Source organism: Faecalibacterium sp. Marseille-Q3530, from assembly GCF_017377625.1.
Taxonomy (GTDB): domain Bacteria; phylum Bacillota; class Clostridia; order Oscillospirales; family Ruminococcaceae; genus Faecalibacterium; species Faecalibacterium prausnitzii_E.
The window spans coordinates 170,769-227,564 of record NZ_JAFREH010000002.1 but is presented as its reverse complement, the minus strand read 5'-3'; the positions used below and the strand labels follow the sequence as shown (position 1 = coordinate 227,564).

Here is a 56,796-nt window from a genome sequence, read left to right as displayed (position 1 = left end):
ACTGAATCTCCGGGATACCAAAATTTACGATACTGTTTATGAGGATGGAAAAGAAAGGAGAGTGCTGAACAAAAAAGAAACCATGCTGGCGCAGCAGGCACAGGAAGCGATTCGGGATGCGTTCAAGCAGTGGATTTTCAAGGATTTAGACCGCAGAGAGGAGCTTTGCAAGGTCTACAATGAGCGGTTCAATGCGATTCGTCCCCGTGAATACGATGGCAGTCACATCAAGTTCGTAGGCATGACCCCGGAAATCAGCCTGATGCCGCACCAGAAAAATGCAGTGGCGCATATCCTGTATGGCAATAATACGCTGCTGGCGCATTGTGTGGGTGCTGGCAAGACCTTCCAGATGATCGCTGCCGGCATGGAAAGCCGCCGTCTGGGTCTGGCGCAGAAGAATCTTTATGTTGTGCCGAACCATCTGACGGAGCAGTGGGGCGCGGATTTCCTGCGGCTGTATCCGAATGCCAATGTGCTGGTGGCAACGAAAAAGGATTTTGAGCCAGCCAACCGGAAAAAGTTCTGTTCCCGAATCGCCACAGGTGATTACGATGCTATCATCATCGGGCATTCGCAGTTTGAGCGGATTCCGCTTTCCCCGGAACGGCAGAAATCCATGATCGAGCGGCAGATTCAGGACATTACCTTTGCGATTGCAGAAGCAAAGGCAGAGGACGATGGCAAGAGTTTCACGGTCAAGCAGATGGAGAAAACAAAGAAAACCTTGCAGGCAAAACTTCAGAAGCTGAACGACCAGAGCCGCAAGGATGATGTAGTTACATTTGAGCAGCTTGGTGTTGACCGCCTGTTTGTGGACGAGAGCCATTTTTATAAAAATATGTTCCTCTACACAAAAATGCGGAACATCGCTGGTATTGCTCAGACCGATGCACAGAAGTCCTCGGATATGTTTGCAAAATGTCAGTATCTCGATGAAATCACTGGCGGCAAGGGTGTGACCTTTGCAACAGGTACGCCTGTATCGAACAGCATGGTAGAGCTGTATACCATTATGCGCTACTTGCAGTATGACACCTTGCAGAAACTTCATCTTGGACATTTCGATAGCTGGGCGGCTTCGTTTGGCGAAACAGTAACGGCAATCGAATTGTCCCCAGAGGGAACGGGCTACCGTGCAAAGACGCGGTTCGCCCGGTTTTTCAATCTCCCTGAATTGATTTCACTGTTCAAGGAGTCCGCAGACGTACAGACGGCAGATATGCTGAATCTGCCTGTGCCAGAAGCAGAGTACATCAATGAGGTGCTGAAACCCAGTGAAACGCAGCAGGAAATGGTGAGCAGCTTTGCCGACCGTGCAGAGCGTGTGCGGAACGGAAATGTCGATCCGAGAACCGATAATATGCTCAAAATCACGAACGACGGCAGAAAGCTGGCCTTGGATCAGCGGCTTATCAATGACCTGCTGCCGGATGAGCCGGAAAGTAAGGTCAACCTCTGCGTGGAGAATGCCTATCAGGTATGGGAAGAATCCACGTCCGGCAAATCCACCCAGTTGATTTTCTGCGACTTATCGACCCCGAAAGCAGACGGAACATTCAATGTGTACGATGATGTCCGGGAAAAACTGGTGGCAAAGGGAATCCCCCGTGAGGAGATTGCTTTTATCCATGAGGCAAATACCGAAACCAAAAAGGCAGAACTGTTTGCAAAGGTGCGCTCCGGTCAGGTGCGTATCCTGCTTGGTTCGACCCCGAAACTTGGTGCTGGTACAAACATTCAGGACAGACTGATCGCCCTGCATCATCTGGACTGCCCGTGGAAGCCCTCTGATCTGGAACAGCAGGAAGGACGCATTCTTCGTCAGGGAAACCGCAACCAGAAAGTGAAGATTTTCCGTTACGTCACAGAGAATACGTTCGATTCGTATATGTGGCAAATTCTGGAAAATAAACAGAAGTTCATCTCGCAGATCATGACCTCGAAATCTCCTGTTCGTGCCTGCGATGATGTGGACGATACCGCGCTGACCTATGCAGAAATCAAAGCATTGGCAACGGGAAATCCCTACATCAAGGAAAAGATGGATTTGGATATTCAGGTCAGCAAGCTGAAGCTGATGCGGGCCAACCACACCAGCCAGATTTACAGCCTGGAATCGGATATTGCACGGCGGTATCCGGCAGAAATCACGGCAGCGAAAGAGCGTATAGCAGGTCTGAAAGCTGACCTTGCAGTGGCAAAGCCGTTGCTGGAACAGGACAAGGAGAAGTTCTCCATCACGGTGGAGGACAGGGTTTATACCGACCGCAAGGAAGCAGGCTCGGCAATTCTTGCAGCCTGTGCCGCAATGAAGATCGCTAAGACAGAGGGGCAAATCGCAGATTTGGGAGGGTTTGCAATCAGTTCCCGGTTTGATGCGTTCGCCCAGACATTCAAGCTGACCATCAAGCGGCAGAGCAGTTATACGATTGAACTTGGCAGTGATCCGGCTGGCAATATCCAGCGTATTCTCAATGCGCTGGCATCTATCGAAAAGACACTGCCGCAGGTGGAGCGCAGATTGGAAACCTTACAGCAGCAGTTGGCAGAAGCAAAGGAAGAAGTGCAGCGTCCGTTCCCGCAGGAGACGGAATTAAACGAAAAATCTGCACGGCTTGCAGAATTGAATGCCCTGCTGGATATGGACGAAAAGGGGGATGATGCGGCTCTTGGCATGGATGAGGAAGTAACGGATAGCGAACTTCCTGCGCCGAAACGTGAGATTGAGCGGAGTGCAGACAGCGTAAAACGTCCGTCGATCCTTGCACAGCTTCACGAAAAGCAGGCAGAACGCATGGCAGAGCCGAAACCGCAGAAAAAGAAAAGTCACGATATGGAACTATAACTGAGAATGCCCCGTCAGATCTCCGAAAGGGAATCTGATGGGGCAGATTTTGTAAAGGAGGGCATGAATGGCAGATAAGCGGGCAGACCAGCTCAAAGAAATCACGGAACGGTTGGAGCAGGGCGTAAAGGACATTTTTACTTCGGAAATGTATACGAAGTACCTGCTTACAATGTCGAAATTTCACAATTACAGCTTCAATAATACGCTGCTGATCGCAATGCAGCGTCCAGATGCTACGTTGGTGGCTGGGTACAATGCTTGGAAAAATAAGTTTAACCGCTATGTGAAAAAGGGTGAAAAGGGCATCCAGATCATCGCGCCTGCCCCGGTAAAGGAACGGGAAGAGAGGGAGAAAATCGACAAGGACACCGGGCTTACGGTGCTGAATGAGAGCGGGGAGCCGGAAATCGAAGTGGTGGAGAGGGTGATTCCCCGGTTCCGGGTAACAACGGTTTTCGATTATGCCCAGACAGACGGAGAACCGCTGCCTACGCTGGAAGTGAATGAACTGACTGCCCGTGTCAAGGATTATACCCTGCTGAAAGAGGCAATCGAACAGGTATCTCCTGTGCCAATTCGTTTTGGAGAGATCGAGGGCAACGCAAAAGGTTATTACAGCCACATGGACAAAGAAATCTGTGTTCGTGCCGATATGGGTGAGAGCCAGACCATCAAGACGATGATCCATGAGGTTGCTCATGCCATGCTGCATGATAGCGACCAGATGAAACAGCGCGGCGAGGAAAAAGATCAGCTTACCAAAGAAACAGAAGCGGAAAGCATTGCATTTACGGTTTGCTCGGCACTTGGCATTGATACTTCGGACTACTCGTTCCCGTATGTAGCAAGCTGGGCAAGCGGCAAGGAACTGAAAGAATTGAAAGATTCGATGGATACGATTCGATTGACCGCTGCTGATTTTCTTGAAAAACTGGAAACGGCGGTGGCAGAAAGGAGTGTGGAGCGCATGACGGCGATGGAATATGCTGAAAAGCTGATTGCGGACAAGGAACGGGACAAAACCGTTTTTGACAACAGCCAGCGAAATCTCATTGTAAACTTTGCTTACAAGCTGGATGACCGGGCGGCAACGGAAGAACTTGCCAACAATCTGGCGGCTGCGGTTGCGGCTGAAAACACGGAAGAAATCAATCGCTTGATGTGGGAAGCAGAGGAGAAGATCGAAAGTCTGCCGGATGGCATGATCGGTCTTTCGGAAATGCACGAATATGGGTATCTGAAAGATGATGTTCTGCCGCTGACAAAGGAAGGCGCACGGGAGTGGCATCGGCTGGGCGAGCGGATTTACCCGCTGTTTCAGGATGGCACGGCAGGAGACTTCGCCTGTCAGGAAGAGATCGAACAGCATGATGGCATCTTCGGAATCAAGGCAGACGCATGGAGTGCAATTTTGCTGGAAAAGAACGAAGAGTATCTGGAAGATGAGTATGCCCGCCCGGACGCTGCACTGACGGTGATAAGCCGGGAGCAGGCTCTGCGTCTGTTTGATGAGGGCAAGCAGATTTATCTTATCCGCGTTAGTCCATGGCCGGTTCTTGTCACAGGGCGTGAAGAAATCGAGCGGGGAAGTGACTATTTCCAGATTGCCCAGGAAGATTTGGAAAAGGACAAGCAGAAAGCAATGGAAAACAGCGAAAAAACACCCGTTGAAAAGCTGGCGGCAGACCTTGATAATTTCGCCTTTGACTTCGATTTCTACCACTATAAAGATAGCGTGGAGGATCGGGAACAGGCAGTTGAAGCACTGAAAGAACAGATTCAGGCTGGGGATATTCAGCCGATCCGGGAATGGCTGCAAGTTGCAGTGGAGGAATCAGAGGGAGAGTCCGCAGAAAAGGCGGCAGAGCTGATAACCCGGCTGGATGCGTTGGTCAAGGAGCAGAAGCTGCTTTCCGGTAGTGAAAAGCAGTTTGGCATCTACCAGATCACTGCCCGTGACCCGGAACACGACTATCGCTTTATGAATCTGGACTTTGTAAAACGGCATGGGATGGAAGTAAACCGTGCAGACTATGACCTGATTTATACCGCGCCGCTTACGGAAAAGGATACGCTGGATGGCATTTATGAACGGTTCAATATCCAGCGTCCGGCAGACTTTACGGGACATTCGTTGTCGGTCAGCGATGTGGTGGCACTCAATGATGGCAGTACGGTCAAAGCCTACTATGTGGACAGTATCGGCTTTGCAGAGCTGCCGGAATTTTTCAAGGAAAGGAATATGGATTTGCAGAAAGAAACGCTTTTGAACGAAGAATTGCAGGGAATCGAAATCTTTGATAAGCCTGGTCTTTTCAGCAATGGCCGACTGCGGGATGAAGATGTGCCGGAGGGCTTATATCGCTATGATCTGCGCGGCTCAGACTATGACCCAGGCCAGCCCATTACAGTGGAGAAAACTGTGGTGGTGAACCATGCGGCGTCTGTTCTGATGGCCGAAGAACTTGATCTTGGTGCAGAGGGGCGGCTGGAGCTTGGCGAGGAAGGGCTGAACTTCACAGGCGCGGAGTTGACCGTGCGAGAGTTCATGGAGGAACAGCAGCAGAAAAGAAGTGGTCTGATCCACGGCGATTCCGACCATATCGCAGTCGAGGGGCATATCGGCACATGGTATGTTGTTGATGAAACGGAGATCGGCGGCGAGAAATTCTTCCTGCTGGAGCATGAGGAACACGGCGACATGGCGGCCTGCGTTGCAGTCAATGAGCGGGGCAAGCTGGTGGCAGAGGATTTGTGGAACGGCTTCGATGAAGATTTTCAGGAGGCCGTGCAGAAATACTTCTCTGGAAAATGGAATATGCCGAAAAAAGAAGATGTGGTGTCAGAGATCATTGAAAAGGCTGCGCCGGTGCCGGACAACAGCGCACAGGACTATTCGGATGTGCCTGTCTACTATGAGCCGTTCAGCTATGCCAAAGAAAATGACGAGGTAGATTTATATCGTACATCCTATCGGCTGAACAGCGAGTGCAAGCAGGCAATCCATGAAGCAATTGCGGACAATTATGACGGGATGTACCTTGGCGATGATGCAGTCGATCAGGTGGTGCGGCAGTACGGCATGGAGCGTGTGGGCTACATCCTGGCGAACACTCTGCACCATAAAAGCTATGATGACCGCTTTTCTCACAGCAATAAGGAATGGGCGGAGCAGGTCAGCACCCCGGAACACGATGCAGACCGCATGACCTTCCGCATAGACTGGGTGGTTGACAGCCACCCGGCTATTCTGGATGGCTTTGTAAAGATGTTCAGAAAAGAACTGGAAGCGCAAAAGAAACTGGAACAGGAGCAGCCTTTCGTGAAGCAGTTCTATGTGGTCGAGAATTTGCAGGCCGCGCCTTTGATAATTGAGCGGTTCGACAATCTCGACGATGCAATGTCGCAGTATCAAGCCCTTCCGAACCATTACATGAAAGCCTTGGGCGTGGAGAAGAATCCTGATCCTCTGCCGGGTTCACTGGATGTTTTGCAGTGCAGGAACGGCATTGACACCATCGTAGAGGACTATAAAACGGTTCCAGGCTGGGATAACCCGTATATTCAGAATCATGTTGTTCAGCCGTTGCAGGGGGCGTTAGCCGTGCAGGATGTGGAACTGGCTTACGAATTGCCGGATGTCTATTTTCATATCCAGACCTGTGACGATGGCTTCGATTATACCTTATATAATAAGGACTTCACGGAACGGGATGGCGGTGTCCTTGAAACGGACGGAGATAAGTCTGTGCAGGATGCTATGACGGAATTGCTTGCAGAGTTTGGCTGCGATGCAGCACAGGGCAGGGTCATGGACGCGGCAGAACTGCGGGAGCAGGCCGATATGGTGGCAGAGCAGCAGGCAGAGGTTTTGAAAGAAAAACTCGCCGCAGAAAGACCTGTGCCGGAAGAAACGCTCAGCTTTTATGTTGCGGAGTGTTTGGAGTTTACATTTGCGGGAGAGTTCCACGACCATCTGACAATGGAAGAAGCCTTGGAAGCCTATGACAAGATTCCGTCCGAACGGATGAATGCTGACAAGTGCATTGGATTCTGCATCGAGGAAGATGGTGGCTTTGTCGGAATGTATGAGCTGGTCGTGAACGACAAAGTGCAGCGTGAGAACATCAACTCCATCAACTATTTCAGGGATGATAAGCTGGTGCAACAGGCAATCTCCGATATGGAAAAGCTGATGGCGGCACGGCAGCAGAGTAAAGAGCAGGAACGCAGCAGTACAAAAAAGTCTGTTCTGGATGCCCTGCGCAGTCTGAAAGCCAAAAAGCAGGAGCAGCCGGCGCAGGAACAGGATAAGCCGAAAAAAGCAAAATCGAAAGGAATGGAATTATGATGAATGTACGTTTTGATGAACTGGAACTGATGCTGATGGCGATGTTTGAGCAGCCGACGCTCGGGGATACGATTCAGGTGTTGACGGAGATCCAGCCGCTTGTGGCAGAGGATGCAGAGATGGCTGCGCTTGTCCAGCAGACGATCCCGAAGATGCAGCAGTTGAATGAGCAGCAGTTCAAGGGGCTGGAACTGGAATGGCATAGGCCGGAGGATGATATAGGAAAATGAGTTCAGATATATTTGTGATTTACCAGATCGACAATTCTGAGAAAAACCGTGAGTATCGCTGCCGCAGCTATGAATACCAGATTCAGCATGGCTTTATGATAACCGCAGACAATTATGGTACGGGCTATTCCGGTACGGATACGCGAGGAATGGGCGAGGAAGCTATTCGTAAAAAAATGGAAAGCATTAACCCGGACAAATTCAAAATTAGAAAATTTGGGGTCAGTGATGTCATCGGTTTGACTGCGGCAGGAAAAACCTCTTTTTTCTATGTTGATAAGGATAGGCTGGTGAGATTCAACGGCTTTTTCCCAAAGCCCCAGAGCGGCACATACCTGATTCTTGATGAGGGCGGCTATCAGGTGGCAGGACAAAAAGGCACATGGTTGGTATCGGATGAAGTGGAGGTTGATGGTCAGCGGTTTGTTCAGATGAGAAGTGAACAAACAAAAAATCCGCCGCCGAGCATTATTCTTCACGAGAATGGAGCCTTTGTGACGCAGACAGCTTTAGGTTTCGATGGAGAAGCTACCAGAAAGATGAGCGCTTTTTTACAAGGCCCAAAGCCTGAACTGCTGCACCATCAGAAGTTCTTTGAAAACGGTACAGCGGAACGCGCCAAAGAATCCGGCACGGAGCAAAACTACAATATGATAGATGGCTGCGTCAACAATGTACCGAAAAAGCCCCGGCGCATTGGCGGCAGGTGGTCGGTGCTTGATCGGCTGCATATTAAGCAGGCTGAGCGGCGGCAAAAAGACAATGCGCCGCAGCAGGAACAGGAAAGAAGCCGAAAAAGTTAAAATACCGTAATATCGTTGAGATGGCTTCCCCAAAAAGGAGGCCATCTTTTTTGCGTTAGAATCAAAAATGTAAAAAACTTTTTTACATCACGATTGATTTCCCGAAGTTGATGGTATATAATAATAGCAGAAGGGAGAGATGAAAATGCGTTTTGATGAACTTTTTGAAATGAGAAAACTGACAGGGACAAAATTAAAGGACTATATTCGCAGCAATGGATTCTCAAAAGTATCGTTCTGCAAGAAAACAGAGATTTCTCGCCCTACTTTAGATAAGATTTTGAATGGCGAGATAGATAGTAAAAGTACATTCGATAAGCATTTGAATAAAATTCTTACCAGTTTGAGCATTGACCCGGATACCTTGATGGGATTTTCACCGAGGGTGCAAAGTGTAGATGCCGTGTACTCGCAGAATGCGCCGATTGATTATCAGATGAATGATAAGGCAAAGATAGAGTACGATCTGTTGCAGGATATTCTAAACCTTTGCAGTGTTTATTATTAAAGGCGGAAGGCTATGAGTGAGCGAATTACAGCAGCCAACTTAGATGAAGTTATCAAAAGGAACGAAGTCATTGAGGAACAGATGAAGCAGAGTGCTTCGCTTATCTGGTCAAAATACAATCCGATGCAGATAAATTCTCCGATACAGTTGGCGTTACAGATTTTAAGACCGTATGGTTTGATACAGCTGCCGATTGATAATCACTATTTGAGCGGAGCGATTTTTGTTCGGGATGGAAAACGAATCCCCTTGATAAATACGGCACTTCCGAGAGCAAATCAGTATTTTACTGCGTGGCATGAGATTTATCATCTATTGTTTGATGAAGTTTCTTTTGACCATTTGATTGAATCCGAAATCCTGATGGAAGAACGAAAAGCAGAATACTTTGCTGCGCTTATGCTTCTGGGAAACCTTATGCCGTATTTTGAGGGCTTAAAGGATATGGAGTTCCAAGCAAAAGCGTTTCAGTGCATGAACGCTTTCCAAGCTCCCTATAAGGCGGTGCTGATTTCTCTGTATGAAAGTGCAGTAAAGAATGGGAATACGGCTATTGCGGAAGAAGTTAAGGAAAACTTTGATGTGCAGGTTGAAGATATTGCACAGAGATTCCGCGATTTGGGATTGGATGATTCCCTTGTACGGCCTTCGTATGTAGTAAATGTAAGTCCGCTACAAGAGAAAATCAATAAGACGATTCGCAATGAGCCGGAAGTGGAATACCATAAAGACAATGAAGCATTTCTGAAAACGGTTTTAAGTGAATTTAAAATGCTGACGGGAGAGGCCGATGCTTAATATACCAGAGTATAAAGAATATGCTGGGGAGACCAAAATAGCACTTATGGATAACTCATCACTGGCATTTATGCACGAGTTGAGCCAGAGAAGTTATCCATCTGATGGAATCCTCAGCGTATACGATTTGATTCTGATACCAAAGTGGGTAATGGAGGAAATTGAGGATTCTACATACAGAAGCACCTATGTTGAGCAGCTTCAGGCACAAGGGTATCCTATTCGTTGGATTGATGAAACAAAGTACGGTGCTTTTGTCAATGATGAAGATGTGAACCTGTACTACATCGTTGAAGCTGCGGTATCGCGTGTGTCAGAGTTGATGCGCTTCCTTCGCAGAAAAGTAAAAACCGAAGATTTGATTGATTTGCCTTCCGCAGAGGAATGGATGAACCGGCTGTACGATGAATGGCCGATTCATGGAAGAACGCTGTCAACGGGTCGCACTCTTAAAAAGAATGCGGGAGAAATCTCGTTGACGATCCTTGCTGAAATATTCGCGTGGTATCATGATGGAGTGGACAGCCTGACAATCTATACGCAGGATACGGATGCGCATGAGTTCCAAACGAATGCAGAGCGCATTTTAATTGGAAATTCTGAATTTACTCCTGCGCTGGATTCTCCGATTTCGGTGGCCTTTAAGTCAAATGACTTTATTTTGTGCCAGATGTATCGTGAGGGAGCCTTGACTTTGGATGCGGTGCGGCAGCTTCGCCACGATGATAGAAAATTGACTTATACACGGCAGCAAGCGGATAAGTCGATTATTTGCCGCAAAGAAGTTATAACGAAAGAGCAGTTCATTGATTTGATTCAGGATGCGACAGTTCAAATCCTGTTCTAAGAGTAATATGGTAGAAAAGGGTCAGCCCTGGTCTTTCGTAGGAAAGACCAGGGCTGGCTTTTTTTGTTTTATAGAGAGTGTTCGTTCTTTCGGGATTGCTGCTGTTCGCGCCGTACTTCTCGTTCTGTTCCCAGAATGTTATCTACATTGGCACATACAGTCTGGAGTTCCCTGTGGTAATCTTTGAAATAGTGGTAGGTGTCATACTGGGCATCTTTCTGAATGGTAAGCTGCTCCTTTTCAGCCCGGAGGTCTTTCATGGTCGGGAACCTTCCATCTGGGGAGTGCTGCTTTAGGATGCGGAGGGCTTCTTCATATTTGGCAATATCCTCTGCATGAGCCTGACGGAAAGATTTCTTATTGCCGGATTTCAAGAAATCACCATAGACTGATTTTGTAGAAAGATACTGGCCTAAATAACGAATCTGCTCATTGACTTTTTTCAATTTTGCTTCGGTGAATTTGGCATCACTTCGGGCTTTTGCCATTTTAGATTGAATGGCGTCAGTGGTATCGGAGAGTTTTTCGTAAGAATCGTATCCATGTTCCTGCACATAAGCGACTGTTCGTGCCATCTGCTGCAAATTGGAAATCTTGACTTTCTGCGCATAGGCGCGGCTCTGCTGTGCTTTTACGCAGGTCTGCAAGTCAACCACAAGGCGCAGGTCGGACTTAATGAACAAAATAGCCATAGGATCATCTGCTGCCCAATGAGGATTGTTCCGTTCTTTGTTCCGCGCATTTTCTGCAAAAATGCGGAGAAGCCTGTCGCGGTCATAATTAGAACCGAGAGCGCGGGCAGAAATAAATTTCTGTCGGTCAGCAGGAAGATAGCTGAATCGTCCGCGATGGTCTTTTACCAAAATTCCGTATGCACCTTTTTAGTTCTTCTAATATTCCGCGTGATGCCAGACCACCGCTGTGAAAATAGCGGGCAATCTGGTTGAGATTGTTCCCGATGCCGGCGGCCTGCACCGTCAAATTCTGAATCTCTCCTAGATCGGCAACGATATTATAATTGACTTTCAGCTTTTCGCGGAGAGCCTGTTTGCGTACAAAAGTACCAATCGGGTATCCGGCGTCTTTAGCGTATCCGGCTACCAGCTCATATTCCAATTCTGTGAAACGGATGTAAACTCGTTTCCCCCTATGAAGCGATTCGTCTTTCTTTGGTCGAGCCATAGCATAATCCTCCTGCATTTTATAGTTGCAGAGCAACTCCCGATAAGCCGTAGGCGTTCGGCTGCGAACACATTCATGTGGAGCCAGATAGCCAAAATCCAAGATTTTGTGCGTACCGTGGGAATGGGGAACGGAATCCCCATCAAGATTGCCAGCCGGGAAAAACCACGAAAGTGAGTTTTGAGCGGCTATGGGCGAATCTTGCGCTAAGAGAGAAAAGCCCCAGCGTTTTACCGTATTCCGCAGGCCCATCAAAAAAGCTGCTTCTATAAATATGAATCCAAAGCCCCGATGCAGGATACACTTTTCAAAATTTCTGTAATTTTTTCAAACACTGTATCCCCCAATGCCTTTCTGAATTCATATTAGTAAAGGGGGATTGATTTCCATGAAGCAGAAAGAACGATTTGACGAAAAGCCCAAGCAGGAGCATACGGAGCCTAAGCATTACAAAAAAGCCGTCATCAAGGGCATTACTGTATATGAATCATTTCGGTCAGAAGGCAGCGAACTGTGGGATTGTCTGTTACAGAGCATGGGAAAGCACTGAACAAGAACAATTTTTGAAATTCTAAAAAAATGTGCGCAGCAGCTTGATTTTTGCGCGGCAGCTTGGTAAAATACAGACGGGTTAAGTGAATAGTGCAATCAAAAGCCATTAACTTTCTGGATTTTACCATGCAATATGCGTGGAGACGGGAGGTTTAATGGCTTTGTTTTTTTACAAGGAAAAGAATAAAGACATACGGGCAGCGGCCTATCTGAGATTGTCCATCGAGGATGGCGACAAGGCCGAGAGCAACAGCATCGGCAACCAGAGAGAACTGATTCGGGATTTTGCTGCAGAACGGCCAGGACTGCATTTGGTCGAAGAGTACGCTGATGATGGCTACACGGGAACCAACTTTGAACGTCCGGGCTTCAAGCGGATGATGGAGGATATTAAATCCGGCAAAATCAACTGCATCATCGTCAAGGACTTATCCCGACTTGGCCGTAACTACATCGAGATGGGAAAGTATCTGGAACAGATTTTTCCTATGATGGGGATTCGCTTCATCGCCATCAATGACAACTATGACAATGCGAACACCGAGAGCAGCGATTCGGACAGCATTGTGGTTTCGTTCAAGAATCTGTTGAACGATTCCTACTGCCGGGATATTTCCATCAAGGTGCGCAGCCAGTTGGACATGAAACGGCGCAAAGGAGAGTTCATCGGCGGCTATGCTATCTATGGTTACTGCAAAGACGAACGGAACAAAAACCGTCTGGTGGTAGACGAGTATGCAGCAGATATTGTCCGTTCTATCTACCGCAGAAAACTGGAAGGCATGAGCGCACAGGCAATTGCTGAACAGCTGAACAGCGAGAATGTGTTGGCCCCTAGCGAGTATAAACGGTTGTGCGGCCTGAATTATCACAGTGGGTTCAAAGCTGGCACTCATGCAAAGTGGCAGGCAATTCAGGTGCTTCGGATTCTGAAAAATGAAGTCTACACTGGAACGATGGTGCAGGGCAGGCGGCAGAAGATCAATTATAAAATTGTGGTACGGTTCAAATATGAGCAGAGCATCCAGGACGCTGCGAGAGCATTGCACAAGAGCTGATTTTCAAAAAAGGCTGAGTTGCCCATGTTGTAACATCAAAGAGTGTGTTATAATATGGGCAACAGACCAGCCAGAAAGAGGACATTATGAAAGCGATTCGATGGCTGCTAAAACTGATGATGGTGATGATGACCCTGCCGCTGATCCTTGCGGTGTGGCTGGCAAAGTGGTTTGTGGTATTTCTGCATCACTGTTCTGCATGGATTTTCTATCTGCTGGGCAGTGTGCTATTGGCGACGGCGGTGCTTTCGTACCTCCTGCAGCAGTCGCAGGGGATGGAAGCACTTCAAATGCTGGTCGGTGGATTCGTGATTTTTATGATACCGCAGGTGGTCGGCGGTGTGGTAGTACTTCTGGAACTGGCGGCAGTAATGCTTCGGCAGGTATGGTACATATAAGACGCCCGACCAGGATAGCCTGCCTTTGGAACTGCTTGAATAAAAGCAACGCCCTCATAGTTGAGAGGATTTGTATCTTCTCGGCTATGAGGGTGTTTCATTCCGTAGGAATGTGATAGTTATAGAGGGAGCGTTTCTACCTATATATACCTATATATAATGGAATGCCGTCACAGCCACCGACTATACGGTACTATGACGGCATTATTTTTTATCGTCTGGAATGAACTGCACGACATCATTAGGAGAACAATCAAGCATCAGACAAAGTTTTTCTAATGTGGATAGTGTAATATTCCGATTTTTTTTCAGGGTGTCCAGCGTTTTGTTGTCCAAGCCGTTTTTGAGAAGCTGGTACTGTGTTACCTGCTTGCGGCGCATAGTTTCCCACAGAGGAGTAAAATCAATCAATGCTGTCACCACTTTTGCTTGTAAAAAATCATTCTTTACGTTTCATTATACGGGTTGGGTATGCAAATGGATATTGTGGAGATACCCACAATGCGGTATAATAAGTAAGATAGAGAGTCTGCAAATAGTGTTTGCCCATGTTATGACATTAATGATAATGCTATAACATGGGCAACTTTGTAATAGGAAGAAAAAGTGGAAGGAGGGAGAAATGTGGCAAGCGATAGTCATGCTAAAAGGCCAATTGTGGTAGAACGACGTAAGGAAAAGGGAAGAAAAAAGACACCTCGCCTGACAAAGACCTATGATGTGAAAATAATTCCTGCAACAGTGGGTGTCGTGGCGGAAACGGAAGAACCACCTAAAAAGCGTGTCGCTGCATACTGTCGTGTCAGCACAGATCAGGAGGCGCAGGAAACCAGTCTGGAAGAGCAAATGGCACATTTCAACACTGTTATAGCGGAGCATCCAGACTGGGAGCTGGCAGGCATTTATGCGGATGAAGGAATCTCTGGTACACAAGTTAAGCATCGAGTGCAGTTTCAGCAGATGATAGAGGATGCAAAGGCTAAGAAAATTGATCTGATTCTTACGAAGTCTATCAGTCGTTTTGCTCGTAATGTGGTGGACTGCCTGACTAATATTCGATTGCTGCGGAACCTCCGGCCACCTGTCAGTGTGTATTTTGACAAGGAACGCTTGGATAGTCTGGATGAAAAGGCAGAAGTATTTCTGACGATGCTGGCTTCCTTCGCACAGGAGGAATCCCGAAGCATCTCCACTAATATCAAGTGGGCAACTCGAAGCCGGATGAAAGCCGGAACGCAAAAAATCAGTACGACGAGTCTGCTGGGCTATGATACGGACGATGATGGTGAAATGGTAATCATTACCAACGAAGCTGAAATTGTTCGTACCATCTATATGAGCTTTGATAAAGGAATGCACCCAGCAGAAATTGCAGAAAAGCTCAATGCGTTGGAAATCAGGACAATCAAAAATAATCCGTGGACGGGTGAATCGGTCAAGAATATCCTGCGGAATGAAAAATACTGCGGCGACGTTCTGATGCAGAAAACCTATACGGTAGATTGTTTGACCCACAAGACCAAGAAAAACGAAGGCGAGGTGGAGCAGTATTTTATACCAGACCATCACCCCGCAATCGTAGAGCGAGAGGTCTGGGATAAGGCACAGGTAAGGCTGGAACAGATTGCAGGCAAGCGGAGGCGCATTCGCCCCAAACAGCAAAGGCTGATTCCATTACGAAAGGGAGTGCTGTTAGGATTCGTCCCCATCAGACCTACATGGAAGGCTGTTTCCCTCAAGAGATTGGAAACGGCAACAGAAAAGGTGATGGCACTGGTTGATGCAAAGCCAGAGCAGGTACACATAGAATATGAAAGCGAGGAATGTGAAATGGAAATTTTGAAAGGATTTGAGGTAATCAATCTAAAGCAACCGAAAGGCGAGTCTGTTATGACGGTGACTTCAAACAGTCTGAAATTCAATAAGGCAACAGCTGTAGAGTTAAACTACGCGCCTTACATCAGGGTGCTGCTCAACGCAAAGACCAGGCAGATTGCGATTCAGCCTTGTTCAGAAAAAGATCCGAATGCGATCAAGTTCAGTAATGAGGAAAGCAAGCAGACTTATGCAATCAGCATTAAGGTGCCGGCTATCCAGGTGGAGTTTCGGAGAATGCTGCCTTTCGAGGATGACAACGGTGGTAAACTTAGCTATACCTTGAATGGAACCTTGTACCCGGATGAGCAAGTTGTCATTTATGATATTGGGGATGTGAAACCGGAAACAGAAAAGAAACGCCGGGGCAGAAGAAAAAAATCTGAAATTGAAGCAGAACAAAAAGAGAACTAAGAATAATATTTGATTTGGTAGTGGCTCCCACTTGTGATTCAAAGGAAACTTTGAGTTGCAGGTGGGAGCTTTTTTATTGTGAAAAAGGCTATCTTCTTGACAAACCAGATGAATCTTTGCCGGACTTTTAACGAATGTTTATTTTTTAACAAAGAACATGATGGAGAGGGAAAAGTGTATCGCTTGCTCGAAAATTAAAAATCTTAGTCTTTTTTAACAAAAATCTCAGGGCATTTTTGACACCTATCTTTTCGGGCTGTTGATGGCATGTTGGATCGAATTTCTGCTTTTGATGGAAAAACCAGAGATAAGCAGGATTTTTGGAAAAGATTGATATGGAATCCTGTAAAGATTTGGCGCAGCACAGAAAAAGATTAAATGCGGATTCCTATAAGATTGAAAAAGGTAAAGAACCTAGATCATCATCGGTAAAAATGAAGATCGGGGCAAAAAAATAGACCGCCAAAGTGAAAAATGGCGGAATATCAAGGAAAATCAATGATTTGCTGTAGTGTTGGGGAGGAGTCCTTAAAAAGGAATTTATGAAATTTGTTGTCCAAGACTTGACATCGGGCGGGGAGGACTGTTTCCCGAAATATATAAAGCAGCTCCTAAACCATTATTACGATACGAATGAAATTTTTTTAGAGGAGAGAGGCTGAATTTTGCAAACCGATAAGAATGCAACGATACCCCTGCGGTTCTGGATGCACCGCAGGGGTCTTTTTTGTGCAGGTCCTTTCCGAAAGGGGAAAACCATGGTATACTGTGTTGAAGAGAATTTGAATCTGGAGGAGCAAAGATGAATGATATGAAAGCAAAGACCGGCGTACTTCTGAAAGAGATGGCCGTCCTGACCGGGGCGGTCGCGATCATTGCGGCGGGCGTCTACTTTTTTCTGGTGCCGAGCCATACATCCGTCAGCAGCATTTCCGGCCTTGGCATCGTGCTGTCCAATTTTGTGCCACTGCCCTTGTCGGTCATTACAATGATCCTGAACGTTGTGCTTCTCATTGTCGGGTTCTTTACCTGCGGCAGAGAGTTTGGCGCAAAGACCGTTTACACCAGTGTGCTGCTGCCAGTGTTTCTGGGGCTATTTGAAAAGCTGTTCCCGGAGGCTGGCTCGATGACTGGCAGTCAGGAGCTGGACGTGGTGTGCTATATCCTGGTGGTCAGCATCGGGTTGAGCATTTTGTTCAACCGCAACGCGTCCTCCGGCGGGCTGGATATCGTAGCGAAAATCATGAACAAGTACCTGCACATGGAATTGGGAAAAGCCATGTCTCTGTCGGGGATGTGCATAGCGCTTTCCGCAGCGCTGGTCTATGATAAGAAAACGGTGGTCCTGAGCATTCTGGGCACTTATTTCAACGGCATCGTGCTGGATCATTTCATCTTCGACAACAGCATCAAGCGCCGCGTCTGCATCATCACCGAAAAAGAGGAGGCGCTGCGGCAGTTTATCATCAACGATCTGCACAGTGGTGCGACCATGTACGAGGCCATCGGCGCATACAATCTGGAAAAACACAACGAGATCATTACCATCGTGGACAAGAGCGAGTATCAGAAGCTGATGAACTTTATCAACCGGGAGGACCCCAAGGCGTTTGTCACTATTTACAATGTGTCCAGTGTGCAGTATCAGCCCAAGACCTGAGCACCGGATGTGAAAGGAGACCCTATGAACATTACAGTTTATCTTGGAGCAAACGAAGGAAACACCCCGGCATTGAAAGCGGCCGTGCAGGAGCTTGGGCGCTGGATCGGGGAGAGCGGGAATGCGCTGATCTACGGCGGGTCCCGAAGCGGCCTGATGGGTGCACTGGCGGACAGTGTATTGGCTGCGGGCGGAGAGGTGACCGGCGTAGAGCCGGCGTTCTTTGTCAAAGGGGAACTTCAACACGATGGCCTCACGGAGCTGATCGTCACAAAGGATATGACCGAACGGAAGACGAAGATGATCGAGCTGGGCGATGCGTTCATTGCGTTTCCCGGCGGGACAGGTACGCTGGAAGAGATCGCGGAGGTGATGTCCAAAGTCTCGCTGAAGCATCTGGATGCGCCCTGCATTCTGTACGACCTGGATGGCTATTATACCGGCCTGCGGATGCTGCTGGGCCACATGATCGAAACGGGCCTGTCGTCTGAAGAACGGCAGAAAGGAATCTATTTTGCAAAGGATCTCGCGGAGATCAAGGCGATTTTGAACCGTTGATTTTGCAAAACGAGCCGAATTAAAATGACGCAGATACGATTGAAGCTGAGTAAATAAAACAAAGAGTAAATCATGAGAAAGCTGTCCGCAACAAAATTTCATCTGCATCAAAAACGCATACAATGAAAAGAATACAAATTGTATAGCTTGTTCGAGCGGCACATTTCTACAGCGAAAAATTGACTCGAATGCCGCGCCGTTTTATGCTATAATAGTCCATAGAAAAGGAGCGTGGAGTATTTGGAACTGGAGCAAGCGCAGAAGCGCGTGGAAGAACTGCGCGCGGTGATCGAAAAGAACAACCGCCTTTATTACGATCAGGATGCCCCCGAACTGGAGGATTTTGAATACGATGCCCTGACACGGGAGCTGAAAGAATTGGAAGCACAGTTCCCGCAGCTGGTCACACCCAACTCACCGACGCAGCATGTCGGCGGGACCCCCAGCGGACGGTTTGCCAAGGTCACACACGCGGTCAAAATGGAAAGTCTGTTGGATGCGTTTTCGTTTGACGAACTGCGCGACTTTGACCGCCGGGTACGTGAAGCAGGCGTCGAACCGGAATACGTGGTGGAGATCAAGATTGATGGCCTTTCGTGCAGCCTGGAATACGAAAACGGTACGCTGGTGCGGGCTTCCACCCGCGGCGACGGTGTGGTCGGCGAAGACGTGACGGCCAATGTCAAAGCCATCCGGAAGATCCCCAAACAGCTGAAGGATGCACCGGAGTTTCTGGAAGTGCGCGGTGAGGTGTATATGCCGCATGAAGCGTTCCAGCACCTTTGCGCCGAGCAGGAATTGCAGGGAGCGGCCCCCTTTAAGAATCCGCGCAATGCAGCCGCCGGTTCACTGCGCCAGAAGGATTCAAAAATCACCGGGAGCCGTGGGCTGTCGATCTTTATCTTCAATGTGCAGCAGATCCGCGGCAAGGAACTGACTACCCATGCAGAGAGTCTGGACTACCTCAAGAGCCTGGGTCTGCCGGTCTCGCCGCGCTATCACGTGGTGCACAACATCGAAGACGCCATTGCTGAGATCGAGCAGATCGGCCAGAACCGTTCGAAGCTCGATTTTGATATGGACGGTGCCGTCATCAAAGTAAATGCTTTTGCACAGCGCGATTTGATGGGTTCGACCAACAAATTCCCGCGCTGGGCCATTGCGTTCAAGTACCCGCCGGAGGTCAAGGAAACGACGCTACGCAGCATTGAAGTGGCTGTGGGCCGCACGGGCGTTCTGACCCCGACGGCCTGCTTTGACCCGGTCTTTCTGGCGGGGACTACCGTAGCGCGTGCGACGCTCCACAACGAGGACTTCATCCATCAGTTCGGCCTCTGCATCGGGGATACTATTCAGGTGCGCAAAGCCGGTGATATCATTCCGGAGGTCATCGGTGTGACCCGCCATGAGGAAGACGCACAGCCCTATGAGATGCCCACAGTCTGCCCGTCCTGCGGCGCACCGGTAGTGCATCTGGAAGATGAGGCGGCACTGCGCTGTGTCAACCCGGAGTGCCCGGCACAGGCACTCCGCAACATCATCCACTTTGCTTCCCGCGATGCCATGGACATCGACGGCCTCGGTACGGCGGTTGCAACGCAGCTGGTGGATAAGGGGCTGGTGCACTCGGCGGCTGACCTTTACACCCTCACGCTGGAGCAGCTGCTGACGCTGGAAAAATTCAAGGAAAAGAGTGCGACCAATCTGCTGCAAGCCATCGCGCACTCCAGGGAAAACAATCTGGACAAGCTGCTGTTTGGCTTTGGCATTCGGAACATCGGCGATAAGGCTGCGGCTCTGCTGGCGGAACATTTCGGTTCGCTGGAAGCCATCCGGGAAGCGACCGAGGAACAAATCAGCGAGATCGATGGCTTTGGCGGTGTGATGGCTCAGAGCGTGACCGAGTTCTTTGCAAAAGACGGCACGACCGACCTGGTCCATCGTCTGGCGGATGCCGGATTGAATATGCAGTGGAAGGGAGAGCCAAAGGGCGACAAACTCGCCGGAAAAACGCTGGTCGTGACCGGCACACTGGAGACCCTTTCCCGCAATGAGGCGGAAGCGCTGATCGTAAAGAACGGCGGCAAGGCCAGCGGTTCCGTCTCGAAAAAGACGGCCTATGTGGTGGCCGGAACGGCGGCAGGCTCGAAGCTGACCAAGGCACAGGCGCTTGGTGTGCCGGTGCTGACCGAAGCAGAGTTCCTCGCCCTGTTGAACGAGGAACCAAAGCCGGAATCCTGAATCTTTCCGGCGTCCTGAATAAAAGAAGAACCCCATCAAACGCCCGTACAGTGGAACACGCTGTGCGGGCGTTTGTGCTGCCCGGTTCTATCTTCCGCCCGGCTGCATACAGTGATGACAAGAGACGCGGAAGGAGAATGCAGAATGGACGAGTATTATCAGGTGGTTCAATCGCTGCCAAGCTGGCTGGCTCGGCCGCTTCTGGACATGCCGTCGGCCCTTGCGCCCGATGTGCAGGAGCTTCGGCTGCGGGTGGGCTGTGCACCAGCGTTCACGATGCGCGGGGCAGTCTGCACACCGCAGGAAACAGCGCGGGAGCTTGCCTCCTTGCAGCGGATGCTTCTGACGCCGCAGCAGATGGAGGAGATCTTGTTCACACTGTGCGGCGGGTCGGTCCACACGCATCAGACGGAGATCGCGCAGGGGTATGTGACGGGTCCCTCCGGGTGCCGGGCGGGCCTTGGTGGGCGCTTTCTGCAAAACCCGGAACAGGGCGTCGTTTTGCAGGAACTGACCTCCGTCAACCTACGCATTGCGCGGGAGAAAACTATCCCGCTCCCACAGGAACTGTGTGCAGCCATGCAGACGCATTTCATCGGGATGCTTCTCATAGGCGAGCCAGGCAGCGGCAAAACGACGCTTCTGCGCAGCATTGCGCGGGAGCTTGTCTGCCAGAAAAAGCTGGTCTCGGTCATCGACGAGCGGCGGGAGCTGTTTTCGGGCAGCTCCCGGCGGAAGACGCCCGGTGAAGCGCTGGATGTGATCTCCGGCATCCCGAAGGGACAGGCTGTGCAGATGGCACTGCGGACACTCTCGCCGCAGATCCTTTTGTTGGACGAGCTGGGCGGTCTGGATGAGGTGACAGCGCTCGAACAGGGGCTTTTCAGCGGCGTGGACTTTATCGCAACGCTCCATGCAGCGTCCCCGGAAGAAGCGGTCGGACGCCCCCAGGTGCAGGCGCTGCAGGCGCGGGGTGCACTCCATGTACTGGTCTGGCTCAAAGGGCGGGCGGAGCCGGGGCAGGTGCGGGAGGTGCGGTTTTTATGAGCAGCCTCTTTTTGCATGGCATCGGGGCGGTCTGCCTGGTATTCTGCGGCTGGTGCGTTGGCGATGGGGTCTGCATCCGTGCAGAGGCACATCGGCAGGCACTGCAAAAGACCATTGCCCTACTGGAACGCATCCGCCGGGAGATCGAATTTCGGCGTACGGATCTGAGATCTTTGCTTTGTGCTATGCAGCGGGAGGGTCTTGTGGGGCAGACAGAGCATTCGCTGCAAACGCTGGCTCCCGATCCGGCACTGACCCGGCGGGAGCAGAACGTGTTCCGGGCGTGCATGGCAGGGCTGGGCCATGCAGAAGCAGCGCAGGAATGCCGGCAGCTTGCATTTTACATCCAGCAGTTCGAGGCGTTTCAGACAGAGCTTGCACCGCAGCTGCGGCAAACGAACGAGCTTTCGCATAAGCTTGGCCTTGCGCTGGGGCTGGCGGCTGCAATTTTGCTGATTTGAGCGGAGAGGATGAAAAAGATGGAGATCGACCTGATCTTTAAGATCGCGGCCATTGGCATCATCGTAGCGGTGCTGAACCAATTGCTGATCCGCTCCGGGCGGGAGGACCAGGCGATGATGACGACACTGGCAGGGCTGGTCGTGGTCCTGTCCATTCTGGTGAAACAGATCAGCGCCCTGTTCGTGACCATCAAATCCCTGTTCGCACTATGAGTGCGGCGGCAGCGGCCTTTGGTCTGGCGCTTGTGGCAGCATTGCTTTATACGGTGCTCAGGCGCAGTGTCCCATCCTACGCGCTGCTGCTTTCGCTGGGGGCGGCACTGGTGCTTCTGGTGCGGGTCGGGTCTGCATTCCGGGCGGCGCTCCTCGGCATCGTCCGCCTGGGGGAGCAGACGAACGGCGCAGCCTTTTCGTGCCTGATGAAGAGCGCGGTCGTTCTGCTTCTGACGGACTATACCCACACCCTCTGCGAAGAAGCCGGAGCGGAATCGCTGGCGTGGTGTGTCGGGCTGGCCGGCCGCTGTCTGGTGCTTGCGGCGGCGTGGCCGCTGCTGGAAGAGATTTTACAGCGAATCGGGAGTATGACGGGATGAACAACTGGGATATGCGCCTTCCGGGCGCGGAGACGTGGGGGCCTTATCTGGAACAAAGCCCGGTACCGCCTGCGGCGTTCGCAGAAAACCCCTGGGAGGCGCTGCGCAGTTTTCTGCCGGAGTCCCTGCCCTCGGCTCTGCATACCGCAGCAAGCGGATATGCGGCGGTTCTGACCTTTCTGGTGCTGGGCGCCGTCATCGCACTGCTGTTGGGCGGCCATGCGGATGGAACACTGCTGGACCTCGTCTGCGCAGGGGGCTGCGGGGTCCTGCTATGGGAGAAGCTCGTGGCCCTTTCCGAAACGCTCTGCACCCAGATCGAAAGCTGGAACCGGTTTCTTCTGGGTTTTCTGCCAGTGTATGCAGGGGTCCTGACCCTGGGCGGCGAGAGCGTGGCAGGCGCTTCGGCAGGCGGTTTTCTTCTGACGCTGCTGTGTGTTCTGGCGCAGGGGCTCACGGTGCTGGTTCCGCCGCTGCTCCAATGCTATCTGGCTCTGAGCATGGCCTGCTGTATCTGTGCGGAGACTGGGCTGGGGAGCTTTTGCAAGGCGGTTGGCAGTGCGCTGGAAAAGCTGCTGGGGTGGGCGGGCAAACTTCTGGTTGCCCTTTTGGGTCTGGAGCGCATCTCAACGCTGCAGCTGGACCGTGCGGCCCTTCGCACCGGGCAGCTTCTGACCGGGACGGTGCCGATCATCGGGGAGACGTTGCGCGACGCCTCGGAGACGGTGCTGTCGTGCCTTCAGCTTTTGAAAAGCGGGCTGGGGCTGGCTGCACTGTTGACCATTGCAGCAGAATTCGTGCCGGTCTATCTGGGAATGCTTATCCAGCTGGGCCTGCTTTCCGGATGCGGACTTCTATGCGGAATGATGGGCAGTGAGCGCTGCCAGAACCTTCTGGAATGTTTTGCAGAGGCGCTTCGCTGTATGATGGCGGTGACGGCGCTGTTTGCGGGGCTTGCCATTGCAGGCACGGCACTGCTCTTTGTGGTAGGGGGTGGATGAAGTGCAGAACATCAAAGCGGCGGTGGCAGTTTTCTGCACGGCGTGTATCTGCGCGGAGCTGACCGCACAGCTCACAGGGCAGGGGTGGGCCAGGCGCAGCATAAAAGCGGTGGCTGGGTTATATATTTTAGCAGTGGCCCTCTGTGTGCTTCCGCAGGCAAAAGGGGAGTGGCAGACGTTCGCTCTCCCGACGGCGTCTTCGGTGGAACTGGGAACACAGAAGGAGACCGTGCTTCGTGCGGCGGCGTCTCAGCTGGAAGAAACTTTGGAAGCCCGCTGCCGTGAGGAGCTGGGCGCAGAGGTCGCCATCCGCATCGAGCTAGAAGAGACAGCGGAGGGCGTACAGGTCCATTCCCTGACGGTAACGCCGACGGGAGAGGCGGAAGAAACGCGGGACGCGGTAGAGGAACTGCTTCAACATACGCTGGGCGTATCGCCTGTGTGGAACGTACCCGGCGGGGAGAATGCGCCATGAAACAGCGGGGAGAAGGAACAACATTTGATTTCCGGGCACTGCTGAAAAAGCAGAACCGCACCCGACTGGCCGTGGTGCTGGGCGGCGCGGCGATGCTGTTGCTGCTGCTCTCCGAACTGCTGCCCGCAACGCCGCCTGCGGAACCATCCGCGGCGTCGGCTTCCCAGGCGTCAGCCTACCGGGAGCAGCTGGAAGCACAGCTCCAGGACCTGATCGGGCAGATCGATGGGGCCGGGGCCACGACCGTGATGGTGACACTGGAAACCGGGGAGGAGACCGTCTATGCTACGGACACGCAGTCGGGACAGACCCAAAGCCAGGAAACGCATGTGCTGTTGGATGACGGAACGGCTCTGGCGCAGACGGTCTATTATCCGCAGGTGTGCGGGGTCGCGGTCGTCTGTGACGGCGGGGGAGATGTCCGGGTCGCTGCACGGATCACTGAGCTTGTGCGGGCATTGCTGGATATTTCGTCTACCCGGATCTGTGTAGAACAACGCCGGCCCTGACCGGCTGTTTCCGAACCATTCAGTCGCAGAGACAAGGAGGAACATTTCCATGAGAGCTATTTCCAAGAACACCCGAAAAGTGACGGCGCTTACCCTGGCGGCGGCTCTGGTCGTTGCGGTCTATCTGAACTGGCAGTATGCGCGGGCGGGCGTCACGCTGGAGGAAAACGCCGTCCAGGTTGCGGCAGGAGCAGACACGGCGGACGAAGCCTCCGCGCCCATTCTGGACGGCCTGATGACCGAGGCGGAAGCCGTTTCCAGCGCCAACAAGAATTATGGAGAAGCACAGCTCGTCAGCGTAGCGAATCACAGCGGCTCCAAGTTCTTTGATGAGGCCCGGCTCAAGCGGACCAAGGCGCACGACGAAGCAATGGACGCCGTTCAGAAGGCATTGAAATCGTCGTCGCTCTCCGCAGAAGAGAAAAAGAGCTACACCCAGCAGTTGACCGGCAATCTGGAAGATCTCCATGCGGAAAATGAGATCGAAACGATGGTCAAGGCCAAAGGCTTCGCAGACTGCCTCTGCTTTTTGCAGTCCGGCCGGGCAGACCTGACGGTGATGACCTCCGGCGACGCACTGACAGCAGCGCAGGTGGCGCAGATCCGGGATATCGTCCTGAGCAAAAGCAGCGTGACGGCGCAGAACATCACCATCGTAGAGGTAAAATAAGAGAGCGGTTGCGGGGGTCCGCCGGATGTGGTAATATAAAGAGGAACAAACAAAGCGGGCCTGCCGCCCGGCGGGCCCCACAGGAGCGTCTATGAAAGAACCAAAACTGAAGACCGTTTACGTCTGTTCCAACTGCGGGGAGACCAGCCCGCGCTGGATGGGCCGCTGCCCCAGCTGCGGCAGCTGGAACACCATGAACGAAGATGTGATCGCAGAGGCCCCCAAGGCGGGGCTTACCGGCGGAAAAGCCGCTGCCCCTGCCCGGCAGGAGGGTGTGACCTCGCTGACGGCGAAGCGCCTGTCGGAGATCAGCACGACCGAGGAGAAAAGCCGCATTCTGACCGGCATCTCCGAACTGGACCGTGTGCTGGGCGGCGGCATCGTGTTGGGCGGTGTGGTCCTGCTCAGCGGTGAGCCTGGCGTGGGCAAATCCACCATGCTGCTGCAGCTTTGCGGTGCCATCTCCAACCAGCACACGGTTTTGTATATTACGGGGGAAGAGTCGGTGCGGCAGGTCAAGCTGCGTGCTGCGCGGCTCAAGATCCCGCAGGAGAACATCTATCTGGTAGCCGAAAACGACGTGGACGAGATCTGCGGCCTGATCGAAAAGGAAAAGCCAGACCTTGTGGTCATCGACTCCATCCAGACCATGCGCTGCATGGACATCTCCTCTTCGTCCGGCACGGTCAGCCAGGTGAAGGAAAGCGCGGCCCGGCTGCTGGCAGTGGCCAAAAAGCAGGAGATCCCGATGTTCATTGTGGGCCATGTCAACAAGGATGGTGCCATTGCCGGCCCCAAGGTCATGGAGCACATCGTGGATACGGTGCTATACTTTGAGGGCGACAAAATGCTGCCTTACCGCATCCTGCGGGCAGCCAAAAATCGCTATGGCTCCACGAATGAACTGGGCATGTTCGATATGACGGGGCAGGGGCTGGAAGAGATCGAAAACCCCTCGCAGATGCTTCTGGAAGGCCGTCCACTCGGCGTTTCCGGCAACTGCGTTGCCTGTACGATGGAGGGCAGCCGCCCCATTTTGAGCGAAATTCAGGCGCTTGCGACGAAAACGAATTTCCCGGCACCGCGCCGCGCCTGCAGCGGCTATGATTACAACCGCATGAACCTTCTCATTGCGGTCCTTGAAAAACGCGCCGGGTATTTCTTCGGCAACCTGGATGTGTATATCAACATCGTCAGCGGCATCACGCTGCGGGATACGGCCTGCGACCTGGCGGTCTGCCTCAGCATAGTCTCATCGCTGCTGGACTGCCCGGTCAGCGACAAATTGATCGCCATCGGTGAAGTCGGTCTGGGCGGCGAGGTGCGCAGTGTGCCTAATCTGGAACAGCGTCTGCGGGAGGCGGAACGGATCGGCTTTGAACGTGCCGTCGTGCCGAAACACAGCCTCGCGCATCTGAACCCGGCGGATTATCCGGGCATGAAGCTCGTAGGGGCGGCTTATATCTCGGATGCGATCCATGCTTTAAAAAACGACCGCCTTTAATGGAAATGATAAGGAAACGATATGTCCATCTATCTTGATGAAAAGAATCCCAGCAAGCACAAACCGTTCGATGATGCTTCGGCGGACATTGTGGAGTATGTGCGTTATCTGGAAGTGATTGCAGGCAAAAGCGCGAACACAGCGTTCAGCTATTACTGCGATCTGCGCGGCTTCAGCCGCTTTATGAAGCGCCGCAGGGGCCTTGTGGCAGAGGATACGGAACTGAAAGAGATCGACCCCAAAGGGCTCGACACCGCATTCTGGGGCAGCGTGACAAAAGAGGACGTTTACGAATATCTGTATTTTCTGAACCGTGAATGTGGAAACAAAAAGTCCTCCACCGCCCGGCGGCTGGCCAGCCTGCATGGGTTTTACGACTATCTGGTCAATCAGGTCAACCGCCTTTCGCAGGACCCGACGGCCTCCATCAAACCGCCCAAGCAGGATAAAGTTCTGCCCAAATATCTGACGGCGGAGCAATCCATGCAGCTGCTGGAAAGCACCCAGCATCAGAGCGATTTCCCGGAGCGGGATTACTGCATGGTCGTGCTGTTTCTGAACTGCGGGATGCGTCTGGCAGAACTGGTCGGGATGGACCTTGGCGACATTGACCTGGAACAGCGGCAGATCCGGTTGTTCGGCAAAGGCCACAAGGAGCGCATGGTCTACCTGAATGATGCCTGCATCGAAGCGCTGCAATTGTATCTCAAAAAGCGGAACACGATGGAAGGTCTGGACCCCAAGGAAAAGGCCGTTTTTGTGACCCGCCGCATGAAAGACCGCATCTCGAACCGCCGCGTGGAACAGCTGGTGACAGGTGCCATGAAGGCGGCAGGGCTGAAGGGCTTTTCGACCCATAAGCTGCGGCATACAGCAGCTACGCTGATGTACCAGACCGGCAATGTGGATATTCTGACGCTCAAGCAGCTGCTCGGCCACAGCAGTGTGGGAACGACCCAGATCTATACGCATCTGCAAGAATTTCAGGTTCGCGCAGCCATTGAGCAGAACCCGCTGGGTGAAGTCCGGAAGACAAACTTGGATACAACGAAACAGGAGGCGGGGGAGACCCACGGGGGAATTTCGACGGACGGGGCAGAAATGGACGCAGGAGCGAAGGATGCTCCGGATGATGCAGCCGAAATGCCGACTGGGCCGATGGAAGCCTTTGATGGGGCTGCCAAAGACGGTTTCCGCGTAGATGTTTCGGCGTTACGTGACCCGGATGCAAGTGAGAAAATGGAGCACTGAAATGGATTATACGAAATTTTCAGGCACTTATACGGTGCGACGACTGCTCCGTGACGATATTCCGTCCATTTTTGCGCTTTGTGAGAAAAATCCGCAGTTTTATGAGCATTGTCCGCCGTTTGTGACGCCGGAAAAGATCGAAGCCGATATGAAGGCCCTGCCGCAGCGCAAGGCCGGTCAGGAACAGGATAAGTATTATCTGGGCTATTTTGACGTCCACCAGCGGCTTGTGGCTGTGATGGATTTCATCGACCATTATCCGGATGCGCAAAGTGGGTTCATCGGATTCTTTATGATGGAGAAAGACCTGCAAGGAACCGGCGTCGGAAGCTCGATCATCACGGAGCTGTGTGCCTGTCTGGCGCAATGGGATTATCAATACATTCGTTTGGGTTATGTGGATGGAAACGAACAAAGCAGATCGTTCTGGCTGAAGAATCAATTCACGGATACCGGCTTGAGAGATCATACAAACGATTACACCGTCGTTGTGATGAATCGTTTCTTGACAAAAGTGTAGATCAAAAAGCAGAAAAAACAGACCAAGAATACACCAATTGCATACATACCGCAAAAAGGCCGCTGGAGCTCAAAATCGAGCCCAGCGGCCTTAATTGGCAAAAATTGGAGAAAAGAGGTTTTTTTCACTCCCCTGTATTTCACATAACGTGCATTATACGAAACTTATGCTATTGAAAAACAGGCCCCCTCTTCTGCTGTGTTCCACACGCACAGCTTTGCCGGGAGGCTCGTTTTTCGTTTCTGTTTCAGGACGCACACCGTTGCAGGTTCAGGCCATGTGTAGTGCGGGATGCTCTCTTTGTGCCAGGTTTGGTTTATTCCGGCAGCGGTGTGATCTCAAAATATGTACAGATGGCTTCATAGTAAGCGCGGGCGGTTCGCCTGCAACCCTCTTCACTGCCAAACTGTGCAATATCGGCTGCACTGGTCACAAAGCACTGCTCTGCCAGAACGGCCGGACAGTTTGCATCTTCCAGGATGGTAAAGCTGCGCTCTGCCCGCACTTCGGTATGGCTGGTCTCGATCAGCTGCTTTGCTTCTCCGATATAATAAATGTAACGGACTCCTCCGCGCCCCCGCAGACTGGCCCCGGCGGAACGCATGGCGCTGGCCAGGAGTTTTGCGAAATAATAGCTTTCCTGATGCCAGGTGCGGCCCGGCACACTGGGATAGCACTCGAACCCGGAGGCTGTAGAGCCTTCCGGTGCAGAGTTCCCATGGATGGAAAGCAGCAGGTCCGGCGAGAGCGCATTGGCCGCAGCGGCGCGTTCTGCTGGCTTTGCCGTGGCGTCATAGCTTTCGCGGGTCTGGAGCGGGATAAAATTGGGGTCTGCCTCCAGCCACCCGCGCAGTGCTTCGGCGGTAGCTGCCGTCATCTCCTTTTCCGTTACGATCCCCTGCGCGCCGGGGTCCGAGCCGCCGTGCCCGGCATCGATCGCAATACGATAGGGCGGCGGGCCGAAGGTAGGACGGAAATCATCATCGTCTACAGCGGGTGTTCCCTGCCCGATCGTAAAGGATGCATACCACAAATAAAGGCCGAAACAGAGCCCGATGAAACAGAGGCAGAGAACGACCGCGTGACGAAATGAAAAGGCCTGATTTTTCTGTTTCTTTTTGCGATGGACTGCATGTTTTGCCATATAGACTTCCCTGCTTTGAATAAAACAAATCCTGCCCGCGAGATGGTTTCCGGGGCAGGTTTCCGGGAAATGCCCGGAGAAATTTTACTTCAGTTCGACCACGGTCACGCCGCTTTCCCCCTCGCCGTAGCGGCCAAGGCGGAAGCTCTTGACCATGCGGTTTCCGCGCAGATGCTTGTGGATGGCCGTGCGCAGTGCACCGGTGCCGTTGCCATGGATCAGATAGACCACGGTCTGGCCGTTCAGGATGGCGCGGTCGATGAAGGAATCCACCTCCGGCAGTGCCTCATCGACCGTCAGGCCCAGCAGATTGCACTCCATTTTGGCGCTGCGCTGCACCCGCTCTACCCTGCCGTTCGGGCGGTTGGCGTCACCGGTCAGGCGGGAATACCGCTGCTGCGCTTTGGTCTTGGCCTGCGGTTCCTTGACCAGCTTTTCGGGCTGCTTCAGGCCCAGGAGCGGAACTTTGGTCTTGATGATTCCGGCGCGAACGAGGACATCGCCATTTTTATCCGGCAAAGCCAGCACCGTTGCCAGCTGATTCAGCTCGGCGATGCAGACCTCCTGCCCCACCTTGACCTCCTTCAGCGGCACAAATTCCTTGACCGGGTTGTGCACGACCTCGGTGCCGATGAAGAGTTTTTCGGATTCTTTTTTGGCGATCTCCCGCGCGCGCTGAGCCTTCTGCTGAGTGCTCATCCGCTCATCCTTCTGGAGCTGACGCAGCTCATCCGTCAAAGCGTATGCTTTGCTTTCCACCTGCTGTGCCAGTGCACGGGCCTTGGCGCGGGCTGCTTCCAGCTCATTTTCGCCCTGCTGGATGAGTTCGTCCCGCTTTTTGCGGGCGGCATCCAGCTGATGGGCAGCCTCATTGCGAAGCTCTTCCACCTCGTCCTGGCTTTCCTTGAGCTGCAGTTTCAGGTCGTCCAGCTGGCCCAGAACCGCATCCAGACGCTTGTCCTCTGCCGAAAGATGCTGCTGTGCCGCTTCAATGACGCGCTCTGGGATGCCGAGCTTCTCGCTGATGAGGAAGGCGTTGGATTTGCCGGGAACGCCGACGCTCAGCTTGTATGTGGGGCGCAGCGTCTCAAGGTCAAATTCACAGCTGGCATTGACGACACCTTTCGTCTCCAGAGCGAAGACCTTCAGCTCTGCATAGTGGGTGGTCGCCATCAGAAGCACACCACGGCGGCGCAGCTCCTCGATGATGGCGACTGCCAGCGCAGCACCCTCGGCGGGGTCTGTGCCTGCTCCCAGCTCGTCCAGCAGGACCAGTGTGCGGGGCATGGCCAGTTCCAGGATGCCTGTGATCTTCTTCATGTGGCCGGAGAAGGTAGACAGGCTCTGTTCGATGCTCTGCTCGTCGCCGATGTCCACGAGGAACTCGTCAAATACACAGATCTCGCTGCGCTCGTCAGCAGGAATGAGGAAGCCGCATTGTGCCATGGCACACAGCAGACCGGCTGTTTTCAGAGTGACCGTCTTGCCACCGGTGTTCGGGCCTGTGATGATGAGCGAATCGTAGTCTCTGCCCAGCGCGATATCCACCGGAACGCACTTTTTGGGGTCGATGAGCGGATGCCGTGCCCGGATGAGTGAGAAGGACGAATCGGTCCGCACGGCAGGCTTGAAGGCCTTCATGTCCAGCGCCAGCCGCGCTTTGGCCAGCAGGACGTCAATTTCCAGCATGGCCTTATAGCTGTACTGGAATTGCGGCTCAATGGCGGCGACCTGTGCCGTGAAGGCAACCAGAATGCGCTCGATTTCCTGCGCTTCCTGTGCGCGGAATTGCAGGATGCGGGCATTTGCCTCCACGACGGCCTGCGGCTCCACAAAGACCGTTGCGCCTGTAGAGGAGACATCGTGGATGATGCCGCTCACTTCACCGCGGTATTCACTTTTGACCGGGACGACATACCGGCCGTTTCGCATGGAAACGACGCTCTCTTGCAGATATTTGGAGGTGTCCATGTTGCGGACCATAGTTTCCAGACGGTCGCGGATGCTGTTTTCGGTAGCGTGGATCTTCTTGCGCAGCTCATTCAACGTGCGGGAAGCCGTGTCAGCCATGGCATCCGGTGCCAGAATGGCGCTGGAGATCTGCTGCTCCAGGCCGGGCTGCGGGGCCAGCGCGTAGAACAGGTCGTCTGTCGGCAGCGCCTCGTGATCCGAGGAACCGTACCAGCTGCTCAGATTCTGGAAGTTGCGGAGTGCCCCCGCCACCATCAGAAGCTCTCCCATCGAGAGGACACCGCCCTTGACAGCGCGGGTCACCAGCTGGCTGACACCCTCCACACCGCCGAACCGGGGCGAACCGTTTTTGATGAGCAGGCTGTTGATGGCGTCTGTCTGTTCCAGCGAATAGCGGACCTCGTCCGGGTCGCACTGGGGCTCCAGCGCCAGCATCTGCGCTTTGGCCTCCCGGCAGACGCAGCCCTCGGCTGCGCGGGCAATGATCTTATCAAGCTCAAGTGTTTTTAAGTAGCTTGTTTCCATAGTAATGATCCCTTTAGAATTTGTTCGGTCAGGGCAGAACGGATTTCAGAAATGAATAGCTCTTCAGCGGCTTATCGAGGTGGGTCAGCGCGTATTGCTCTGCCACCGCCGACAGCTTAGCTAGACTGCCGACCGAGATCTTGAATGCAAATATTTTTTTGTCCTCTACGAGGCAGATGTGCCGCAACGCATACAGCGCACCGGCGTCCAGGTTGCACGGCTTCCCTGCCTTCTGCGCACAGTCCGGGCAGAGCAGATAGCCCTCCTGCGGGTCGAGATAAAACGACGCATCGTCATACTTTCCGCACACATTGCAGCAGGCAAGCTGCGGCAAAAAGCCGCACTCGCTCATGGTGCGCAGCTCGAACACCGCCTTGATGACGCGCAGATCCGCTTTCTGGCGGCTGATCATGTACAGGCAGTTGAGCAGAAGCCGAAGCTCCTTGCCCGCTTCGGTGCCGGTCGGCGAGAGCGAGACCGCCATCTCATCCAGATACATGGCAAGCCCCATCCCCTCGATGGAGGAAGAAACTCCGTGGAAAATGGTGTTGACCGAAGCCTCCCGGACCGTGTACATATTCCGCCCCGGAACAAGGACAAATTCCGAGTAACAAAAAAGCCCGCAGGCGCTGAATAATTTACTCTTCAGCCGCAGGCTGTTCGGCGCCGAAGCCGAGATCACACCAAGCTCCGGTGTCAGGATGGTCAGGATCCGGTCAGCCTCTTTGTACCGGGTCTCCCGCAGGACGAGCCCCATCGTTACGATCGTATCCATCAGTATCTTCTCCTGCCGGAACAGCAGGCTGTTCCGCGTTCTGCTGCCTGTAATCCAGGTAGCGGAGGATGTTTCCGGTGCAGGCAAATGCCTGCCAGTGTGCGTCAGCGTCCATAGGCCTCCCCTTTCTGCGCGGCAGATGCCGCCCATGATAGTGTTGCCTTTATCCTAGCGCACCACCCGTGGAAAATCTGTCCGAATCGCGGCGCAGGCTCAGCGATTGTTCGGGTTCTGCTTGAAACCAAAGTTGTTCAGCAAAAACTCATTGTCACGCCAGTCGGCTTTGACTTTGACCCAGCACTGCAGGTTGACACGGCAGCCGAGGAACTCTTCGCAGTCTGCACGGGCCGCGCTGGCGATCTTCTTCAGCATCGCGCCGCCCTTGCCGATGACCATGCCCTTGTGGCTCTCACGTTCGCAGTAAATGTTGACGTCGATGTCCACAAGGTCGGTTCCGGGACGCTCTTTGAAGCGTTCCACCACGACAGCGATGCCGTGCGGGATCTCATCCCGCATGAACAGCAGCGCCTTTTCGCGGATGACCTCAGCCACCAGCTCTTTTTCTGGCATGTCCGTGTAGGCGTCATCGTCAAAATAGTGAGGGCCTTCTACCGCATACTGGCTCAGCGCGTCGAACAGCTCCTCGCAGCGGTCGTCGGCGCGGACGCTTACGGTATAGATGGCATCAAAGACACCGAGCGCCTTCAGCTCTGCCTTGCGGGCTTCGAGGTCCGCCGGGTCTTTGACGAGGTCGGTCTTGTTGATGACGGCAATGGCCGGGCCGCCGCTGCTGCGCAGAGCGTCCACCAGGACCATTTCCGGCTCATTGAGTGCACCGTATGGCTCAAACAGCATCATGGAGACATCGACGTCCGCGATGGAATCACTGGCCGTCTTGTCCATCCGTTTGCCCAGTTTGTTGTGTGCCTTGTGTACGCCCGGCGTATCGAGCAGGACATACTGCAACGGCCCGCGCGTCACCACACCGGTGATGCGGGTGCGGGTCGTCTGGGGTTTGGAGGTGACGATGGCTACCTTCTCACCGACCAGACGATTTGTCAGGCTGGATTTGCCGACGTTCGGCCGGCCGATGACGGCCACAAAGACCGAAGAGGTCTCATAATGCTGTTGCATTGGGGCTGCGTTTTTCAAAATAGAACTCCTATCCCTTCCAAGGCTTCTGTGTTATTCCGTGTAGCTGACTGTGCGGGGCAGACCAAGCTGGGTCAGCACGGCCTCTTCCTTCTCGCGCATCCGCATGGCTTCCAGACCGCCGTTCTCGTGGTCATAGCCCAGCAGATGCAGCATCGAGTGCACCGTCAGGAAGGCAACTTCGCGCTGCAGCGGATGACCGTAGAGCGTGGCCTGTTCCTGTGCGCGCTCCATGCTGATGACGATATCGCCCAGCATCTTGCAGCCGTTGTTCTCATCGACATCGTACACGCCGTTTTCGCCCAGAGGAAAGCTCAGAACGTCCGTGGGCATGGGTTTGTTGCGATACTGGTTGTTCAGCTCCGCAATGGAGGCATTGTCAACGAAGGTTACGCTGATCTCAGCAGGGTCATCGAAATGTTCATATTCCAGCACGGCGTTGCAGGCACGGCGGATCAGGATGCGGAGGCCCGACGGGACCTTCACAGCCTTCTGGGAATTGGTGATCAAAACTTTATTGGACATAACAGTCCGCTCCTTTCTTTTTATGCTGCCTTTTTGAAAGCGTTATGGCTCTCAGCGCTTGGCGGGGTGCGCGGCGGCTTCGTATGCTTTGATGATCTCCTGAACCAGACGATGTCGCACAACATCCTTTTCGGTAAAGTAGCATTGTGCGATGCCGTCCACATTTTTCAGGATCTGCAGCGCGTCCACAAGACCGCTGCGGGTACGGTCTGGCAGGTCGATCTGTGTCACATCGCCGGTCACGACCACTTTGGAACCTACACCCATACGGGTCAGAAACATCTTCATCTGTTCGGGGGTGGTATTCTGCGCTTCGTCCAGAATGATAAACGAGTCATCTAGGGTGCGTCCACGCATGTATGCGAGCGGCGCGACCTCGATGATCTGCTTCTCCACCAGACGCTCGTACGTTTCGGCCCCCAGCATATCGAACAGGCCGTCGTAGAGCGGACGCAGATAAGGGTCTACCTTCTGCTGCAGGTCGCCGGGCAGAAAACCAAGCTTCTCCCCTGCTTCCACCGCCGGGCGAGTCAGGACGATACGAGAAACATCTTTTGCCTTAAAGGCTTTGACGGCCATTGCGACAGCCAGATACGTTTTACCCGTACCCGCCGGGCCGACGCCAAAGGTCACTGCATTCTTGCGGATGGCGTTGAGGTATTCCTTCTGCCCCAGCGTTTTGGGGCGAATCGGACGCCCCTTTACGGTGACGGTCACGAAATCCTCCGTCAGCTCTTTGACGCGCTTTTCCTCGCCGTCATGCGCAAGGCTCAAGCAATAGCGCACAGTCTGCTCTTCCAGCGGGGTATGATTCTCGATCAGAATAAGCATCCCCTCAATGGCACGTGCCGCAGCGGCAACATTGGCGCTCTCGCCCGACAGGCGAAGCATTGTGCCGCGGCAGACAGCCGTAACGGAAAACTCTTTCTCCAACAGGCGGATGTTGCGGTCACAGTTTCCAAAAACCGCCGCCGCGATCTCCACACTATCCAGTTCGATGCTCTTTTCAGCCATACGGCTCCTCCCGAAATCTCAATAGAATTCCATGTTTATTGTACCACCAAAAGTGCAAGAAGAAAACTGTGAAAATTGCACAAAATTTTAGTGAAGGAATCTATCAGGCAAAAACTCGATGCAGACCATTAGAAAATGTTGCCGACAAGACCATGTTGCAAAAAGTGTTACAAAAAATTTGGGGTAGTACTTTATAAGCAAGAAAAAGCCCTACGAATTTCGCAAAATCTAGCGATAATTCGTAGGGCTTTTGGAGCTACTGATCCGATTCGAACGGACGACCTGCTCATTACGAGTGAGCTGCTCTACCGGCTGAGCCACAGTAGCAGACCAATGTTCTGCAACGTGATGTATTCTATCATAAAAGCCGGTGAGTGTCAAGATAGGAATTTGTTTTTTGCGCGAACTTCTTAGAATCCCTTCATCTGCCCGCACAGATACAGCATCCCCGTTGCGGCACCGCAGATGGGAAGCAGGAGAAACAATGTGCGGACGAACTGGCCGACAAGGCTCCAGGCTCCGGCGGAGTAAAGCGACGTTCCGAAGGAGCAGCGCTGGATCTTTCCACTGACCTGCAGCGCCAGCGCGCCGAACAGACACAGACAGCCGGCGGCAAGCGCGGTCGGAAGCCCGGATGCGGCGGAATAGACCAACAGTGCCTTCCAGTTCAGGTTGGTCAGCAGCTGAAAGGACAGCATCCCTGCCCCGGCCCCATAGAGGATCAGAAAACAGAAAATGGGCAGCGAACCAATTGCGGACAGGCCCAGCAGAAGCAAAACGGTCAGAGCCCCGGAGGCGGTCAGAAGTTCCGTCCGGAAAAGGCCCATTGCCTGAGCCGCCGTTTCCGCTGCAAAGGAAGTCCGCCAGCAGCTGAGATAATAGTCGAGCGTTTCCAGCTCGCCGGCACTGCACAGAGCAGACAGAACACCCGCAAGAAAGGTCCCGAACAAATACGCACCCGCCAGCAAAATGCAGCTGTAATCGGCTCGCAGAGAGCGTTTCCGGGGCGTTTCCATCGGCTCCGGAACGGCCGGGACCGCTTGCGATGGCGCTTCCGCCGGGAGCGGCTCATTTGGTTCTGGAAGCGTAACGTTGGTTTTGAGCGGTGCGCTGTCCGGCACAGACGGTGCAGACAGCGGTTCCAAGGGTTCGGACGATTCCGGCTTCTGATAGACCCACATCTTTGAACTCCTCCTGTTTTGTGCCCTCGAATCGTTTCAGTGATGCCGCCGTTCGGTGCGCAGCATCCCGAAGATGCCGCCCAGACAGCCAAATAAAAACACCAATGCAAACCGCACAAGCTGCATTTCTGCGGGTGCAAACCCGGCATAGAGACCAAACCCGGTCAGGAGCAGTACAAACATTGCCCCCTGGATGGCTCCACAGACCAGCCCACGGCTGCGCTGAAAAAATGCGGCCAACCACCCGCTGAGCAGGCTGCCCGCGCAGACCGCAGCGCTTGCCATCGGCCAGGCCGCAGCCTGAGAAAGCCCATACCGGACCATAAGATACGCCAGCCCTGCCATGCAGGCACCGGCAAACGCGCCGCCGATGCCGAACGCCAGCAGCGCCGCCCCTACGGAGATCTTCTTTTGTTCAGACATAAAAACGCGCCTCCCTGCACTACTGTATGCAGGAGGGCGCGTGAAAAAGTACCGGGTCTTGAAATTACTTTTTAGCGGGAGCGTTGTCCATGTTCAGCTTCTCAACAGAGCTGATGGCATTCTTGGTGAAGCGGATCTTCACGCGGTCAGCGCCGGTCTCCAGAACGAAGGTGTCGTCCTTGATGGCAACCACACGACCAATCACACCGCCGATGGTGGTGACCTGATCGCCGATCTCCAGAGCAGCACGCATGGCAGCGTCCTTCTTCTCCTGCTTCTTCTGGGGACGATAGATCATGAAATAGAGCAGAACCAGCATCAGAGCCAGGGTGAAGAACAGGCTGATGTAGCTTTCGGTCGTAGTCGTCAGAAATTGCATGGGCAAAATCTCCTCTCAAAATTCAGATAATCTTATTATAAACCCTTCTTCGGGCGGTTGCAAGGCCAAAGTGCGAAAAACTCAGATTCTTGTATCCAGGAGCTTCACATAGCGGTCATGGAAGGCGGTGAAGGTGCCTGCGTCCAGCTCGTCGCGGATGCGCTCCATCAGATGGTTGTAGAACCACAGGTTGTGCATGACGGCCAGACGCATCCCCAGCAGCTCTTCCGCCTTGAACAGATGGCGGATATAGGCGCGGGAGTAGTTCCGGCAGGCCGGGCAGCCGCAGGTGGGGTCGATGGGGCGCTCATCGCGCTCGTACTTGGCATTCTTGATGTTGATGATGCCGCCCCAGGTGTTCAGGTGGCCGTGGCGGGCGTTGCGGCTGGGCATGACGCAGTCGAACAGGTCCACGCCGCGGGAAACGGCTTCGATGATGTTGCCGGGTGTGCCGACGCCCATCAGGTAGCGGATCTTATCCTTGGGCATGTGAGGCTCCACCTGGCTGATCATCTCATACATCACATCGGTGGGCTCGCCCACTGCCAGGCCGCCGATGGCATAGCCATCGAGGTCCATCTCGGCGATCTGCTTCATGTGCTCGACCCGCAGGTCGGCAAAGGTGCAGCCCTGGTTGATGCCAAACAGAAGCTGGTCCGGGTTGACGGCTCTGCCCTCGTGCTTCAGGCGGGCCATCTCCGCTTTGCAGCGGGCCAGCCAGCGGACGGTGCGGTCGCAGCTTGCCTTGGAATAATCGTGCTGTGCAGGGTTCTCCACACACTCATCAAAGGCCATGGCGATGGTCGAGCCCAGGTTCGCCTGGATCTGCATACTCTCTTCCGGGCCCATGAAGATCCGGTGTCCGTCCAGATGGGACGCAAAGGTCACGCCCTCTTCGGTGATCTTGCGCAACTTGGACAGGCTGAACACCTGAAATCCGCCGCTGTCGGTCAGGATGGGGCCGTTCCAGCGGGTGAACTTGTGCAGGCCGCCCATGTCGGCCACCAGCTTGTCGCCGGGGCGCAGATGAAGGTGGTAGGTATTGCAGAGCATGACCTGCGCACCGATATCCTTCAGGTCCTGTGCCGACAGGCCGCCCTTGATGGCACCTGCCGTTGCGACGTTCTGGAACGCCGGGGTCTGCACGGTGCCGTGCACGGTCTTGAACTCGCCCCGCCGGGCGTCGTGCTCCTGTTTGAGGAGCTTGTACGTGGTCAAAGAAGGCATAAACGTTTCCTTTCTGTGCACGGAAAACAGCCGTGCATCCTGTGCCGCAGACCTGCGGCGTCATCAGAAATAGTGTACCAAAGAACGACGGATCGTTCAATGCCCGCAGGCCGTATCCGGCTCACGAGCGTAAATTTCAGTGTTACAGGATCAGCATCGCATCGCCAAAACTGAAAAAGCGGTACTTCTGTTCCACAGCAACCTTGTATGCAGCCATGGTCTTTTCGTAGCCGTAGAGCGCCGATACCAGCATGATGAGGGTGCTTTCGGGCAGGTGGAAGTTGGTGATGAGGCCGTCGATGCAGTGGAACTGGACACCGGGATACAGGAAGATGGATGTGTTGCCGCTGCAGGCTTTGATCTCACCGTACTTGGCGGCGACAGCCTCCAGGGTGCGGCAGCTGGTGGTGCCGACGGCGATGACGCGGTGCCCGGCGGCCTTGGTCTCCCGGATGCGCTGGGCGGTCTCCTCGCTGATGGAGTACCACTCGCTGTGCATCTTGTGGTCGGCGATCTCATCCTCCATCACGGGGCGGAAGGTGCCGAGGCCCACATGCAGGGTCACTTCGGCGATGCCGACCCCCTTGGCGCGGAGGGTGTCCATCAGCTCCGGGGTAAAGTGGAGGCCTGCCGTGGGGGCGGCGGCGCTGCCCAGCTCCTTGGCATAGACGGTCTGGTACTGGCTCTGGTCATCCAGCTGCTTCGTGATGTAGGGCGGCAGAGGCATTTTTCCAAATTCGTCCAGCTTTTCATAAAGGGTCTCGGTGTCATAATAGAATGTAACAAACTTGTTGCCGTCTTCCAGCGTCTCGTCCACCACGGCGGTCAGGGTGCCGTCGCCGAAGCTGACCTTTGTGCCCGGCTGCATCCGCTTGCCGGGCTTGGCCAGGCATTCCCACTGGTCGCCCTTGACCTGGCGGAGCAGCAGCAGCTCACAGACTGCGCCGGTGGGCTGCTTGACGCCCACGATGCGGGCAGGCAGGACCTTGGAATTGTTTACGACCAGCAGGTCGCCGGGCTCCAGATATTCCGGCAGGTCGCGGAAGATCCGGTGCTGGATGCTGTCGTCTTTCTGGCTCAGGACCATGAGGCGCGCGGCATCACGGGGGGCCGCAGGCTCCTGTGCAATGAGTTCTTTGGGTAAATCGTACCAAAAATCTTTTTTTAACATGCTTCGCATTTGCCTTTCCGATGATTGACACGAAGGTCGTATCAATGTTATCATAAAATCTGTATAAGCGGTATCTATTATATTGCATGGGCGTCCGGTTTGCAAGCCTGCGCTCGGTGTGAATTTCGTTTTTTTTTTGAAAGGAAAGGTGCTGGAAATGGAAAAACAGTATAAAGTTGGCGTTGTCGGTGCGACTGGCATGGTCGGTCAGCGCTTCATCACACTGCTGGAGAATCACCCCTGGTTCAAACTGACCACTCTGGCCGCATCCGGCCGCAGTGCAGGCAAGACCTATGAGGAAGCTGTCGGTTCCCGCTGGGCCATGACCACCCCGATGCCCGAAAGCGTGAAGAAGATGGTCGTGCTGGACGCTTCCAAGGTGGAAGAGGTCGCTTCGCAGGTGGACTTCATCTTCTGCGCCGTCAATATGCCCAAGGCCGAGATCAAGGCGCTTGAGGAGGCTTATGCCAAGGCAGAGTGCCCGGTCGTCTCCAACAACAGCGCCAACCGCGGCACCCCGGATGTCCCGATGGTGGTGCCGGAGATCAACGCCGACCATATTGAGATCATCCCGGCACAGCGCAAGCGTCTAGGCACCAAGCGCGGCTTCATCGCCGTCAAGTCCAACTGCAGCCTGCAGAGCTATGTGCCGGCCCTGCATCCCCTGATGAAGGATTTCGGCGTCAGCAAGGCGCTGGTCTGCACCTACCAGGCCATCTCCGGTGCGGGCAAGACCTTTGACCGGATGCCGGAGATCGTGGACAACGTCATCCCCTACATCGGCGGCGAGGAAGAGAAGAGCGAGCAGGAGCCGCTGAAGCTGTGGGGCCACATCGAGGGTGACCGGATCGTCAATGCCGAGAAGCCCGTCATCACCGCACAGTGCTTCCGTGTTCCCGTCTCCGACGGCCACACCGCTGCGGTCTTCGTGAGCTTTGACAAGAAGCCCACCAAGGAGCAGATCCTTGCAGCATGGGCTAACTTCCGCGGCCCTGCGCAGGAGCTGGAGCTGCCCAGCGCACCCAAGCAGTTCCTGCACTACTTCACCGAGAACGACCGTCCTCAGCCCAAGCTGGACCGCAACACCGAGCACGGCATGGCCGTCTGCCTGGGCCGTCTGCGGGAGGACACCCTGTTCGATTACAAGTTCGCCTGCATGAGCCACAACACCCTGCGCGGTGCGGCAGGCGGTGCGGTCCTTCTGGCAGAGCTGCTGGCCGCCAAGGGCTATTTTGACTGATCTGCGTTCCCAAACACAGCAAAAGGAGATCTTACACTATGAAAAATCCTGTCTTTACCGGCGCGGGCGTAGCGATCATCACCCCGATGTACGAGGATGGCAGCGTCAATTTTGACGAACTGGGCCGCATCATCGAGGACCAGATCGCGCGCGGCACCGATGCCATCGTCATCTGCGGAACCACCGGTGAGTGCTCCACCATGACCGATGAAGAGCAGCTGGCTGCCATCAAGTTCACCGTCGATACCGTCAACCACCGGGTGCCCGTCATCGCGGGTGCCGGTTCCAACGACACCGACCACGGCTGCGCACTGGCTGCAAAGTCTGCCGAGTGCGGCGCCGATGCCCTGCTGCTGGTCACCCCGTACTACAACAAGACCACCCAGGCGGGCCTGATCGCGCACTTCACCGCCATGGCTGATGCGGCTGGGATCCCGGTCATCCTCTACAACGTGCCCTCCCGTACCGGCCTGAACATTGCCCCGGAGACGGCTCTGGAGCTGAGCAAGCACCCGCTCATCAATGGCATCAAGGAAGCGTCCGGCAACATTTCACAGGTGGCGAAGATTGCACAGCTGTGCGGCGATGAACTGAACATCTACTCCGGCAACGACGACCAGGTAGTCCCCCTGCTGTCCCTCGGCGGCAAGGGCGTCATCAGCGTCGTCTCCAACGTCAAGCCGGAGCTGATGCATGACTGCTGCAAGGCTTGGTTCGACGGCGACACCCGGAAGGCCTGCCAGCTGCAGCTGGAGATCCTGCCGCTGGCAGACGCTCTCTTCTGCGAGGTCAACCCCATCCCGGTCAAGTACGCCATGAACGTGCTGGGCTGGAACGCCGGTGCCTGCCGCCTGCCTCTGGTGGAGCCCAGCGACGCACACAAGGAGAAGATCGAACAGGCGCTTGCCGCAGAAGGCCTCCTGAAATAACAACAGAACAACGCACAAATGCCCGGTGGAACGTTCTTCCGGGCATTTGGCCTTTTCGGAAAATCAAAGAACGAGGTAAGATCAAATGACGGATATTATCATTCAGGGCATCGGCGGCCGGATGGGACATGTGCTGTGCGAGATGATCGCCCAGCGGGAAGACTGCCGTGTCATTGCCGGTATTGATGTGAAGGACGGCGAGCAGAACGGCATCCCCGTTTACGACAGCTTGGAAAAGCTGGACGGCAAGGGCGATGTAGTCATCGACTTCAGCTCCCCCGCTGCCGTGGAAAAGGCCCTGCCCTATTGCGAGGCACACAAGCTGCCCATCGTGGTCTGCACCACCGGCCTGTCCGAAGAGCTGCAGCTCAAGGTCGTGCAGCTGTCCCGCACAGTGCCCGTGTTCAAGAGCGCCAACATGTCCATCGGCATCAATGTGCTGTCTGAGCTGTGCAAGCGCGCGTCGGCCATTCTGGGTGCTGCGTATGATGTGGAGATCGTGGAGCAGCACCACCACAACAAGCTGGATGCCCCCAGCGGCACGGCTTTGATGCTGGCCGACGCCATCAACGAAGAGAACGACGGCGCATATCACTACGTTTACGACCGCTCCTCCGTCCGCCAGAAGCGCGACCCCAAGGAGATCGGCATCAGCTCGGTGCGCGGCGGCAGCATCGTGGGCGACCACGAGGTGCTGTTCTGCGGCCCGGACGAGGTCATCACCCTCAAGCATACCGCCTATTCCCGCAGCATTTTTGCAAACGGTGCCATCAATGCCGCTGTTTATCTTGCAAAAAAGGAGCCGGGACTGTACAATATGGGTAACATGATCGCAGAAATGTGATCCCGCCGGATCTTGCAGCCCGTATGGGCAGAATGGAGTGTTTACTATGTACGGTGTTTCGAAGATCAACATTGAACCCAGTCTGATGATGATCAGCGTCCAGGATGTCGAGTTCAAGGGCAACAGTCTGGCACGGTATTTACAGATTTTTGCGGATACCGGCGTCGTGGTGGATATGATCAGCCAGAGCGCACCCCATGGCACCACCATGGATTTCAGCTTTACGGCCTCGGCCAGCGACCTGCCCCTCGTGATGAAAGCCATCTCGGCCGCCAACCTCGACAAGGATGCCAAGGCTTCCCCGCTCATCAGCGTGGGCTACTCCAAGCTGAACCTCTTTGGTGAAGAGATGGTCACCAGCTGCGGTGTGGCAGCCCGTGCCCTGAACGCTCTGGCCATGGCAGACATCGAAGTGCTGCTCATCACCACCAGCGATCTGGATATTTCCCTTCTGGTTCGCGCAGAAAACGAGGATGCTGCCTACGATGTGCTGAAGAAGGCATTCGAGCTGTAAAAAAGCCCGATCCATCTCAAATATTTTCGACGTGCAACAAGAGCCGCCCGCTTCTCGGTTTTGAGAAGCGGGCGGCTCTTAATGTTGTGAGTGGTTTGCTGTGTTTTGCAAAAGCGCTTTACAGTGTGACCTTGTGGTAGATCTTCTTGCCCTTCTTGATGACGATGCCATTGGCCAGCTGCTCTGCCGTGAAGCTGACGGTGGGAGCGGCGACCTTCTCACCATCAACGAGGACGCCTCCCTGGGTGACCAGACGGCGGGCCTCACCGTTGGAGGCGGCCAGACCAGCCTTGACCATCACGGTCAGGATGCCGATGGAGCCGTCCGTCAGGTCTGCCTCGGTCAGCTGGGTGGTGGGCATGTGCTCGGTATCGGCTGCACCGCTGAACAGGGCGCGGGCGGCGTTCTGGGCTTTGTCGGCCTCTTCCTTGCCGTGGACCATGCTGGTCAGCTCGTAGGCCAGGATCTCCTTTGCCTCGTTCAGGCGCTGATCCTTCCAGGTGGCCATCTCGTCAATCTGCTCCAGCGGCAGGAAGGTCAGCATCCGGATGCACTTCATGACATCGGCATCGCCGACATTGCGCCAGTACTGGTAGAACTCGAAGGGGCTGGTCTTGTTGGGGTCAAGCCAGACGGCGTTGCCGGCGGTCTTGCCCATTTTCTTGCCCTGGGAGTCGGTCAGCAGGGTGATGGTCATGGCGTAGGCGTCCTTGCCCAGCTTGCGGCGGATGAGCTCAGTGCCGCCCAGCATGTTGCTCCACTGATCGTCGCCGCCAAACTGCATGTTGCAGCCGTAATGCTGGAACATGTAGTAGAAGTCGTAGCTCTGCATGATCATGTAGTTGAATTCGAGGAAGGACAGGCCCTTCTCCATCCGCTGCTCGTAGCACTTGGCGCGCAGCATGTTGTTGACCGAGAAGCAGGCACCCACATCACGCAGCAGCTCGACGTAGTTCAGGTTCAGCAGCCAGTCGGCGTTGTTCAGCATCAGCGCTTTGCCCTCGGAGAAGTCGATGAACTTTTCCATCTGCTTTTTGAAGCAGGCGGCATTGTGGGCGATGTCCTCTTTGGTCAGCATCTTGCGCATGTCGGTACGGCCGGAGGGATCGCCGATCATGGTGGTGCCGCCGCCGATCAGAGCGATGGGCTTGTTGCCAGCCATCTGCAGGCGCTTCATCAGGGTCAGCGCCATGAAATGGCCTGCGGTCAGGCTGTCGGCAGTGCAGTCGAAGCCGATGTAGAAGGTTGCCTTGCCGTTGTTGATGAGGTCGATGATCTCCTCGTCGGTGATCTGCGCCACCAGACCGCGGGCCTTGAGTTCTTCGTACAGAGTCATGAGTTTTTTCCTCCTGTTTTGTGGGCAGAGGGATAAAAAACGCCCCCTGCCAAAATAAATTTGGCAGAGGGCGAGAAATGTTCGCGGTACCACCTCTGTTTGCCGTTCCCTCACGGAAGCGGCCTCACGAGTGCATGCCCCAGAGTAGGACGACACTCCTGCGTTTGTAACGCTCGCACGCGGCACAGCCTACTAGAGAGTTCTCTCATTCAGCTTACAGCTCCGGGAGGTATTTCCCCCACTGCTCTGCACGCCCCTTGCACCGACCGGGACCTCTCTGGGCAGAGCGCTTCAGGGTACTTGTTCCCTTCATCGCCTTTCAACAAAAGCCAGTGTAGCACAATTCCGGAAACTTGTCAATCACGAGTTTCGCTCTCGGCAAGGCCCAGCATTTCCCGCGCATTGGCACGGGAAAGCTCGGTGACATGGTCGCCTGAGATGATGTGCGCCAGAGCATCCACCCGGCCCTCCTGATCCAGCGGATGGATCTCGGTATAGGTGCGCTCGTTTGCAACATTTTTCTGGATAAGCAGATGGCAGTCGGCCAGAGCGGCGATCTGTGCCGTGTGCGTGATGCAGAGGATCTGATGATCCTGCGCGCTCTGCTTGAGCACCTCGCCGATGCGGCTGGCCGCCTTGCCCGAAACGCCGCTGTCGATCTCATCGTAGATGACGGTGGGCACGGCGTCTTTATCGGCCATCGCGTTCTTGATGGCCAGTGTGATGCGGCTCAGCTCGCCGCCGGACGCGATCTTTGCCAGAGGCTTCGGGGCCTCACCGGGGTTGGTGGAAATATAAAATTCCACGCTGTCCTGTCCATGGCTGGCCAGCGGGCCGCGCGCATGGCGGAGCGTCATCCGGACACCGGGCATGTTGAGGAAATCCAGCGTACCGGAGATGCGCCTGTTCAGCTCCTCAAAGGCCCGCAGACGGGTCTGGGTCAGGACCTCGGCCTTGTCCCGCGCCAGAACATACAGACGGTGCTTTTCCGCTTGCAGATGTTCGGCCCGCTCCTGCGAAAACTGGATGCGGTCCAGCTCCTCCCGCGCGGCCTTTCCAAAGGCGATGATGTCTTCCACCGTGTCGCCATACTTGCGCTTGAGCTTATAGATGAGGTCGATGCGCTGCTCAATCTCGTCCAGCTCTGCATCATTTGTATCATATCCGTCCAGCCGCCCGATGAGGTCCGCCGAGACGTCTTTGGCCGTATAATAGAGGTCGAGCAGCTGCCCGGCGGCATCCGAAAGCGTGTTGTCCACCTGCGCTGCTGCGTCGATCGCGTTGGAGGCTTCGCCCAGCAGGTCCACCGCGCCGGGCGTCTCATCATCGCCGGAAAGAAGCGCATAGCACTGAGAGATCCGCTCCCGGATGGTGGAGGCGTTCGCCAGCACCTTGCGGCGGGCGCTCAGCGTCTCCTCCTCGCCTTCGGTCAGGGCGGCATCCTCGATCTCCTGCACCTGATAGCTCAGCAGGTCGATCTTCCGCTGCTTTTCGGTCTCATCGGTGATGATGGCATCCAGCTCTTTTTTGACCTTGATGAGCTCCCGGTAAACGGTATAGTACGCCTGAAATGCGGCACCATTCTGCGCATAAGCGTCCAAAATCCCCTCGTGATGGGCCGGGTTCAGCAGGCCGACGGAGTCGTGCTGGCCGTTGATGTTGATCAGCCCGCCGCACAGCTCCCGCAGGATGGCGGCTGTGGCAGGCATCCCATTGATGCGGCAGGTGCTTTTGCCCTCGGCTGTAATCTCGCGGCTCAGGGTCAGGGCATCGGAGCGCTCATATCCGGCCTTTTCCAGGCTGTCCAGCACGGCACCCGGCACGTCATCAAAGGCGGCACGAATGACCGCTTTGGCCGCCCCGGTGCGCACAAGGTCTTTGGACGTCCGGTTGCCGAGAATGGCATTGATGGAGTCGATCAAAATCGACTTGCCCGCGCCCGTCTCGCCGGTGAGGACGTTCAGACCCTTTTCAAAATGCACGTCGGCTTTCTGGATGACTGCAACATTTTCAATTTGCAGGCTGCTCAGCATGGTAATTTCTCCCGCATTATTTCTGTCCGATGTGGTGGGTCAGCTCCGAGCAGATGGTCTTTGCATCGCGCTCCGAGCGGGCCACGATCAGGAAGGTATCGTCGCCGGACAAGGTCCCGACAACATTTTTCCATTTCAGGGCGTCAAACACCTCACAGGCGGCATTCGCCATGCCGGAGTAGCATTTGACCAGAACGACGTGTCCGGCAAAATCCACCCCCAGAACAGACTCGTGGAAGATCGTCTCAAAACGGCCCTGGATCTTCGGGTTCAGCGCCTCGTTGTGGCTGGAAACATACCGGTAGCCGGTGCTCGTGGCTGCTTTGACCAGGCTGAGCTCTCGGATATCGCGGGAGATCGTGGCCTGTGTGGCATCGAATCCCTCATTTCGCAGGTGGTCGAGCAGGGACTCCTGACGGCTGATCGGATGCTCCTGGATCAGCCGCAGGATCGTCTGCTGACGCTCCCGCTTGCTTTTGGCATCGCCTCGGCTGCTGGCCATATCGGTTCCCCTTTCTGTCAAAACTTACCGTCTGCCGCGCAGTTTCTGGTCGATGGCCTGAAACTGGTCGGCTTTGCTGAAGGTGATGAGCTGCACGATCTGGTCACTCAGCCGCACTTCGGCGGTGGCACCGGCATGCAGAGAATAGCCTGCCGCACCATCGCAGCTGACGAAGACTTCCTCGTCCGCGACCTGACCGACGCAGATGTTGATCTTGCGTTCCTGCGCAAACACCATGGCCGGACTGGCCAGGCTGTGTGGGCAGATGGGCGTGACGACCACGCCCTTGGTCTGCGAGTCCAGGATGGGCCCGCCGGCCGCCAGCGAATAGGCCGTGGAGCCGGTTGGCGTAGCCACGATCACACCATCTCCGCGGTAATGCTCGACCAGGATGTCATCGCAGTAGATGCTGAAATCAATGGCCTGCTGCAAACGGCCCTTGGTGATGACGACATCGTTGAGGGCGTGGCCCTCCCAGCTGTCGTCGCCCAGAACGCGGACGTAAAGCAGCATCCGGTGGTCCAGCAGATAATCTCCCCGCGCAACGGCAGAAAGCTTCTGTTCCATCTCGTTGATCTCGCAGGTAGCCAGAAAGCCGCAGCGCCCCAGGTTGATGCCGAGGATGGGCTTCCGGTATTCCAGCGAGAGGTTGGCCTCGTGCAGGATGGTGCCATCCCCGCCGATGGTCAGGATGACATCCGTTTTTTCGAGGCATTCCTCCTGCGGCAGATACTCCACACCCATCGTGTCGCATTCGGCCTTGAGGTCGGTCTGCATCAGCACCCTGGCACCGTGGGTCAGCAGGATCTGCGCGGCCCGCTGCGAGATGCCGTAGGCCATCGCTTTGCCGGGGTTGGGTGAAATATAAACAGTCACACCCAGCACCTTCTTTCTGCTCTCAGTGGTCCAGCGTCGAATGGCTGGCTTCCACGACCTGTTTTGCCACACTGTCGTCCAGCACGGCGGGCTCTGCGCTCTTCTGCACGAACATCAGGTACTCAATGTTGCCTTCCGGGCCTTTGACGGGGCTGAAATCCAGCCCGCGCACGGCGAAGCCGTTGGCCGCTGCGTAGCCCATCGCATTGTGCAGCACCTCGCAATGGGTGGCCGGGTCGCGCACGACGCCGTTCTTGCCGACCTTTTCGCGGCCGGCCTCGAACTGCGGCTTGACCAGACAGACGCCCATGGCGTCCGATGTGGTGATCGCCTGCGCCACCGGGAAGATATGATGCAGCGAGATGAACGAGACATCCACACTGAAAAATTCAATGGGTTCGCCCAGCTGGTCGGAGGTAACGCTGCGGATGTTGGTGCGTTCCATGTTCACGACCCGCTCGTCGGTGCGCAGTTTCCAGGCCAGCTGGCCGTAGCCGACATCGACGGCATAGACCTTGACCGCACCATTTTGGAGCATGCAGTCGGTGAAGCCACCGGTGGACGCACCGATGTCCATGCAGACCTTGCCGTTGGGGGTCAGCGGGAAACACTGCATTGCTTTTTCCAGCTTCAGACCACCGCGGCTGACATAACCGATGTCGTGGCCGCGCACCTCGACTTTTGCGTCTTCCTTGATCATCTCACCGGCCTTGTCCACCTTCTGCTCGTTGACGAAGACGACGCCGGACATGATCATGGCTTTGGCACGTTCACGGCTCTGGATCAGGCCATGCTGAACCAGATATTGATCCAATCGGATTTTCAAGATGCAGTTTCTCCTTTCCTGTGCTCACGGACTGTCTGTGCCAGATGGGCGGCGTCCAGACCGGTCGCCTCCTTGATCTGCGGGACGGTCGCGTGGGGCAGACGAACGTTTTCAACGGCCCGGTGGATGTAAGTTCCCTTCCAGCCTGCCTGATACAGTGCGGCTTCGAGGTGCTCGCCGATTCCGCCGCAGGCGACACACTCTTCGGCAAACAAAACGACCGGATAACGACGGATTTCATCAACGAGATCATCTGTAAAGGGGAACACCTTTACAAGCTTATAAACGTCGCAGGGCAGGTTTTCCTCCCCCAGAATCTGAGCTGCCTGGAGCACATCCTCCACTTCGTCGGCGTAGCTGACCAGTGCAACCTGCGCGCCGGGTGCCGTGTGCATCCGGTCGTACGCTTTGCCCGAACAGCCGTAAGCCGCCAGCACCGCGCTTTCGCCGCCGCGCGGATAGCGGATGGCGCGGGGGCCCTTCTGGTCCTTGCCCAGCAGAATCGGCAGCCAGTGCCGCAACTCTGCATAGTTCGACGGTGAATAGATGGGGATGCCGACCTGGCTCAGGAAAGCCGGGTCAAAGATGCCCTGATGGGTCTCACCATCGGCCGGGACAAAACCGGCACGGTCGATGGCGAAGACGACGTTCTCATTGAGCAGATTGACATCGTGGATGATCTGGTCATAGGAGCGCTGTAAAAAGGTGGAATAAATACAGACCACCGGCAGCATTCCCTGGCTGGCAAGACCGGCGGCAAAGGTTACTGCATGCTGCTCGGCCATGCCTACATCAAAGAACCGCTCCGGGTGCGTGTGTGCAAAGAATTGCAGACCGGTGCCGTACTTCATCGCTGCCGTGATGGCGCAGATGGTTTTGTCCGCTGCTCCCTCCTGATTCAGCAGGTTACCGAATACGGTCGAGAACGATTCCTTCGGGGCGACCTCCGGGTCCGGGATGCTATCGATGAGGTCGAACTTCGAGACCCCATGGAAGTTGCCGGGGTTGCTCTCGGCGGGCGCGTAACCCTTGCCCTTTTTCGTGACGACATGCAGGAAGTGCGGGCCTGGCTGCTTATGGATACTGCGCAGAATCCGCTCGACTTCCTGTTCATTGTTGCCGTCAAAGGGGCCGTAGTAATGGAAGCCCATATCCTCAAACATGGTGGAGTGGTACATGGCGCGGCGCACCATGGCCTTGCTGTTTTGGATGGTCACCTTGAGCGGTGTGCCGACCACGGGCACGTGGTCCAGAAAGCTGCGCACGTTCTCCTTGGCATCGAAGTAGCGGTTGGTGGTGCGCAGACGCTTGAGGTAGCGGGACAGTGCACCCACATTTTTGGAGATGGACATCTTGTTGTCGTTCAGAACGACGAGCAGATTGTCCAGGCTGCCGATGTTGTTCATTCCCTCGTAGACCATGCCGCCGGTAAAGGCACCGTCGCCGATGAGCACGATCACCTGTCCCGGCTCCCCCCGCAGCTTTTTGGCCCACGCAATGCCGATGCCGACCGACAGCGCGGTGTTGCCGTGGCCGGAAATGAAGGCGTCGTGTTCACTCTCGTTGGGGTTCGGGAAACCGGACAGGCCGTCGAGCTGGCGGAGCTTTGCAAAGCCCTCGCGGCGGCCGGTCAGCAGCTTGTGCGTATAACACTGGTGGCCCACATCGAACACGATCTCGTCCTGCGGGGTCGCAAAGACGCGGTGCAGCGCTACCGTCAGCTCCACAGCCCCCAGGTTGGAGGCCAGATGGCCACCGGTCTTGGATACGTTTTCCAATAAAAATTCGCGGATGTCCGCACAAAGCTGCTCGACCTGCTGGCCGGAGAGCTTTTTGAGATCGCTGGGCTGCGAGATTTTTTCCAGCAAAGGCGAATTCATAGATTCACGTCCTTCTCACAATTTGGAATCGGCGGGACTGCCCGCCAGAAATCGACTCAGAGCGCCATCGGGTACAGTGCCCCGACCACGCAGCCGACCACAAAACCGGCCAGGACCTGCAGCGGCGTGTGGCCGACCATTTCCTTCAGGTGCATGTTCTGGAGGAAGGGGGCGTTCTTTTCCGTTACGTCGATCCACTGCTCGATCATCTTGTTCAGCACCTTGGCCTGTTCGCCGGTCTCGCGGCGGACACCCATGGCGTCGTGCATCGTGATGATGGCGACGACTGCGGCCACCGCAAAGATTGCCGAGCTGAAGCCCTCGCTCCGGGCCGTGGCGATGACCATGGCGCAGACGGTCGCGCTGTGGGCGCTGGGCATACCGCCGTCTCCCCACATCCGCTCCAGCTGGAACTTGCCCAGCAGGATAAAATTGATGAGGGTCTTCAATACCTGCGCGACGAACCACGCCAGAAGCGCCACCGTCAGGATCGGATTCAGGTTCAAAACATCGCGGATCAGTTGCATGTTATGCTCTCTTTCTTTTTGTTTGTTCAGCTGCGGCGGACCAGCAGTTCCCTGGCAAGCTGCTCCAGGAAGGCGCTCTTTTCGCCAAATTCTGTGCGCAGAGACGCGCAGGTCTGCTCGTTCAGCCTGCGGGCCAGCTCCATCGCACCCTCGGTGCCGTAGAGAGTGACGAAGGTGGTCTTGCCGTTCTCGCTGTCGCTGCCGATGGGCTTGCCCAGCTGCTCCTGCGAGCCGATGACATCCAGCACATCGTCCACGATCTGGAACACCAGACCGATGCCGTAGGCGTAGCCCTCCAGCTCCCGGCACTGGGTCTCGTTGGCCTGCGCAGCGGCAGCGCCCATCTGGACGGCTGCGTTGATGAGCGCACCGGTCTTGTTGCGGTGAATGAGGCGCAGCTGTTCTTCGGTCGCAGCCAGAGCCTCATATTTCAGATCCAGCTCCTGGCCGTAGACCATGCCGCGGCTGCCTGCACCGGCTCCCAGCGCTCTGGCTGCCCGCACATTGACGATGGCAGGGGCTTCGACGTTGGCGATGACATCAAACGCCTCGGTCAGCAGGACATCACCAGCCAGCATGGCCGTGGCCTCGCCAAATGCCTTGTGGCAGGAGGGCTTGCCCCGGCGCAGGTCGTCGTTGTCCATGCAGGGCAGGTCGTCGTGGATCAGCGAATAGCAGTGCAGCATCTCCACGGCGGCGGCAAACTGGTCGGCAGCGGCGGCATCACCGTTCAGCATATCGCAGACGGCCAGCACCAGTACGGCACGGATGCGCTTTCCGCCGCCCAGCAGGCTGTAGCGGGCTGCACGGCAGACGTCCGACTCTTCGGGCAGATAGGTGTTGCAGGCAGTCTCCAGCGCAGCATTGACCCGCACCAGATACTCCTGATACTGCTTTGCGTAATCCATTGATAGATCCTCCTTAGTTGTCTGCTTCCGGCTGCGGGGCGGCGGTGCGCTTGGCGTCGATCTCGTCCAGCTGCAGCGAAGCCTTTTCCAACGTTGCGCGGCAGTAATCGGTCAGGGATGCGGCCTCCGCATAGAGCTTGACCGATTCCGCCAGCGTCGTTTCCGGCTGCTGCATCTGGTCAAGGATGCCTTCCAGCCGGTCCATTCCTTCTTCAAAGCTCTTGGGTGCTCTCATTGGGTCCCTCCACGGCATCCACGGTACAATGGATGCGGTTCACTGCGCCGCAGAGCGTCATCTTCTGCCCTTCGCGAAGGGCATCCGGCGCACAGATGCGGCCTTTTTCGTCCTGCACGAGCGCATAGCCCCGCGCGAGGACGCCATACGGGTTCAGCGTTGCAGCCAGCGCAGCCGCATGGCGCAGACGCAGCCCGGCGTCCTGCTGCTTTTCCCGCGCGGCCGTTTGCAGCTGCCCGGAAACTGCCTCCAACTGCTGCTGGCGGCCTGCAAGCTGCGCCTGCATGTTCTGCCGGGAAAGCGGCTGCACCGTTTCGTCCAGCCTATTATAGCATAAACTCAGCCTGTTTTGGATAGAAATGTGAATATTTTCTTCCAAATTGCATAATTTTCGTGAAAATTCGGCCCGGTCGGGCACGGCAAGCTCTGCCGCCGCCGATGGGGTCGGGGCACGCTGGTCTGCCACAAAGTCCAGGATCGTAAAGTCAATCTCGTGACCGATGGCGCTGATGAGTGGTGTTTTGCAGCGGGATGCGGCCCGCGCAATGCGCTCAGCATTGAAGACCCAGAGGTCTTCCCGGCTTCCGCCGCCGCGCGCCACGATGATCTCGTCTACCTGACCGGACTTGTCCAGCCGGTCGATGGCTGCGGCGATCTCGTCAGCCGCTTCAAATCCCTGCACACTGACCGGGCAGAGCAGCAGCCGCACGGCAGGCCACCGCCGCCCGATGACGTTCCGGATATCCTGCAGCGCGGCCCCCGTCTTGCTGGTGACGAGGCCAATGCACTTCGGGAACCGGGGCAGCGGCTTTTTGCGTTCGGCGGCAAACAGACCCTCCCGGTCGAGTTTTGCTTTCAGCTGCTCAAAGGCAAGCTGCGCCGAACCGATGCCGTCCGGGAACATGTCGTTGACATAGACTTGGAACGCACCGTCTCGCTCGTACAGGGTAGCGCGGCAGCGGACGATGACCTTCATCCCCTCTTCGGGGCGGAAACCGAGCCGCCGCGCGTCCGACCGGAACATCACCGCTTTGACGCTGCTCGTCTCGTCCCGCAGCGAAAAATAACAGTGGCCACTGCGGGCATTCTGAACAAAGTTCGCGATCTCGCCCCGGAGAGCAAGGTCGAACAGGAGGTCGTTGGCATCCAGCAGGGTCTTGACGTATTGGTTCAGCGCCGAGACGGAGATCACTTCAGCCATAATCCGGCCTCCCGTGCGGCAAGGATGGACACACCGATGGCGTTGTCGCTGGAATACCGGCCCGGCACGAAATACACCTGCGGCAGGCGCTGCTGCACCCACACGCGGATGATATCGCTGCTCATGACGCCGCCCGCGCAGACCACCGGCAGGCCGGGGTATTCCTTCTGCGCCGCCTTCGTCATCCGGACGACGGTATCGGCCACGCAGAGCAGGCAGTATTTGCAGACGTACTCCGGGCTTTTTCCGGCTTGCAGCAGCGCATTGCACTGATTTTCCAGACCGGAAAGACTGCACGTCATCCCTTTGACGCTGGACTTTGGCCGGATGGGCTCTTCGCACAACGCTGCCAGGCGGGAGACTTCGGCACCTGCCGGGAACGGAAAGCCCAGCTTGACGCCCACGCGGTCCACGGCCTGCCCGGCGTAGAGATCGCTGCTGGTGCCCAGCGTCGTGATCTGCCTGACCTCGTCGCAGAGCAGCAGGTCGGTGGTGCCGCCGGAAATGTGGAAGAGCAGCACCTTCTGGCGGAACAGCTCCTCCCCTTTGGCGGCAAACAGAGCAGCGGCGGCATGCCCCTGCTGATGGGTTGTGTGGACGAGCGGGATGCCCCGCGCTCTGGCAAAAGCCGTGGCTGCACTGACGCCCGCCAGGAAGCAGGGCATATAGCTTCCCTCCACGGGGCGGGGCTTCTGCGAAACGCCCACCGCCGCGATCTGCGTCAGGTCGAACTCCCGGCTCAGTTCCTCCAGCATTTCGGGCAGAGCGGTGGTGTGGTGGAACAGCGCATCGCTCTGGCGGAGGCCCAGCTGGCCCTCCTTGACCGGGAGAAACCGTTTCTTTGCACAAACAACCTCTCCGGCTGTGTCAAAAACTGCCAGAGAGGTTGCATAATTGCTTGTGTCGATGCCCAGTGTATAGCGGCTCACGGCTCTTCGGACGCTGCATCTTCGGCAGTGTCCAGACCCTGCTCCCGCGCGACGGTGCCCAGCAGACCGTTGACGAACTGGTAATCCTCATCTGCTCCGTATTTCTTGGTCAGTTCGACCGCCTCGTTGATGACGACGCCAACCTTTTTCTCGTCGCCGTACAGCATCTCTGCCAGAGCCAGGCGCAGCACCGTCAGGCTCACGCGGGGCAGACGGGACATGGTCCAGTTGCGCAGATGGCTGCTGATGAGGTCGTCCACCTCAGCGGAATGGTCATAGTAAGCGTTCAGCAACCGCTTGCCGAACACATCCACGGGATGCTCTTCATCCTCGGTGTTGTTGAGCAGAGCCTCCCGCAGGGGCACGTCACCAAACGTCTGCGAAAAAGCCAGCAGAAACGCATTCTCGCGGGCTTCACGACGGGGCAAAATATTTTCCATAGTATTCCTCTCACCTTATTCCTGTTCTTCGGCGGCAACACCCGCAATGACCAGATTGACGCGGCTCACGGTCACATTGGTCATGTTCTGAACAGCAGTCTTCACGTTTTCCTGTACTTTTTCGGCCACGGCCGGGATGCGCGCACCAAAAGCGACCACCAGATTCAGGGTCAGCTCTGCGGTGCCGTCCCGCATTTCCACGGTAACGGCCGGCTGGATGCTGGCGGCTTCCAGCAAGTCCTTCACTTTTTTGTTCTGCTTGCCGCAGGAAACCTCGGACACACCGTCCACTTCCAGTGCAGCGCAGCGCGCGATCTTGCCAATGACCTCGGTGGAAATCTGCAGGGTCCCGCCGTTAAGATCCATATTCTGTAAATCCATTCTATGGTCCTCCATCTGAAATGAGCGTTTGCTCATTCTTTTTATTTCCATCTTTGCAGGGAGCGTTCCCTGCCATTGAATGCTTATGCTTATTATATCATCTTTCGGCCCGATTCACAACTGTTTCTTTTGGTTCCAGGTCTGGCTTTTGCAAAAGGCGGGTCAGCTGGCAGACGGCAAGGCAGCACACAAAGAACACCAGCAGCAGGCAGTCCGGTGGCAGACGGCGCATCGGGACCACCTGCGGCGGCAGGGTGCTGAAGACGCTCTGCTCCCCCTGCGGCAAAAGCAGCCAGAACAGCCCCACCGAAAGCGGCAGGTGGAGCAGCCGCCCCGCAAGCAGGGGCCGCAGGGTCATTTCGGGCGGGCAGAGCGCACGGACCTGCAGCAGGACCGAAAGCCCCTGCACACTGAGGGCAGCGCAGCAGAGCAGACTGCCCCATGGCCCGGTGCGGGCGGCAAGGTCGCAGCCGGAGCAGACTTCCAACAGCATGGCGCACACGGTGCCCACGGCAGGCGGGAACACAGCGCCCACCCCCGCCGCCAGCATCCGGAAGAAGAGCACGAAGCCGCAGAGCTTCAGATACGCCATGGTCGCATGCGTGAGAAGGTCGGTCAGCTGCGGCGGCTGGACTTCGGGCGGCGGAGCGGTGTACGTGGCCGGCTGCTCTGCCCCCGAAAGCCGGTTCAGCAGCGCAGCCGTAAGATACCCGGCGCTCAGCTGCGCCAGAAACAGCAGGATGCCAAGCTCCGTGCTGTGGAGCAGCGTCTGCCCAACCGTCAGGACCACGAACGACGGCCCGGAACAGACGCAGGCGGGCAGGAGCGCATCCGCCTGGCGCGGGGTGAGCTGCCCGGTGCGGACGGCCTGTGCCGCCGCGTTTGCTGCCGGGGCAAAGCCGCCGAACAGACCGATGAGCAGGACCCGCGCCGCACAGGGAGCCTGCACCCCGATGCACCACGCCGCGGGCCGGAGCGGGATGGCCAACAGGTCGCCCGCCGGGCACTGGACCAGCAGCGACGACACCGCCAGAAACGGAAAAAGCGACAGCAGCAGCGGCCCGGCGCAGAGGGCCAGACCCTCCCGAAGCGCCTGCCCGCAGGCCTGCGGCACCGCAAACGGCAGTGCGCCCGCCAGAACCGCCAGCAAAAACAGACCGATCTGATACATACGCAACCCCTCCGCTTCCATATATATGGAACAGGGGGCGTCGCCTTGCACAGCAGGTATGGGGAGGGAGCGGGCGTGAAAAAACAGCGGAGCGGGCAGCTTTCCCTGCGCGAATGGCTCTGGCGGATGTTCCGCCAGCCGCCGCGCGGGTTTTACGGTCAGCCGTCGGTCTACCGCAGC

58 protein-coding genes, 1 tRNA gene and 1 other annotated feature (2 of these 60 running past the window's edge) are annotated in these 56,796 nt (G+C 55.5%); of the genes, 30 read left to right on the top strand and 29 right to left on the bottom strand.

The annotated features are described in order from the left end of the window. From J3350_RS04235 to J3350_RS04205, 7 genes are all read left to right on the top strand, one after another. Window positions 1-2,848 carry the end of a DEAD/DEAH box helicase family protein gene (locus tag J3350_RS04235; RefSeq protein ID WP_242700126.1) on the top strand. 5,330 nt of this gene lie to the left of the window's left edge, so the window shows 2,848 of its 8,178 coding nt (coding positions 5,331-8,178); its start codon lies off the left edge, out of view; the stop codon is at window positions 2,846-2,848. 67 nt (window positions 2,849-2,915) lie between these two features. Beyond that, on the top strand, window positions 2,916-7,202 hold the full coding sequence (locus J3350_RS04230; protein ID WP_255535523.1) for a DUF3849 domain-containing protein: 4,287 nt from the start codon (window positions 2,916-2,918) through the stop codon (window positions 7,200-7,202). Beyond that, window positions 7,199-7,432, top strand: coding sequence for a transposon-transfer assisting family protein (locus J3350_RS04225; RefSeq protein WP_207685802.1), 234 nt, complete (start codon window positions 7,199-7,201; stop codon window positions 7,430-7,432). The genes J3350_RS04230 and J3350_RS04225 overlap by 4 nt, the downstream gene beginning before the upstream one ends. Further along, window positions 7,429-8,235 carry a YodL domain-containing protein gene (locus tag J3350_RS04220; protein ID WP_207685801.1) on the top strand — a complete coding sequence of 269 codons (807 nt, stop codon included), beginning with the start codon at window positions 7,429-7,431 and terminating at the stop codon, window positions 8,233-8,235. Before J3350_RS04225 ends, J3350_RS04220 begins: the two co-directional genes overlap by 4 nt. Before the next feature lie 145 nt (window positions 8,236-8,380). After that, a complete protein-coding gene (locus tag J3350_RS04215) occupies window positions 8,381-8,743 on the top strand; it encodes a helix-turn-helix transcriptional regulator (RefSeq protein WP_022256733.1) in 363 nt (120 codons plus the stop codon). 12 nt (window positions 8,744-8,755) lie between these two features. Further along, the gene (locus J3350_RS04210) at window positions 8,756-9,541 is read left to right on the top strand and encodes an ImmA/IrrE family metallo-endopeptidase (RefSeq protein WP_113998512.1); all 786 of its coding nucleotides are present in this window, start codon (window positions 8,756-8,758) and stop codon (window positions 9,539-9,541) included. Then, on the top strand, window positions 9,534-10,388 hold the full coding sequence (locus tag J3350_RS04205; RefSeq protein ID WP_022256731.1) for a hypothetical protein: 855 nt from the start codon (window positions 9,534-9,536) through the stop codon (window positions 10,386-10,388). Before J3350_RS04210 ends, J3350_RS04205 begins: the two co-directional genes overlap by 8 nt. Before the next feature lie 68 nt (window positions 10,389-10,456). On the opposite strand, the gene J3350_RS04200 is transcribed toward J3350_RS04205, so the two are convergent. Continuing rightward, a complete protein-coding gene (locus tag J3350_RS04200) occupies window positions 10,457-11,251 on the bottom strand; it encodes a hypothetical protein (RefSeq protein ID WP_207685800.1) in 795 nt (264 codons plus the stop codon). Next, window positions 11,208-11,822, bottom strand: coding sequence for a plasmid mobilization relaxosome protein MobC (gene mobC / locus J3350_RS04195; RefSeq protein ID WP_207685799.1), 615 nt, complete (start codon window positions 11,820-11,822; stop codon window positions 11,208-11,210). The genes J3350_RS04200 and mobC overlap by 44 nt, the downstream gene beginning before the upstream one ends. Before the next feature lie 136 nt (window positions 11,823-11,958). On the opposite strand from mobC, the gene J3350_RS04190 reads away from it, so the two are divergent. From J3350_RS04190 to J3350_RS04180, 3 genes are all read left to right on the top strand, one after another. Next, the gene (locus J3350_RS04190; protein WP_207685798.1) at window positions 11,959-12,120 is read left to right on the top strand and encodes a hypothetical protein; all 162 of its coding nucleotides are present in this window, start codon (window positions 11,959-11,961) and stop codon (window positions 12,118-12,120) included. Window positions 12,121-12,277: 157 nt separating this feature from the next. Then, a complete protein-coding gene (locus J3350_RS04185) occupies window positions 12,278-13,180 on the top strand; it encodes a recombinase family protein (RefSeq protein ID WP_207685797.1) in 903 nt (300 codons plus the stop codon). An 86-nt stretch (window positions 13,181-13,266) separates the two neighbouring features. Further along, window positions 13,267-13,578: a hypothetical protein gene (locus J3350_RS04180; protein ID WP_207685796.1), complete on the top strand. Its 312-nt coding sequence runs from the start codon at window positions 13,267-13,269 to the stop codon at window positions 13,576-13,578. 204 nt (window positions 13,579-13,782) lie between these two features. Here J3350_RS04180 and J3350_RS04175 read toward each other — a convergent pair whose 3' ends face one another. Next, window positions 13,783-13,989 (bottom strand): helix-turn-helix transcriptional regulator, encoded by a 207-nt coding sequence (locus J3350_RS04175; RefSeq protein ID WP_207685795.1) that lies wholly within the window; start codon window positions 13,987-13,989, stop codon window positions 13,783-13,785. A gap of 213 nt (window positions 13,990-14,202) precedes the next feature. On the opposite strand from J3350_RS04175, the gene J3350_RS04170 reads away from it, so the two are divergent. The 15 genes from J3350_RS04170 (at window position 14,203) to J3350_RS04100 (ending at window position 28,357) form a co-directional block, all read left to right on the top strand. Next, the gene (locus tag J3350_RS04170) at window positions 14,203-15,867 is read left to right on the top strand and encodes a recombinase family protein (RefSeq protein WP_207685794.1); all 1,665 of its coding nucleotides are present in this window, start codon (window positions 14,203-14,205) and stop codon (window positions 15,865-15,867) included. Window positions 15,868-16,669: 802 nt separating this feature from the next. Further along, window positions 16,670-17,527 (top strand): YitT family protein, encoded by an 858-nt coding sequence (locus J3350_RS04165; RefSeq protein WP_207685793.1) that lies wholly within the window; start codon window positions 16,670-16,672, stop codon window positions 17,525-17,527. A gap of 24 nt (window positions 17,528-17,551) precedes the next feature. Further along, window positions 17,552-18,085: a TIGR00730 family Rossman fold protein gene (locus J3350_RS04160; protein WP_207685792.1), complete on the top strand. Its 534-nt coding sequence runs from the start codon at window positions 17,552-17,554 to the stop codon at window positions 18,083-18,085. A 231-nt stretch (window positions 18,086-18,316) separates the two neighbouring features. Then, on the top strand, window positions 18,317-20,326 hold the full coding sequence (gene ligA / locus J3350_RS04155) for an NAD-dependent DNA ligase LigA (RefSeq protein WP_207685791.1): 2,010 nt from the start codon (window positions 18,317-18,319) through the stop codon (window positions 20,324-20,326). Window positions 20,327-20,470: 144 nt separating this feature from the next. Then, window positions 20,471-21,373, top strand: coding sequence for an ATPase, T2SS/T4P/T4SS family (locus tag J3350_RS04150; protein WP_207685790.1), 903 nt, complete (start codon window positions 20,471-20,473; stop codon window positions 21,371-21,373). Continuing rightward, the gene (locus tag J3350_RS04145) at window positions 21,370-21,834 is read left to right on the top strand and encodes a hypothetical protein (RefSeq protein ID WP_207685789.1); all 465 of its coding nucleotides are present in this window, start codon (window positions 21,370-21,372) and stop codon (window positions 21,832-21,834) included. Before J3350_RS04150 ends, J3350_RS04145 begins: the two co-directional genes overlap by 4 nt. 18 nt (window positions 21,835-21,852) lie before the next feature. Then, complete coding sequence (gene spoIIIAC, locus J3350_RS04140) at window positions 21,853-22,047, top strand: stage III sporulation protein AC (RefSeq protein ID WP_022257164.1); 195 nt, start codon at window positions 21,853-21,855, stop codon at window positions 22,045-22,047. After that, window positions 22,044-22,427: a stage III sporulation AC/AD family protein gene (locus J3350_RS04135; RefSeq protein ID WP_207685788.1), complete on the top strand. Its 384-nt coding sequence runs from the start codon at window positions 22,044-22,046 to the stop codon at window positions 22,425-22,427. Before spoIIIAC ends, J3350_RS04135 begins: the two co-directional genes overlap by 4 nt. After that, on the top strand, window positions 22,424-23,428 hold the full coding sequence (locus tag J3350_RS04130; protein ID WP_207685787.1) for a stage III sporulation protein AE: 1,005 nt from the start codon (window positions 22,424-22,426) through the stop codon (window positions 23,426-23,428). Before J3350_RS04135 ends, J3350_RS04130 begins: the two co-directional genes overlap by 4 nt. A 1-nt stretch (window position 23,429) precedes the next feature. Continuing rightward, on the top strand, window positions 23,430-23,903 hold the full coding sequence (locus J3350_RS04125) for a hypothetical protein (protein ID WP_207685786.1): 474 nt from the start codon (window positions 23,430-23,432) through the stop codon (window positions 23,901-23,903). After that, window positions 23,900-24,412: a stage III sporulation protein AG gene (locus tag J3350_RS04120; protein WP_207685785.1), complete on the top strand. Its 513-nt coding sequence runs from the start codon at window positions 23,900-23,902 to the stop codon at window positions 24,410-24,412. Before J3350_RS04125 ends, J3350_RS04120 begins: the two co-directional genes overlap by 4 nt. A 49-nt stretch (window positions 24,413-24,461) precedes the next feature. Next, complete coding sequence (locus J3350_RS04115; RefSeq protein ID WP_207685784.1) at window positions 24,462-25,082, top strand: SpoIIIAH-like family protein; 621 nt, start codon at window positions 24,462-24,464, stop codon at window positions 25,080-25,082. A 91-nt stretch (window positions 25,083-25,173) separates the two neighbouring features. Then, window positions 25,174-26,586 carry a DNA repair protein RadA gene (gene radA / locus J3350_RS04110; RefSeq protein WP_207685783.1) on the top strand — a complete coding sequence of 471 codons (1,413 nt, stop codon included), beginning with the start codon at window positions 25,174-25,176 and terminating at the stop codon, window positions 26,584-26,586. A 21-nt stretch (window positions 26,587-26,607) separates the two neighbouring features. After that, complete coding sequence (locus tag J3350_RS04105) at window positions 26,608-27,837, top strand: tyrosine-type recombinase/integrase (protein WP_207685782.1); 1,230 nt, start codon at window positions 26,608-26,610, stop codon at window positions 27,835-27,837. A 1-nt stretch (window position 27,838) separates the two neighbouring features. Next, complete coding sequence (locus J3350_RS04100) at window positions 27,839-28,357, top strand: N-acetyltransferase (protein ID WP_207685781.1); 519 nt, start codon at window positions 27,839-27,841, stop codon at window positions 28,355-28,357. Between the two features lie 316 nt (window positions 28,358-28,673). Here the strand turns inward: J3350_RS04100 and J3350_RS04095 are convergent, their stop codons facing one another. The 12 genes from J3350_RS04095 to queA all read right to left on the bottom strand — a co-directional run bounded on the left by J3350_RS04095 (window position 28,674) and on the right by queA (window position 39,844). Continuing rightward, window positions 28,674-29,501: an N-acetylmuramoyl-L-alanine amidase gene (locus J3350_RS04095; protein WP_207685780.1), complete on the bottom strand. Its 828-nt coding sequence runs from the start codon at window positions 29,499-29,501 to the stop codon at window positions 28,674-28,676. An 84-nt stretch (window positions 29,502-29,585) separates the two neighbouring features. After that, window positions 29,586-31,997 carry an endonuclease MutS2 gene (locus J3350_RS04090; protein ID WP_207685779.1) on the bottom strand — a complete coding sequence of 804 codons (2,412 nt, stop codon included), beginning with the start codon at window positions 31,995-31,997 and terminating at the stop codon, window positions 29,586-29,588. A gap of 28 nt (window positions 31,998-32,025) precedes the next feature. After that, window positions 32,026-32,772, bottom strand: coding sequence for a DNA repair protein RecO (gene recO, locus J3350_RS04085; RefSeq protein WP_097792243.1), 747 nt, complete (start codon window positions 32,770-32,772; stop codon window positions 32,026-32,028). Between the two features lie 213 nt (window positions 32,773-32,985). Beyond that, entirely contained in the window at window positions 32,986-33,906 is a 921-nt protein-coding gene (gene era / locus J3350_RS04080; RefSeq protein ID WP_097792244.1) for a GTPase Era, read from the bottom strand. A 51-nt stretch (window positions 33,907-33,957) separates the two neighbouring features. Beyond that, window positions 33,958-34,449 (bottom strand): rRNA maturation RNase YbeY, encoded by a 492-nt coding sequence (ybeY, locus tag J3350_RS04075; RefSeq protein ID WP_097792245.1) that lies wholly within the window; start codon window positions 34,447-34,449, stop codon window positions 33,958-33,960. Between the two features lie 51 nt (window positions 34,450-34,500). After that, the gene (locus J3350_RS04070; protein ID WP_207685778.1) at window positions 34,501-35,463 is read right to left on the bottom strand and encodes a PhoH family protein; all 963 of its coding nucleotides are present in this window, start codon (window positions 35,461-35,463) and stop codon (window positions 34,501-34,503) included. Between the two features lie 251 nt (window positions 35,464-35,714). After that, window positions 35,715-35,790 (bottom strand) — tRNA-Thr (locus tag J3350_RS04065). Between the two features lie 83 nt (window positions 35,791-35,873). Then, entirely contained in the window at window positions 35,874-36,644 is a 771-nt protein-coding gene (locus J3350_RS04060; protein ID WP_207685777.1) for a hypothetical protein, read from the bottom strand. Between the two features lie 36 nt (window positions 36,645-36,680). Further along, entirely contained in the window at window positions 36,681-37,067 is a 387-nt protein-coding gene (locus J3350_RS04055; RefSeq protein WP_207685776.1) for a TIGR04086 family membrane protein, read from the bottom strand. 64 nt (window positions 37,068-37,131) lie between these two features. After that, a complete protein-coding gene (yajC, locus tag J3350_RS04050; RefSeq protein ID WP_097792249.1) occupies window positions 37,132-37,446 on the bottom strand; it encodes a preprotein translocase subunit YajC in 315 nt (104 codons plus the stop codon). Between the two features lie 81 nt (window positions 37,447-37,527). Next, window positions 37,528-38,673, bottom strand: coding sequence for a tRNA guanosine(34) transglycosylase Tgt (tgt, locus tag J3350_RS04045; protein ID WP_207685775.1), 1,146 nt, complete (start codon window positions 38,671-38,673; stop codon window positions 37,528-37,530). A gap of 142 nt (window positions 38,674-38,815) precedes the next feature. Next, window positions 38,816-39,844, bottom strand: coding sequence for a tRNA preQ1(34) S-adenosylmethionine ribosyltransferase-isomerase QueA (gene queA / locus J3350_RS04040; RefSeq protein WP_207685774.1), 1,029 nt, complete (start codon window positions 39,842-39,844; stop codon window positions 38,816-38,818). A 157-nt stretch (window positions 39,845-40,001) separates the two neighbouring features. Here queA and asd point away from each other — a divergent pair, with 157 nt between their 5' ends. From asd to J3350_RS04020, 4 genes are all read left to right on the top strand, one after another. Further along, a complete protein-coding gene (gene asd / locus J3350_RS04035; RefSeq protein ID WP_097792252.1) occupies window positions 40,002-41,084 on the top strand; it encodes an aspartate-semialdehyde dehydrogenase in 1,083 nt (360 codons plus the stop codon). A 38-nt stretch (window positions 41,085-41,122) separates the two neighbouring features. Continuing rightward, entirely contained in the window at window positions 41,123-42,013 is an 891-nt protein-coding gene (dapA, locus tag J3350_RS04030; RefSeq protein ID WP_097792253.1) for a 4-hydroxy-tetrahydrodipicolinate synthase, read from the top strand. 85 nt (window positions 42,014-42,098) lie between these two features. Then, window positions 42,099-42,857 carry a 4-hydroxy-tetrahydrodipicolinate reductase gene (gene dapB / locus J3350_RS04025; RefSeq protein ID WP_118552921.1) on the top strand — a complete coding sequence of 253 codons (759 nt, stop codon included), beginning with the start codon at window positions 42,099-42,101 and terminating at the stop codon, window positions 42,855-42,857. Between the two features lie 46 nt (window positions 42,858-42,903). Further along, window positions 42,904-43,371: an ACT domain-containing protein gene (locus J3350_RS04020; protein ID WP_097792255.1), complete on the top strand. Its 468-nt coding sequence runs from the start codon at window positions 42,904-42,906 to the stop codon at window positions 43,369-43,371. Window positions 43,372-43,489: 118 nt separating this feature from the next. Here J3350_RS04020 and tyrS read toward each other — a convergent pair whose 3' ends face one another. From tyrS to J3350_RS03950, 14 genes are all read right to left on the bottom strand, one after another. Then, complete coding sequence (tyrS, locus tag J3350_RS04015; RefSeq protein WP_118552919.1) at window positions 43,490-44,707, bottom strand: tyrosine--tRNA ligase; 1,218 nt, start codon at window positions 44,705-44,707, stop codon at window positions 43,490-43,492. 63 nt (window positions 44,708-44,770) lie between these two features. Further along, window positions 44,771-45,029, bottom strand: a binding site (T-box leader). A 34-nt stretch (window positions 45,030-45,063) separates the two neighbouring features. Continuing rightward, on the bottom strand, window positions 45,064-46,740 hold the full coding sequence (gene recN / locus J3350_RS04010; protein WP_207685773.1) for a DNA repair protein RecN: 1,677 nt from the start codon (window positions 46,738-46,740) through the stop codon (window positions 45,064-45,066). Window positions 46,741-46,756: 16 nt separating this feature from the next. Continuing rightward, a complete protein-coding gene (locus J3350_RS04005; RefSeq protein WP_097792258.1) occupies window positions 46,757-47,242 on the bottom strand; it encodes an arginine repressor in 486 nt (161 codons plus the stop codon). A gap of 24 nt (window positions 47,243-47,266) precedes the next feature. Then, window positions 47,267-48,118: an NAD(+)/NADH kinase gene (locus J3350_RS04000; protein ID WP_207685772.1), complete on the bottom strand. Its 852-nt coding sequence runs from the start codon at window positions 48,116-48,118 to the stop codon at window positions 47,267-47,269. A gap of 22 nt (window positions 48,119-48,140) precedes the next feature. Continuing rightward, window positions 48,141-48,944: a TlyA family RNA methyltransferase gene (locus J3350_RS03995; protein WP_207685771.1), complete on the bottom strand. Its 804-nt coding sequence runs from the start codon at window positions 48,942-48,944 to the stop codon at window positions 48,141-48,143. After that, a complete protein-coding gene (gene dxs / locus J3350_RS03990) occupies window positions 48,941-50,824 on the bottom strand; it encodes a 1-deoxy-D-xylulose-5-phosphate synthase (RefSeq protein ID WP_207685770.1) in 1,884 nt (627 codons plus the stop codon). Before dxs ends, J3350_RS03995 begins: the two co-directional genes overlap by 4 nt. A 56-nt stretch (window positions 50,825-50,880) precedes the next feature. Continuing rightward, a complete protein-coding gene (locus J3350_RS03985; RefSeq protein WP_097792261.1) occupies window positions 50,881-51,351 on the bottom strand; it encodes a divergent PAP2 family protein in 471 nt (156 codons plus the stop codon). A gap of 26 nt (window positions 51,352-51,377) precedes the next feature. Beyond that, window positions 51,378-52,259: a polyprenyl synthetase family protein gene (locus tag J3350_RS03980; RefSeq protein ID WP_207685769.1), complete on the bottom strand. Its 882-nt coding sequence runs from the start codon at window positions 52,257-52,259 to the stop codon at window positions 51,378-51,380. A gap of 13 nt (window positions 52,260-52,272) precedes the next feature. Beyond that, on the bottom strand, window positions 52,273-52,494 hold the full coding sequence (gene xseB, locus J3350_RS03975; protein WP_223381341.1) for an exodeoxyribonuclease VII small subunit: 222 nt from the start codon (window positions 52,492-52,494) through the stop codon (window positions 52,273-52,275). Beyond that, window positions 52,472-53,695 (bottom strand): exodeoxyribonuclease VII large subunit, encoded by a 1,224-nt coding sequence (gene xseA, locus J3350_RS03970; RefSeq protein WP_207685768.1) that lies wholly within the window; start codon window positions 53,693-53,695, stop codon window positions 52,472-52,474. Before xseA ends, xseB begins: the two co-directional genes overlap by 23 nt. Then, on the bottom strand, window positions 53,683-54,624 hold the full coding sequence (locus J3350_RS03965; RefSeq protein ID WP_118552911.1) for a glycoprotease: 942 nt from the start codon (window positions 54,622-54,624) through the stop codon (window positions 53,683-53,685). Before J3350_RS03965 ends, xseA begins: the two co-directional genes overlap by 13 nt. Then, on the bottom strand, window positions 54,621-55,064 hold the full coding sequence (gene nusB, locus J3350_RS03960; protein ID WP_097792265.1) for a transcription antitermination factor NusB: 444 nt from the start codon (window positions 55,062-55,064) through the stop codon (window positions 54,621-54,623). The genes J3350_RS03965 and nusB overlap by 4 nt, the downstream gene beginning before the upstream one ends. Before the next feature lie 15 nt (window positions 55,065-55,079). Next, window positions 55,080-55,445 carry an Asp23/Gls24 family envelope stress response protein gene (locus J3350_RS03955; protein ID WP_370569257.1) on the bottom strand — a complete coding sequence of 122 codons (366 nt, stop codon included), beginning with the start codon at window positions 55,443-55,445 and terminating at the stop codon, window positions 55,080-55,082. A gap of 97 nt (window positions 55,446-55,542) precedes the next feature. Next, the gene (locus J3350_RS03950; RefSeq protein WP_242700117.1) at window positions 55,543-56,616 is read right to left on the bottom strand and encodes a hypothetical protein; all 1,074 of its coding nucleotides are present in this window, start codon (window positions 56,614-56,616) and stop codon (window positions 55,543-55,545) included. Between the two features lie 75 nt (window positions 56,617-56,691). On the opposite strand from J3350_RS03950, the gene J3350_RS03945 reads away from it, so the two are divergent. Further along, a protein-coding gene (locus J3350_RS03945; RefSeq protein WP_242960672.1) for a YabP/YqfC family sporulation protein crosses the window boundary here: on the top strand, window positions 56,692-56,796 show its 5' end (the start). It continues 192 nt past the right edge of the window; only the first 105 of its 297 coding nucleotides appear in the window; its start codon is at window positions 56,692-56,694; its stop codon lies off the right edge, out of view.

Excerpts from the sequence above, each read along its gene's own strand:
- J3350_RS04100 (WP_207685781.1), top strand. The coding sequence starts at position 27,839 with ATGGATTATACGAAATTTTCAGGCACTTATACGGTGCGACGACTGCTC.
- J3350_RS04120 (WP_207685785.1), top strand. The coding sequence starts at position 23,900 with ATGAAACAGCGGGGAGAAGGAACAACATTTGATTTCCGGGCACTGCTG.
- J3350_RS03955 (WP_370569257.1), bottom strand. The coding sequence starts at position 55,445 with ATGGATTTACAGAATATGGATCTTAACGGCGGGACCCTGCAGATTTCC.
- ybeY (WP_097792245.1), bottom strand. The coding sequence starts at position 34,449 with ATGTCCAATAAAGTTTTGATCACCAATTCCCAGAAGGCTGTGAAGGTC.
- J3350_RS04145 (WP_207685789.1), top strand. The coding sequence starts at position 21,370 with ATGAGCAGCCTCTTTTTGCATGGCATCGGGGCGGTCTGCCTGGTATTC.
- J3350_RS04070 (WP_207685778.1), bottom strand. The coding sequence starts at position 35,463 with ATGGCTGAAAAGAGCATCGAACTGGATAGTGTGGAGATCGCGGCGGCG.
- spoIIIAC (WP_022257164.1), top strand. The coding sequence starts at position 21,853 with ATGGAGATCGACCTGATCTTTAAGATCGCGGCCATTGGCATCATCGTA.
- J3350_RS03950 (WP_242700117.1), bottom strand. The coding sequence starts at position 56,616 with ATGTATCAGATCGGTCTGTTTTTGCTGGCGGTTCTGGCGGGCGCACTG.
- J3350_RS04005 (WP_097792258.1), bottom strand. The coding sequence starts at position 47,242 with ATGGCCAGCAGCCGAGGCGATGCCAAAAGCAAGCGGGAGCGTCAGCAG.
- dapB (WP_118552921.1), top strand. The coding sequence starts at position 42,099 with ATGACGGATATTATCATTCAGGGCATCGGCGGCCGGATGGGACATGTG.
- J3350_RS04185 (WP_207685797.1), top strand. The coding sequence starts at position 12,278 with ATGGCTTTGTTTTTTTACAAGGAAAAGAATAAAGACATACGGGCAGCG.
- dapA (WP_097792253.1), top strand. The coding sequence starts at position 41,123 with ATGAAAAATCCTGTCTTTACCGGCGCGGGCGTAGCGATCATCACCCCG.
- J3350_RS04020 (WP_097792255.1), top strand. The coding sequence starts at position 42,904 with ATGTACGGTGTTTCGAAGATCAACATTGAACCCAGTCTGATGATGATC.
- J3350_RS03985 (WP_097792261.1), bottom strand. The coding sequence starts at position 51,351 with ATGCAACTGATCCGCGATGTTTTGAACCTGAATCCGATCCTGACGGTG.
- xseA (WP_207685768.1), bottom strand. The coding sequence starts at position 53,695 with ATGGCTGAAGTGATCTCCGTCTCGGCGCTGAACCAATACGTCAAGACC.
- J3350_RS04090 (WP_207685779.1), bottom strand. The coding sequence starts at position 31,997 with ATGGAAACAAGCTACTTAAAAACACTTGAGCTTGATAAGATCATTGCC.
- J3350_RS04060 (WP_207685777.1), bottom strand. The coding sequence starts at position 36,644 with ATGTGGGTCTATCAGAAGCCGGAATCGTCCGAACCCTTGGAACCGCTG.
- J3350_RS04115 (WP_207685784.1), top strand. The coding sequence starts at position 24,462 with ATGAGAGCTATTTCCAAGAACACCCGAAAAGTGACGGCGCTTACCCTG.
- dxs (WP_207685770.1), bottom strand. The coding sequence starts at position 50,824 with ATGAATTCGCCTTTGCTGGAAAAAATCTCGCAGCCCAGCGATCTCAAA.
- J3350_RS04135 (WP_207685788.1), top strand. The coding sequence starts at position 22,044 with ATGAGTGCGGCGGCAGCGGCCTTTGGTCTGGCGCTTGTGGCAGCATTG.
- recO (WP_097792243.1), bottom strand. The coding sequence starts at position 32,772 with ATGGATACGATCGTAACGATGGGGCTCGTCCTGCGGGAGACCCGGTAC.
- J3350_RS04130 (WP_207685787.1), top strand. The coding sequence starts at position 22,424 with ATGAACAACTGGGATATGCGCCTTCCGGGCGCGGAGACGTGGGGGCCT.
- J3350_RS04220 (WP_207685801.1), top strand. The coding sequence starts at position 7,429 with ATGAGTTCAGATATATTTGTGATTTACCAGATCGACAATTCTGAGAAA.
- J3350_RS04165 (WP_207685793.1), top strand. The coding sequence starts at position 16,670 with ATGAATGATATGAAAGCAAAGACCGGCGTACTTCTGAAAGAGATGGCC.
- asd (WP_097792252.1), top strand. The coding sequence starts at position 40,002 with ATGGAAAAACAGTATAAAGTTGGCGTTGTCGGTGCGACTGGCATGGTC.
- nusB (WP_097792265.1), bottom strand. The coding sequence starts at position 55,064 with ATGGAAAATATTTTGCCCCGTCGTGAAGCCCGCGAGAATGCGTTTCTG.
- queA (WP_207685774.1), bottom strand. The coding sequence starts at position 39,844 with ATGTTAAAAAAAGATTTTTGGTACGATTTACCCAAAGAACTCATTGCA.
- tgt (WP_207685775.1), bottom strand. The coding sequence starts at position 38,673 with ATGCCTTCTTTGACCACGTACAAGCTCCTCAAACAGGAGCACGACGCC.
- J3350_RS04150 (WP_207685790.1), top strand. The coding sequence starts at position 20,471 with ATGGACGAGTATTATCAGGTGGTTCAATCGCTGCCAAGCTGGCTGGCT.
- J3350_RS04230 (WP_255535523.1), top strand. The coding sequence starts at position 2,916 with ATGGCAGATAAGCGGGCAGACCAGCTCAAAGAAATCACGGAACGGTTG.
- J3350_RS04225 (WP_207685802.1), top strand. The coding sequence starts at position 7,199 with ATGATGAATGTACGTTTTGATGAACTGGAACTGATGCTGATGGCGATG.
- radA (WP_207685783.1), top strand. The coding sequence starts at position 25,174 with ATGAAAGAACCAAAACTGAAGACCGTTTACGTCTGTTCCAACTGCGGG.
- J3350_RS04105 (WP_207685782.1), top strand. The coding sequence starts at position 26,608 with ATGTCCATCTATCTTGATGAAAAGAATCCCAGCAAGCACAAACCGTTC.
- recN (WP_207685773.1), bottom strand. The coding sequence starts at position 46,740 with ATGCTGAGCAGCCTGCAAATTGAAAATGTTGCAGTCATCCAGAAAGCC.
- tyrS (WP_118552919.1), bottom strand. The coding sequence starts at position 44,707 with ATGACTCTGTACGAAGAACTCAAGGCCCGCGGTCTGGTGGCGCAGATC.
- yajC (WP_097792249.1), bottom strand. The coding sequence starts at position 37,446 with ATGCAATTTCTGACGACTACGACCGAAAGCTACATCAGCCTGTTCTTC.
- mobC (WP_207685799.1), bottom strand. The coding sequence starts at position 11,822 with ATGGGCCTGCGGAATACGGTAAAACGCTGGGGCTTTTCTCTCTTAGCG.
- J3350_RS04055 (WP_207685776.1), bottom strand. The coding sequence starts at position 37,067 with ATGTCTGAACAAAAGAAGATCTCCGTAGGGGCGGCGCTGCTGGCGTTC.
- J3350_RS04205 (WP_022256731.1), top strand. The coding sequence starts at position 9,534 with ATGCTTAATATACCAGAGTATAAAGAATATGCTGGGGAGACCAAAATA.
- J3350_RS04210 (WP_113998512.1), top strand. The coding sequence starts at position 8,756 with ATGAGTGAGCGAATTACAGCAGCCAACTTAGATGAAGTTATCAAAAGG.
- J3350_RS04180 (WP_207685796.1), top strand. The coding sequence starts at position 13,267 with ATGAAAGCGATTCGATGGCTGCTAAAACTGATGATGGTGATGATGACC.
- era (WP_097792244.1), bottom strand. The coding sequence starts at position 33,906 with ATGCAACAGCATTATGAGACCTCTTCGGTCTTTGTGGCCGTCATCGGC.
- J3350_RS04160 (WP_207685792.1), top strand. The coding sequence starts at position 17,552 with ATGAACATTACAGTTTATCTTGGAGCAAACGAAGGAAACACCCCGGCA.
- J3350_RS04095 (WP_207685780.1), bottom strand. The coding sequence starts at position 29,501 with ATGGCAAAACATGCAGTCCATCGCAAAAAGAAACAGAAAAATCAGGCC.
- J3350_RS04215 (WP_022256733.1), top strand. The coding sequence starts at position 8,381 with ATGCGTTTTGATGAACTTTTTGAAATGAGAAAACTGACAGGGACAAAA.
- J3350_RS03980 (WP_207685769.1), bottom strand. The coding sequence starts at position 52,259 with ATGGATTACGCAAAGCAGTATCAGGAGTATCTGGTGCGGGTCAATGCT.
- J3350_RS04190 (WP_207685798.1), top strand. The coding sequence starts at position 11,959 with ATGAAGCAGAAAGAACGATTTGACGAAAAGCCCAAGCAGGAGCATACG.
- xseB (WP_223381341.1), bottom strand. The coding sequence starts at position 52,494 with ATGAGAGCACCCAAGAGCTTTGAAGAAGGAATGGACCGGCTGGAAGGC.